This window comes from Bacillus sp. EA-CB0995 (assembly GCF_055814245.1).
In genome coordinates, this window is record NZ_CP169269.1 from 4,232,501 (window position 1) to 4,290,171 (window position 57,671).

The 57,671-nt window shown below is 36.8% G+C and carries 48 protein-coding genes, 1 rRNA gene and 7 pseudogenes (2 of these 56 running past the window's edge); 19 read left to right on the plus strand and 37 right to left on the minus strand.

The features are described from left to right. Window positions 1-806 (minus strand): 16S ribosomal RNA (locus ACEWFJ_RS21760); it reaches 746 nt to the left of the window's first position. 437 nt (window positions 807-1,243) lie between these two features. Between ACEWFJ_RS21760 and ACEWFJ_RS21765 the strand changes: the two genes are divergently transcribed. Further along, the gene (locus ACEWFJ_RS21765) at window positions 1,244-1,600 is read left to right on the plus strand and encodes a YgzB family protein (RefSeq protein WP_473689880.1); all 357 of its coding nucleotides are present in this window, start codon (window positions 1,244-1,246) and stop codon (window positions 1,598-1,600) included. 68 nt (window positions 1,601-1,668) lie between these two features. Here the strand turns inward: ACEWFJ_RS21765 and perR are convergent, their stop codons facing one another. The 6 genes and pseudogenes from perR to ACEWFJ_RS21795 all read right to left on the minus strand — a co-directional run bounded on the left by perR (window position 1,669) and on the right by ACEWFJ_RS21795 (window position 6,315). Then, a complete protein-coding gene (gene perR, locus ACEWFJ_RS21770; protein WP_429707706.1) occupies window positions 1,669-2,094 on the minus strand; it encodes a peroxide-responsive transcriptional repressor PerR in 426 nt (141 codons plus the stop codon). A 621-nt stretch (window positions 2,095-2,715) separates the two neighbouring features. Further along, window positions 2,716-3,171, minus strand: coding sequence for a thioredoxin-dependent thiol peroxidase (gene bcp / locus ACEWFJ_RS21775; protein ID WP_473689881.1), 456 nt, complete (start codon window positions 3,169-3,171; stop codon window positions 2,716-2,718). Window positions 3,172-3,217: 46 nt separating this feature from the next. After that, complete coding sequence (locus tag ACEWFJ_RS21780; protein ID WP_429760866.1) at window positions 3,218-3,622, minus strand: ion channel; 405 nt, start codon at window positions 3,620-3,622, stop codon at window positions 3,218-3,220. Window positions 3,623-3,725: 103 nt separating this feature from the next. After that, window positions 3,726-4,510 (minus strand): annotated as a pseudogene (locus ACEWFJ_RS21785) (ABC transporter permease). 7 nt (window positions 4,511-4,517) lie between these two features. Further along, complete coding sequence (locus ACEWFJ_RS21790) at window positions 4,518-5,309, minus strand: ABC transporter permease (RefSeq protein WP_154709356.1); 792 nt, start codon at window positions 5,307-5,309, stop codon at window positions 4,518-4,520. After that, window positions 5,302-6,315 (minus strand): ABC transporter ATP-binding protein, encoded by a 1,014-nt coding sequence (locus tag ACEWFJ_RS21795; RefSeq protein ID WP_473689882.1) that lies wholly within the window; start codon window positions 6,313-6,315, stop codon window positions 5,302-5,304. The genes ACEWFJ_RS21790 and ACEWFJ_RS21795 overlap by 8 nt, the downstream gene beginning before the upstream one ends. Window positions 6,316-6,567: 252 nt before the next feature. Here ACEWFJ_RS21795 and hemL point away from each other — a divergent pair, with 252 nt between their 5' ends. From hemL to ACEWFJ_RS21810, 3 genes and pseudogenes are all read left to right on the plus strand, one after another. Next, window positions 6,568-7,863 carry a glutamate-1-semialdehyde-2,1-aminomutase gene (hemL, locus tag ACEWFJ_RS21800; protein ID WP_473692643.1) on the plus strand — a complete coding sequence of 432 codons (1,296 nt, stop codon included), beginning with the start codon at window positions 6,568-6,570 and terminating at the stop codon, window positions 7,861-7,863. A gap of 560 nt (window positions 7,864-8,423) precedes the next feature. Continuing rightward, window positions 8,424-12,862 (plus strand): annotated as a pseudogene (locus ACEWFJ_RS21805) (glutamate synthase-related protein). A gap of 188 nt (window positions 12,863-13,050) precedes the next feature. After that, entirely contained in the window at window positions 13,051-14,139 is a 1,089-nt protein-coding gene (locus ACEWFJ_RS21810) for an FUSC family protein (protein WP_473689883.1), read from the plus strand. Window positions 14,140-14,158: 19 nt separating this feature from the next. On the opposite strand, the gene ACEWFJ_RS21815 is transcribed toward ACEWFJ_RS21810, so the two are convergent. The 4 genes from ACEWFJ_RS21815 to ACEWFJ_RS21830 form a co-directional block, all read right to left on the minus strand. Beyond that, window positions 14,159-15,916: an ABC transporter ATP-binding protein gene (locus tag ACEWFJ_RS21815; RefSeq protein ID WP_473689884.1), complete on the minus strand. Its 1,758-nt coding sequence runs from the start codon at window positions 15,914-15,916 to the stop codon at window positions 14,159-14,161. A 55-nt stretch (window positions 15,917-15,971) separates the two neighbouring features. Beyond that, on the minus strand, window positions 15,972-16,502 hold the full coding sequence (gene ntdP, locus ACEWFJ_RS21820; protein ID WP_154709362.1) for a nucleoside tri-diphosphate phosphatase: 531 nt from the start codon (window positions 16,500-16,502) through the stop codon (window positions 15,972-15,974). A 166-nt stretch (window positions 16,503-16,668) separates the two neighbouring features. Then, window positions 16,669-16,914 carry a YgaB family protein gene (locus ACEWFJ_RS21825; RefSeq protein ID WP_098306901.1) on the minus strand — a complete coding sequence of 82 codons (246 nt, stop codon included), beginning with the start codon at window positions 16,912-16,914 and terminating at the stop codon, window positions 16,669-16,671. A 647-nt stretch (window positions 16,915-17,561) separates the two neighbouring features. After that, complete coding sequence (locus ACEWFJ_RS21830) at window positions 17,562-17,861, minus strand: gamma-type small acid-soluble spore protein (RefSeq protein ID WP_473692645.1); 300 nt, start codon at window positions 17,859-17,861, stop codon at window positions 17,562-17,564. A gap of 121 nt (window positions 17,862-17,982) precedes the next feature. Between ACEWFJ_RS21830 and ACEWFJ_RS21835 the strand changes: the two genes are divergently transcribed. Continuing rightward, window positions 17,983-18,168, plus strand: coding sequence for a hypothetical protein (locus ACEWFJ_RS21835; protein ID WP_098306897.1), 186 nt, complete (start codon window positions 17,983-17,985; stop codon window positions 18,166-18,168). Window positions 18,169-18,482: 314 nt separating this feature from the next. On the opposite strand, the gene mutY is transcribed toward ACEWFJ_RS21835, so the two are convergent. Continuing rightward, window positions 18,483-19,577, minus strand: coding sequence for an A/G-specific adenine glycosylase (mutY, locus tag ACEWFJ_RS21840; protein ID WP_473689885.1), 1,095 nt, complete (start codon window positions 19,575-19,577; stop codon window positions 18,483-18,485). A gap of 147 nt (window positions 19,578-19,724) precedes the next feature. Here mutY and ACEWFJ_RS21845 point away from each other — a divergent pair, with 147 nt between their 5' ends. Beyond that, window positions 19,725-20,705: a metal-dependent hydrolase gene (locus tag ACEWFJ_RS21845; RefSeq protein WP_473689886.1), complete on the plus strand. Its 981-nt coding sequence runs from the start codon at window positions 19,725-19,727 to the stop codon at window positions 20,703-20,705. A gap of 25 nt (window positions 20,706-20,730) precedes the next feature. Here ACEWFJ_RS21845 and ACEWFJ_RS21850 read toward each other — a convergent pair whose 3' ends face one another. Next, complete coding sequence (locus tag ACEWFJ_RS21850; protein ID WP_473689887.1) at window positions 20,731-20,997, minus strand: YfhJ family protein; 267 nt, start codon at window positions 20,995-20,997, stop codon at window positions 20,731-20,733. Window positions 20,998-21,111: 114 nt separating this feature from the next. On the opposite strand from ACEWFJ_RS21850, the gene ACEWFJ_RS21855 reads away from it, so the two are divergent. Beyond that, window positions 21,112-21,273: a small, acid-soluble spore protein K gene (locus ACEWFJ_RS21855; RefSeq protein WP_098306889.1), complete on the plus strand. Its 162-nt coding sequence runs from the start codon at window positions 21,112-21,114 to the stop codon at window positions 21,271-21,273. Window positions 21,274-21,307: 34 nt separating this feature from the next. Further along, window positions 21,308-21,460: a YpzG family protein gene (locus tag ACEWFJ_RS21860; RefSeq protein ID WP_098306887.1), complete on the plus strand. Its 153-nt coding sequence runs from the start codon at window positions 21,308-21,310 to the stop codon at window positions 21,458-21,460. A 62-nt stretch (window positions 21,461-21,522) separates the two neighbouring features. On the opposite strand, the gene ACEWFJ_RS21865 is transcribed toward ACEWFJ_RS21860, so the two are convergent. Together ACEWFJ_RS21865 and recX are read right to left on the minus strand one after the other, a co-directional pair. After that, window positions 21,523-21,843, minus strand: a complete 321-nt coding sequence (locus ACEWFJ_RS21865; protein WP_253628528.1) for a YfhH family protein — start codon at window positions 21,841-21,843, stop codon at window positions 21,523-21,525. A gap of 8 nt (window positions 21,844-21,851) precedes the next feature. Next, window positions 21,852-22,663: pseudogene (recX, locus tag ACEWFJ_RS21870) on the minus strand (recombination regulator RecX). An 80-nt stretch (window positions 22,664-22,743) separates the two neighbouring features. Between recX and ACEWFJ_RS21875 the strand changes: the two are divergent. The 4 genes from ACEWFJ_RS21875 (at window position 22,744) to ACEWFJ_RS21890 (ending at window position 25,824) form a co-directional block, all read left to right on the plus strand. Further along, window positions 22,744-23,646: a TIGR01777 family oxidoreductase gene (locus ACEWFJ_RS21875; protein ID WP_473689889.1), complete on the plus strand. Its 903-nt coding sequence runs from the start codon at window positions 22,744-22,746 to the stop codon at window positions 23,644-23,646. A gap of 55 nt (window positions 23,647-23,701) precedes the next feature. Further along, window positions 23,702-24,826 carry an amidohydrolase gene (locus ACEWFJ_RS21880; RefSeq protein ID WP_473689890.1) on the plus strand — a complete coding sequence of 375 codons (1,125 nt, stop codon included), beginning with the start codon at window positions 23,702-23,704 and terminating at the stop codon, window positions 24,824-24,826. Between the two features lie 250 nt (window positions 24,827-25,076). Next, window positions 25,077-25,634, plus strand: a complete 558-nt coding sequence (locus tag ACEWFJ_RS21885) for a GNAT family N-acetyltransferase (RefSeq protein WP_253628525.1) — start codon at window positions 25,077-25,079, stop codon at window positions 25,632-25,634. A gap of 67 nt (window positions 25,635-25,701) precedes the next feature. Further along, window positions 25,702-25,824, plus strand: a complete 123-nt coding sequence (locus ACEWFJ_RS21890; RefSeq protein ID WP_098306877.1) for a YfhE family protein — start codon at window positions 25,702-25,704, stop codon at window positions 25,822-25,824. 590 nt (window positions 25,825-26,414) lie between these two features. Here ACEWFJ_RS21890 and ACEWFJ_RS21895 read toward each other — a convergent pair. Next, window positions 26,415-26,993: pseudogene (locus ACEWFJ_RS21895) on the minus strand (TetR/AcrR family transcriptional regulator). Window positions 26,994-27,216: 223 nt separating this feature from the next. Here ACEWFJ_RS21895 and ACEWFJ_RS21900 point away from each other — a divergent pair. After that, a complete protein-coding gene (locus ACEWFJ_RS21900; protein WP_473689891.1) occupies window positions 27,217-28,449 on the plus strand; it encodes a cytochrome P450 in 1,233 nt (410 codons plus the stop codon). Window positions 28,450-28,533: 84 nt separating this feature from the next. On the opposite strand, the gene ACEWFJ_RS21905 is transcribed toward ACEWFJ_RS21900, so the two are convergent. Beyond that, window positions 28,534-29,112: a TetR/AcrR family transcriptional regulator gene (locus ACEWFJ_RS21905; protein WP_473689892.1), complete on the minus strand. Its 579-nt coding sequence runs from the start codon at window positions 29,110-29,112 to the stop codon at window positions 28,534-28,536. 159 nt (window positions 29,113-29,271) lie between these two features. Here ACEWFJ_RS21905 and ACEWFJ_RS21910 point away from each other — a divergent pair, with 159 nt between their 5' ends. After that, window positions 29,272-30,741, plus strand: coding sequence for an MDR family MFS transporter (locus tag ACEWFJ_RS21910; protein WP_473692647.1), 1,470 nt, complete (start codon window positions 29,272-29,274; stop codon window positions 30,739-30,741). 280 nt (window positions 30,742-31,021) lie between these two features. Here the strand turns inward: ACEWFJ_RS21910 and ACEWFJ_RS21915 are convergent, their stop codons facing one another. From ACEWFJ_RS21915 to ACEWFJ_RS21945, 7 genes and pseudogenes are all read right to left on the minus strand, one after another. Further along, entirely contained in the window at window positions 31,022-32,185 is a 1,164-nt protein-coding gene (locus ACEWFJ_RS21915) for a diglucosyl diacylglycerol synthase (RefSeq protein WP_473689893.1), read from the minus strand. 413 nt (window positions 32,186-32,598) lie between these two features. Further along, entirely contained in the window at window positions 32,599-33,330 is a 732-nt protein-coding gene (pflA, locus tag ACEWFJ_RS21920; protein WP_473689894.1) for a pyruvate formate-lyase-activating protein, read from the minus strand. Between the two features lie 64 nt (window positions 33,331-33,394). Then, window positions 33,395-35,644 (minus strand): formate C-acetyltransferase, encoded by a 2,250-nt coding sequence (gene pflB / locus ACEWFJ_RS21925; RefSeq protein ID WP_473689895.1) that lies wholly within the window; start codon window positions 35,642-35,644, stop codon window positions 33,395-33,397. A 339-nt stretch (window positions 35,645-35,983) separates the two neighbouring features. After that, a pseudogene (locus ACEWFJ_RS21930) lies at window positions 35,984-36,660 on the minus strand (glycosyl transferase); the annotation flags it as partial. Continuing rightward, window positions 36,642-36,785 (minus strand): hypothetical protein, encoded by a 144-nt coding sequence (locus ACEWFJ_RS21935; RefSeq protein ID WP_176524532.1) that lies wholly within the window; start codon window positions 36,783-36,785, stop codon window positions 36,642-36,644. The pseudogene ACEWFJ_RS21930 and the gene ACEWFJ_RS21935, both read right to left, overlap by 19 nt. A 10-nt stretch (window positions 36,786-36,795) precedes the next feature. Then, window positions 36,796-36,990, minus strand: coding sequence for a hypothetical protein (locus ACEWFJ_RS21940; protein WP_473689896.1), 195 nt, complete (start codon window positions 36,988-36,990; stop codon window positions 36,796-36,798). A 17-nt stretch (window positions 36,991-37,007) separates the two neighbouring features. Next, window positions 37,008-37,409: a DUF2642 domain-containing protein gene (locus ACEWFJ_RS21945; RefSeq protein WP_473689897.1), complete on the minus strand. Its 402-nt coding sequence runs from the start codon at window positions 37,407-37,409 to the stop codon at window positions 37,008-37,010. A 229-nt stretch (window positions 37,410-37,638) separates the two neighbouring features. Between ACEWFJ_RS21945 and pyk the strand changes: the two are divergent. Next, window positions 37,639-39,047 (plus strand): annotated as a pseudogene (gene pyk / locus ACEWFJ_RS21950) (pyruvate kinase); the annotation flags it as partial. Between the two features lie 77 nt (window positions 39,048-39,124). Here pyk and ACEWFJ_RS21955 read toward each other — a convergent pair. From ACEWFJ_RS21955 to nagE, 5 genes are all read right to left on the minus strand, one after another. Further along, entirely contained in the window at window positions 39,125-39,775 is a 651-nt protein-coding gene (locus ACEWFJ_RS21955; protein WP_440604219.1) for a DsbA family oxidoreductase, read from the minus strand. Window positions 39,776-39,868: 93 nt separating this feature from the next. Next, window positions 39,869-40,231 carry a hypothetical protein gene (locus ACEWFJ_RS21960; RefSeq protein WP_473689898.1) on the minus strand — a complete coding sequence of 121 codons (363 nt, stop codon included), beginning with the start codon at window positions 40,229-40,231 and terminating at the stop codon, window positions 39,869-39,871. A 37-nt stretch (window positions 40,232-40,268) separates the two neighbouring features. Beyond that, window positions 40,269-40,685 carry a hypothetical protein gene (locus ACEWFJ_RS21965; RefSeq protein WP_473689899.1) on the minus strand — a complete coding sequence of 139 codons (417 nt, stop codon included), beginning with the start codon at window positions 40,683-40,685 and terminating at the stop codon, window positions 40,269-40,271. Window positions 40,686-40,797: 112 nt separating this feature from the next. After that, window positions 40,798-41,961 carry a serine hydrolase domain-containing protein gene (locus tag ACEWFJ_RS21970; protein ID WP_473689900.1) on the minus strand — a complete coding sequence of 388 codons (1,164 nt, stop codon included), beginning with the start codon at window positions 41,959-41,961 and terminating at the stop codon, window positions 40,798-40,800. Between the two features lie 278 nt (window positions 41,962-42,239). Next, complete coding sequence (nagE, locus tag ACEWFJ_RS21975) at window positions 42,240-43,733, minus strand: N-acetylglucosamine-specific PTS transporter subunit IIBC (RefSeq protein WP_473689901.1); 1,494 nt, start codon at window positions 43,731-43,733, stop codon at window positions 42,240-42,242. Between the two features lie 345 nt (window positions 43,734-44,078). Here nagE and glsA point away from each other — a divergent pair, with 345 nt between their 5' ends. Beyond that, on the plus strand, window positions 44,079-45,008 hold the full coding sequence (glsA, locus tag ACEWFJ_RS21980) for a glutaminase A (RefSeq protein ID WP_473689902.1): 930 nt from the start codon (window positions 44,079-44,081) through the stop codon (window positions 45,006-45,008). A 330-nt stretch (window positions 45,009-45,338) separates the two neighbouring features. Further along, entirely contained in the window at window positions 45,339-45,680 is a 342-nt protein-coding gene (locus tag ACEWFJ_RS21985) for a DUF3969 family protein (RefSeq protein ID WP_098306847.1), read from the plus strand. Between the two features lie 220 nt (window positions 45,681-45,900). Here ACEWFJ_RS21985 and ACEWFJ_RS21990 read toward each other — a convergent pair whose 3' ends face one another. The 3 genes from ACEWFJ_RS21990 to ACEWFJ_RS22000 all read right to left on the minus strand — a co-directional run bounded on the left by ACEWFJ_RS21990 (window position 45,901) and on the right by ACEWFJ_RS22000 (window position 48,160). Next, on the minus strand, window positions 45,901-46,059 hold the full coding sequence (locus ACEWFJ_RS21990; RefSeq protein WP_020061179.1) for a hypothetical protein: 159 nt from the start codon (window positions 46,057-46,059) through the stop codon (window positions 45,901-45,903). A gap of 152 nt (window positions 46,060-46,211) precedes the next feature. After that, window positions 46,212-47,633, minus strand: coding sequence for an amino acid permease (locus ACEWFJ_RS21995; protein ID WP_473689903.1), 1,422 nt, complete (start codon window positions 47,631-47,633; stop codon window positions 46,212-46,214). Between the two features lie 272 nt (window positions 47,634-47,905). Further along, window positions 47,906-48,160, minus strand: a complete 255-nt coding sequence (locus ACEWFJ_RS22000; protein WP_473689904.1) for a biotin/lipoyl-containing protein — start codon at window positions 48,158-48,160, stop codon at window positions 47,906-47,908. A gap of 287 nt (window positions 48,161-48,447) precedes the next feature. Between ACEWFJ_RS22000 and ACEWFJ_RS22005 the strand changes: the two genes are divergently transcribed. After that, the gene (locus ACEWFJ_RS22005; RefSeq protein WP_473689905.1) at window positions 48,448-49,863 is read left to right on the plus strand and encodes a sigma-54 interaction domain-containing protein; all 1,416 of its coding nucleotides are present in this window, start codon (window positions 48,448-48,450) and stop codon (window positions 49,861-49,863) included. 106 nt (window positions 49,864-49,969) lie between these two features. Here ACEWFJ_RS22005 and ACEWFJ_RS22010 read toward each other — a convergent pair whose 3' ends face one another. From ACEWFJ_RS22010 to ACEWFJ_RS22020, 3 genes are all read right to left on the minus strand, one after another. Continuing rightward, a complete protein-coding gene (locus ACEWFJ_RS22010) occupies window positions 49,970-51,244 on the minus strand; it encodes an acetylornithine deacetylase (RefSeq protein ID WP_473689906.1) in 1,275 nt (424 codons plus the stop codon). 113 nt (window positions 51,245-51,357) lie between these two features. Then, window positions 51,358-52,095 carry a tRNA pseudouridine(38-40) synthase TruA gene (truA, locus tag ACEWFJ_RS22015; RefSeq protein ID WP_473689907.1) on the minus strand — a complete coding sequence of 246 codons (738 nt, stop codon included), beginning with the start codon at window positions 52,093-52,095 and terminating at the stop codon, window positions 51,358-51,360. Window positions 52,096-52,391: 296 nt separating this feature from the next. Next, complete coding sequence (locus ACEWFJ_RS22020) at window positions 52,392-53,234, minus strand: DnaD domain-containing protein (RefSeq protein ID WP_473689908.1); 843 nt, start codon at window positions 53,232-53,234, stop codon at window positions 52,392-52,394. Between the two features lie 568 nt (window positions 53,235-53,802). Here ACEWFJ_RS22020 and ACEWFJ_RS22025 point away from each other — a divergent pair. After that, a pseudogene (locus ACEWFJ_RS22025) lies at window positions 53,803-55,265 on the plus strand (L,D-transpeptidase family protein). 315 nt (window positions 55,266-55,580) lie between these two features. Here ACEWFJ_RS22025 and ACEWFJ_RS22030 read toward each other — a convergent pair. Then, window positions 55,581-57,095 carry an acetyl-CoA hydrolase/transferase family protein gene (locus tag ACEWFJ_RS22030; RefSeq protein WP_473689909.1) on the minus strand — a complete coding sequence of 505 codons (1,515 nt, stop codon included), beginning with the start codon at window positions 57,093-57,095 and terminating at the stop codon, window positions 55,581-55,583. 127 nt (window positions 57,096-57,222) lie between these two features. After that, window positions 57,223-57,671, minus strand: the 3' portion of a protein-coding gene (locus ACEWFJ_RS22035) for a LytTR family DNA-binding domain-containing protein (protein ID WP_473689911.1). It continues 196 nt past the right edge of the window; 449 of the gene's 645 nt are visible here — the last part of the coding sequence; the start codon falls outside the window, past its right edge; it ends in the stop codon at window positions 57,223-57,225.

A 57,671-nucleotide genomic window follows, 5' to 3' on the forward strand; every position in this document is an offset into this window, starting at 1 on the left:
GGGTATCTAATCCTGTTTGCTCCCCACGCTTTCGCGCCTCAGTGTCAGTTGCAGACCAGAAAGTCGCCTTCGCCACTGGTGTTCCTCCATATCTCTACGCATTTCACCGCTACACATGGAATTCCACTTTCCTCTTCTGCACTCAAGTCTCCCAGTTTCCAATGACCCTCCACGGTTGAGCCGTGGGCTTTCACATCAGACTTAAGAAACCACCTGCGCGCGCTTTACGCCCAATAATTCCGGATAACGCTTGCCACCTACGTATTACCGCGGCTGCTGGCACGTAGTTAGCCGTGGCTTTCTGGTTAGGTACCGTCAAGGTGCCAGCTTATTCAACTAGCACTTATTCTTCCCTAACAACAGAGCTTTACGACCCGAAGGCCTTCATCGCTCACGCGGCGTTGCTCCGTCAGACTTTCGTCCATTGCGGAAGATTCCCTACTGCTGCCTCCCGTAGGAGTCTGGGCCGTGTCTCAGTCCCAGTGTGGCCGATCACCCTCTCAGGTCGGCTACGCATCGTCGCCTTGGTGAGCCGTTACCTCACCAACTAGCTAATGCGCCGCAGGTCCATCTATAAGTGACAGCCGAAGCCGCCTTTCAATTTCGCACCATGCGGTGCAAAATGTTATCCGGTATTAGCCCCGGTTTCCCGGAGTTATCCCAGTCTTATAGGCAGGTTACCTACGTGTTACTCACCCGTCCGCCGCTAACTTCTTAAGAGCAAGCTCTTAATTGGTTCGCTCGACTTGCATGTATTAGGCACGCCGCCAGCGTTCATCCTGAGCCAGGATCAAACTCTCCAATAAAGTGTTTGTCTAGCATCATAAATAAAAATTGACGTTTCACGTTGTTTGTTTCGTTCAGTTTTCAAAGAACTTATCCGCCGCTCAATTGCGACTTTCTCATGTTAGCATCTTTGTTTTTCGATGTCAACATTGTTTTTTACTTCTTTTTCTTTTCGCTTTCTGCTCTTGTGCATCAGCGACGTTTATTAATATAACACGGCCATTACAGAGGGTCAATACTTTTTATGAAAAATTTCACATCCCGTTTAAATACCACAAACCTATAGTTAAATTTCTATTTAAGAAGATCTCTATTGCTTCACTTCACCTCAACTCTACCCTTAGCTTATTATACGAAATACATCTCTATAACTTTATACAACATTCAACAAAAGGATCTCAATCATCCAAAAATTCAGAAATATATGCTATATTATCCTTATAGGAAGGTGAAGGGAATGAGCATTAAATACTCAAATAAAATCAATAAGATTAGAACCTTTGCATTAAGTTTAGTATTTATCGGGCTTTTTATCGCATACTTAGGGGTCTTTTTTCGAGAAAACATGATTATTATGACCATTTTCATGATGGTTGGTTTTTTAGCTGTCATCGCTAGCACAGGTGTGTACTTCTGGATTGGTATGCTATCAACAAAGACCGTCCAAGTTGTTTGTCCATCTTGCAATAAATCAACGAAAATACTTGGGCGAGTCGACGCTTGTATGCATTGCAACCAGCCGCTAACAATCGATCGTAATTTAGAAGGAAAAGAATTTGATGAAAAATACAACCGTAAAAATTACAAAGCCTAATGAAGAGTATGTGTTTACTTCTAAAAAAGAGAGGCTGACTTAAAATGTCAGTCTCTTAATCATTCTTATTACTTATTGCATTCTTGACAAACGCCGTAAATTTCTAAGCGATGACTATTGATTACAAAGCCAGTTGCTTTCGCAGCTTCATCCTCAATCTTCTCTAAACCTGCATACGGAAAATCTACAATTTTCCCACATTTTTCACAAATAACATGATAATGTTGGCTTGTAACGTAATCAAATCTGCTAGATGCATCACCATACGTAAGTTCTTTTACAAGTCCTACTTCTTTAAATACGCGTAAGTTATTATAAACTGTCGCAACACTCATATTTGGGAACTTACCTTCTAATGCTTTATAAATTTCATCCGCTGTTGGGTGCGCCATAGATTCCACAAGGTACTCTAAAACAGCATGACGCTGTGGAGTAATGCGTACACCCGTATTTTTCAACATTTCCAGCGCTTCTTTTAATTCCTCTTTGACCACCGTCATGCACCCCGATTCTATACGGATTATTATTTTATAATTCTTATAAAGAGTGTACTCCTTTTCCTTTCACTCGTCAACATTTCTACTATAACTATGTGGTTTTATTCCTCATCTTATATTCACTTCACTCTAACAAGCAATAAAAGTACGATTGGTGAGAACGATGGAAGCTTCATTTTATCCCTAAGAACCCGATTGGTTCAACTGGCCATCAGTGAGCGATAAAGCCTCCCACTGATAGAAGTTTCATTTTATTCTTATATGAGCCTGCCTTTTTTTATACATATGCATAAAAAAAGTGCGAGAAAAACTCGCACATGGAAAACTATCACCTGAGGAGGTATGCCCTACACTACTAACATATGAGAAATCCCCAAAAGTGTATAGACGCATGCCTTGTAATACTTCACTTATTATTTTACGCTACACAAGCTGGTAATAAAACTCCACCTCTATTGATGAAAATTTCATTTTATCCCGCATTAACGGGCAGTAAGACCCCCACCTTAAGATTCAAAGAAAAGCGAAGAAGATAGGTGGGGGGATAACTGCCCGTAAAAGCCCGATTGGTTCAACTAACCATCAGTGGGGGATGAAGATCCCCCACTGATGGAAGTTTCACTTTATATAAGACAAAACTTCCTCTACGTGACCTTTCACTTTCACCTTACGCCACTCTTTAACGAGTTCCCCTTCCTTATTAATGAGAAAAGTGGAACGCTCAATACCCATATATTCTTTTCCAAAGTTCTTTTTTAGCTTCCAAACATCATATAGTTCTGCTACTTCATGTTGCTCATCCACTAAAAGTAAAAATGGTAAATCATATTTTTCAATAAATTTCAAATGTCTATTTGCCGGATCAGGACTCACGCCAAGAATAACTGTATCTTTCTTTTGAAACACCCCGTATGCATCACGAAAATCACACGCTTCTGTTGTACACCCTGGTGTCATATCTTTCGGATAAAAATAAAGTACAACATGTTTCCCAAGAAAATCAGATAATTTCACTTGCTCTCCGTTGCTTGCTTCTAGCGTAAAATCCGGTGCCATTTGTCCTACTGTAACCACTTATAATCACTCCTTGTCTTTTTCTTCCACTATATCAAATATCATATCATTTTTCAGTTTCCATAACTGTTCGTACAACAAACGCAAATGGCATCGTATATCCTATTAGCGCTTCTACAATCGCGATCCAACGCCCAATTCCAATAGGAGTTACATCCCCATATCCGACTGATAGTAATGTAATCGCACTAAAATATAAACATACCTCTACAAGTGAAAATGAATGACTTGTTATCATCTTTCCATCTTCCTGTAATACCGAAAATCCACTTTCTTCTAGAACAACATAACTTAACGCAAATGCAATTAGTATGGTTGTATAAATAAGAAATAATGAAATAAGATTATACAAAGAGAAAAAACGATTTGATTCTCCCGCCGAACTCCATAACAGTTGTATACTTCGTAACACAGCAATCGCAGCAATAAATAAAATAATTCCCCATAACATGTCCTCCACCTCATTTTATTTGTATGAGGACAAAGATAGTTTTATCCCATCCTCAATGAACAATAAGACCTAGAGAAAGAAGACATAAAACAAATTAACTTTATTAATTTCCGGCACCACGATATCGTTTTACTCCTATATTCCAAACGAAAAAACCAATTGAGAAACAAATAATTCCAACCACAGGCGTTGCAAATGCGTAAGAGTTCCATTCTGTTTTTCCTAGAAAATAAGATGCTGGATACACACCGACAAAAGCAAATGGCAATATAAACGTTAAAATAAAACGAATGACGCGATTATAAATGTTAATAGGATAACGTCCATAGTTTCCGATATTATACATAAGCGGCATAATGGAACTTCTTGCATCTGACCAAAAACCAATACTTGCAAGCGTTACGAAAATCCCCCATATACCAGCGCACCGCCTAGTACCATCAATATAAATAAAAAGAAATCATACCAATGAAATGTTAATTGAAGCTGTACTGCAGCATATCCCATTACCGCAAAACCTGTTATCGCACCAAGAAGTGATTCCAGCTCCATTCGTTCTAATATGACTTGAAACAAACTGTGAATGGGACGTGTTAAAATGCGATCCATTTCACCTTTTACGATATAACGATCATTAAAGTCCCATATATTAAAGAACGCTGAAAAAACCGCAAATGGAACTAAGAAGAACCCATAAATAAAAATAACTTCCTCCCTATTCCATCCTTTCAATTCTTGTGTATGTCCAAATACAACAAGAATGAAAATTAAGTTTACTGCTTGTAACAATAAATCTGATAGTAAACCAACAATAAAATCGCCACGGTATTCTAGCTTCGTTTTTATATACTGACTTGCATATTGTAAAAACAACTTAAAATATAACATTTTCTCATCATCCCCCTTGCACAATCAGCCGTTTTCTCGCTGTTTTCCACATCATAACAATTGGAATAATGAGCAGAACCGCCCATGTTATTTGAAATAATAAAGCTTTATAAATTGCCTCACCTTGTATTCCTTCAGAAAAAATCATACTTGGAATGTAACTAATCGCTTGAAACGGCAAAAACATCATTGCTTTTTGAGTCCATAACGGAAAGAAGCTAATTGGGATTAATAGTCCTGAAAACAAATCGATAACGACACGTTTCGCATACATAATTCCATTATTATTAAATAAAAAGAACGTTAACATCCCTGTCATTAAATTGATTTGTGTATTAATGATAAAACTAAATAATAGCGATAGGAAGAAGTACAACCACGTTTGGAAATTCGTTGTAATTTGCAGTGAGAATAACAATGTAACGATTACCATACCTGGAATAGAAAAGAAAGCAAATCTAAAAATCCCTTCCCCTAACCCTTGCATCACTTTCATACCTAAATAGTTATATGGACGAATTAACTCAACTGCAACTCGCCCTTCCATAATTTCCATCGCAATCTCTCTGTCAATGTTATTAAAATAAAAAGCACGGGCCATCCATGCAATCGCGATATATGTTGTCATTTGTGTAACTGATACACCCTCGATATTTTCTTTCCCACTATAAATCGCTTGCCATAAAAAATAATATGCTCCGATATTAATTGTATAAATGATAATACCGCTATAATAGTTTGATCGATAAGCAAGCATCATTAAAAAACGGACGCGAATCATTTCAATATACTTACCCATGAGTTATGCCCTCTTCATAAATATTACGAATGATTTCCTCCGTAGATACTTCATTAATTTTTAAATCTTTAATTGCAAAAGTTTGTACAACTTTTGATATAAGAGTGGAAATAATAATTTCTTCATTCGGAATCTTGGCGATCCATGTAGTTTGTTCTTTTTCTTGCGACCAAACTACATCATTATCAGGCATTAACATCGCAAGCTGCTGATAAGTAACAGGAGTTCCAAATTGAAAATGTATTTCCTTTTCTGCTCCCCACTGCGATCTTAGCTTGTCTAAAGATCCGTCATACATTATTTTTCCTTCATCTAACATAACCACACGATCACAAAGCGCTTCAATATCTGTAATATCATGTGTCGTTAATAAAATTGTTGTTTTATATCGCTCATTCATTTCTTTTAGAAAATCACGGATTTTCAATTTAACAAGAACATCCAGTCCAATTGTTGGTTCATCTAAAAATAATAACGGCGGATTATGAATTAATGCTGCCGCTAATTCGCAGCGCATCCGCTGTCCAAGAGATAGCTTCCGAACTGGCTTGTCCAAAAGCGGACCAATATCTAACGTTTCAATCACATGCTCCATATGTTCTTTATATTGCTGATCAGAAACACCATATACTTTTTTTAACAAACGGAAGGACTCCTGCACAGCAATATCCCACCAAAGCTGCGAACGCTGCCCAAACACAACACCAATCGTTTTCACAAATTCTTCCCTTTGTTTGTGAGGATTCATGCCATTCACAGTGATCTGTCCAGCGGTCGGTGTTAAAATACCTGTTAGCATCTTAATAGTAGTGGATTTACCAGCACCATTTTCACCAATATATCCAACCATTTCCCCTTGCTTTACAGTAAACGAAATATCATTTACTGCTGGCACAATCTTATAATTACGATTTAATAAATCTCGAAACGCTCCTTTTAATCCTGAGCGGCTTGAGTACGATGTAAATTCTTTTCGTAAATCTTTTACTTCAATAACCGTCTCCATACTCATTCTCCTTTCTGTTTCTCCCTAACAAGCAACACCTTTTATTTTCATATGATATAAAGATCAGCGAGCTTTTGCGGGATTTCCCTATGGACTCGCTTCATTTAACTAACCATCAATGAAGCAGATAATGCCGACGAAAGTTTCATTTTAGCACAACGAATAGTTTACCCAACAGTAGCAACTATCACAAACAATACGTCTTTTCCAAAAACGTGTTAAAATAATACATAGATTTTTGTAAGGAGATGAATTTTCGTGAAATTCACAAAATCGGAAGAACTACATAAAGAAGCATTAGAACATATCGTTGGTGGTGTAAATAGCCCTTCTCGCTCTTATAAAGCGGTTGGCGGTGGATCACCTGTTGCAATGGAGCGCGGTAAAGGCGCTTACTTTTGGGATGTAGACGGCAACAAATATATCGATTATTTAGCAGCATACGGACCAATCATTACAGGTCATGCTCATCCGCACGTAACAGAAGCAATTAAAGTAGCTGCTGAAAATGGTGTATTATATGGAACACCAACAGCTTTAGAAGTAAAGTTTGCAAAAATGCTAAAAGAAGCTATGCCTGCAATGGATAAAGTACGTTTCGTAAACTCTGGAACAGAAGCTGTTATGACAACAATTCGCGTTGCTCGCGCTTATACAGGTCGCACGAAAATTATGAAATTTGCTGGTTGCTACCATGGACATTCTGATTTAGTACTTGTAGCGGCTGGCTCTGGTCCTTCTACACTCGGTACTCCGGATTCTGCGGGTGTACCACAAAGCATCGCACAAGAAGTAATCACAGTTCCTTTTAATAATGTAGAGACATTAAAAGAAGCATTAGATAAATGGGGACATGAAATAGCAGCAATTCTTGTGGAACCAATCGTTGGGAACTTCGGAATTGTCGAACCAAAACCTGGATTCCTTGAAAAAGTAAATGAACTTGTTCATGCAGCAGGTGCATTAGTCATTTACGATGAGGTTATCACAGCTTTCCGCTTTATGTATGGTGGTGCTCAAGACTTACTTGGTGTAACACCAGACTTAACTGCTCTTGGCAAAATAATCGGCGGCGGTCTTCCAATTGGCGCTTACGGTGGTAAAAAAGAAATTATGGAGCAAGTAGCACCGCTTGGCCCTGCTTACCAAGCGGGCACAATGGCTGGAAACCCAGCTTCTATGGCTTCTGGTATCGCATGCTTAGAAGTACTTCAACAAGAAGGAGTATACGAAAAACTAGATGAACTTGGAGCAATGCTTGAAAAAGGTATTTTGGAACAAGCAGCTACACACAACATCGATATTACAATAAACCGCCTAAAAGGCGCTTTAACAGTATACTTTACAAAAGATAAAATCGAAGACTACGATGCTGCACAAAACACAGACGGTGAAATTTTCGGTAAATTCTTCAAACTAATGCTTCATGAAGGAATTAACTTAGCACCATCTAAATATGAAGCATGGTTCTTAACAACAGAGCATACAAAAGAAGACATTGAATACACGATTGAAGCTGTTGGCCGAGCATTTGCTGCATTAAAATAAAGTGAAACTTCCTTTTGGAGTGTTCTTCTCCAAAAGGTTAGTTGAACCAATCAGGCTTTTACGGGCAGTTATCCTCCACCTATCTTCTTTGTTTTTCTCTGAATCTTGAGGTGGGGGTCTTACTGCACGTTAATGCGGGATAAAGTAAATCTTCCATCAGTGGGGGTTCTTTATCCCCCGCTGATGGTTAACCAGTTGAGCGTATGCCAGTAGTAATTCCCTCACCTAACTTCTTTACTTTTTGCATAACTTTGAAATGAGGATATTACTACCAGTAAATAGAGGTATAACACTCAACTAAATAACAGTGAATCTCTTTTGTCATCAATAATTAGTTTTTCATGGAACAATAAAATATATTGCCCATTAGTGAAATAAAAAACAGAGGTCCCCCTCTGTTTTTTTATTTTTACTATTTCATAAATTATGAATTAATAGTATAATTATTCATAATTATTTGTTTTTAGTCTTGAATAACAATTTATTATCTTAAAATATTAGGTGTCGCACACCTTTAATATTTTGACTATTCAAAATTCACACCAGAGGGGGCTTGACGGATGCTAAATAAAACAAATAAATGGACACCGTCTTTATTTCAAAATTATGCAAATGCAGAGCATGACGCGTGTGGAATCGTTTCCGTAATGGAAAAACGAAACATTCCAACGAAAGAAAACATTAATCTTTGTATACAGTCGCTGGTGAAAATGAATCATCGTGCCGGATTTATTAATAATGAAGGTGACGGGATTGGAATTCATATTGATCTTCCAAAAACACTTTGGAAAGAAAAATTAACTCAAAATGGTTATAATCCAACATTAGTGGACCATCCTCACTTTATTGTTGGACATTTTTTTCTACACCAAAAAAAGGATACAAACTCCTTACAAAATTATATTCGTTCCTTGCTGCATAAAGAAAATCTAACTATCGTATTTGAAACTAGCACCGTAACAAATTCTGATGCACTCGGACCTATCGGCAAACAGGAAGAACCACTATTTTGGCAAATTGCTATTGTTCCGGAAAATCAACATGAAAAGATTGATCAATTATTATTCTCTCTAACGATAGAAATTGAAAAAAATGAAGCAGTTCATGTCGCTTCATTCAGTCAAGATTATGTTGTTTATAAAGTACTAGGAGCTGGCGATACGCTTGTATCATACTATGACGACCTGCGAAATCCACTTGTCGCATCTACAATGACACTTGGGCATAACCGTTATTCTACTAACACATTATCTAACTTTTTTCGCGTTCAGCCATTTAGTATTCTTGGACATAATGGAGAAATTAACACAATTGCTAAGCTGCGCGATCAAGCTGAAATGATTGATGTACCACTTACAATTGGCGGCAGTGACTCTCAAGATTTAAACCGCACTCTAGAAACACTTCTCACTCATTACAACTACAGCTTATTCGAAGCAATGGATATATTATTTCCGCCAATTATTAATGAAATTAAATTATACAAGCTGCATATGCAAGACTTATATACGTATATACGTGAAGCTTGGGGACATTTTGCTCAAGGACCCGCTGGAATTATTTCACGACATAAAGATGAAGCTGTTTTTAGTGTAGACTCCCTTGGCTTACGACCAGTTTGGAAAATAGAGACAGAAAATTCTTATATTTTTTCATCTGAGCCAGGTGTTATTTCTCCATCAGAATATGTTGCAGAACCAAAATCACTTGCTCCTGGAGAAAAAATTGGGTTAAAGCGGAATGCACAAGGCGAGCTTATTTTATACGAATACGATGTATATCAAGAGGAAGTATATGCACGTATGAAACAGCGAATTGACTTTATCGACTATCGTTATCATCTACATCTTCCACCAACAGAAGAGCTAGATAACCTTGCTTCAATTACTGAAGTCAAAACAGAACAATACGCAGCATTTGGCTGGGATCGCGAGCATATTCAGCTTCTCGAACAAATGGCTGAAAAAGGCGCTGAGCCAATCCGTTCTCTCGGACATGATGCTCCTCTTGCAGGACTCGATATAGGCAGAAGAAATATCGCTGACTTTATAAAGGAAAGCGTTGCTGTTGTAACAAATCCTGCTATTGATCGCGATCGAGAAATAGAGCACTTCTCTACACGTACAATTGTAGGAACACGCCCAAATCTGTATGCCACAGAAGAACAACCATTTGTTGTAGAACTTCCGAGCCCAATTGTCTTAGAAGGAGAACTCGGACAGCAAGCGGCAAAGTATTTAGAAACAGTAACATACGAACAACTCGTCCGTATGTTTGCTCTGCATAGCACTGTCTATAAATTATCTGGAACATTTACAGCGGATGAAACTTTATATACTGCACTTAATCGACTAGGAGCAGAAGCTGTAACAGCAGTAAAAAAGGAGCCTCTCTTCTCGTATTTGACGATGCAAAGGCTCATCAAAACAACCAATTATGGATTGATCCGCACCTAGTCACAGCAAAAATCCATAACGAACTTGCAAAACATAAACTCCGCCGTGATTGTGCAATTGTCGTACGTTCTGGAGCGCTTCGTTCTTTACATGATATTGTAACGTTATATGGTTTAGGGGCAGATGTTATAAATCCGTACCTTACATTTGCAACAGTAAATGATGGAACAGAAGAGCCTCTTCTAAACTTATATCATGCATTCAATAAAGGACTTGAAAAAGTCATTTCAACACTTGGAATTCATGAATTACGAGGCTACGGTCGCCTCTTCTCCTCCATTGGTCTACACGAAGAGATTGCACGTATACTGGATATTACAAACTTTCTTGGATCTGATACATTAGCTTTTTCACTAGAAACATTAGCTGAAGATGCAAAAGCTCGGGCAATGGATTATACAAACGAAAAAGCAAAAATACGAAAAACGTTTCATCTATTCCCACGAATTTGGAAAGCAATTGGGGACATCGCAAAAGGGAATGCCTACGATGACTATCGTGAAAAACTAGAGGAATTAGAAGAAAAAAATCCAACAACAATTCGTCATCTCATAAAAATAAAGGAAACAAATCATAAAGTTCCAATTGAACGCGTTTCAATTGCAATAAAAAATCATAGCCTACCATTTATTATTAGCTCGATGTCATTCGGATCACAAAATGAAATTGCCTTCCGTGCTTACGCTGAGGCTGCTGACCGCTTAAATATGATTAGTTTAAACGGTGAAGGCGGCGAAATTAAAGATATGATTGGCAAATATCCACATACACGTGGACAACAAGTTGCATCAGGACGTTTTGGCGTCAACGCTGAATTGCTCAATTCCTCTAATTTAATTGAAATAAAAATTGGGCAAGGAGCAAAACCCGGAGAAGGCGGACATTTACCAGGCTCAAAAGTAACGGCAAAAATTGCAGAAGCGCGAAATGCAACAATTGGTTCGGACTTAATCTCTCCTTCTAATAACCATGACATTTATTCGATTGAAGATTTAGCACAAATGATTACAGAAATTAAAACGGCTAATCAACATGCAAAAGTTGCTGTTAAAGTTCCTGTTGTCCCTAATATTGGAACCATTGCGGTAGGCATCGCTAAAGCTGGTGCTGATTTTATTAACATTAGCGGTTTCGACGGCGGGACAGGTGCAGCTCGTATTCATGCCTTGCAACACGTTGGTCTTCCTGTTGAAATTGGTGTAAAAGCTGCTCATAATGCTCTATCAGAAGCTGGGATGAGACATCATGTAGAAATTTGGGCTGACGGTGGTATCCGCAGTGCTGCAGATGCGTTAAAAATAATGCTTCTTGGTGCAAATCGCATTGGCTTTGGTACACTTTCTATGATTGCCATCGGTTGTACGACATGCCGCGGCTGTCATTTAGATACATGTCATGTCGGAATTGCAACGCAAATTGAATCAGAAGCGCAAGCGAAAGAACATGGTCTGCGCCGCTTTGTGCCACGAGATTTTGAAAGTGCTGTAAAAGGATTATTGAATTTATTCACAGCATTTGGAACAGAACTAAAGCGATTAACAGGACAGCTCGGTCATGTAAACTTACAAGAAATTGTCGGACGTTCCGACTTATTAGAACAAGCACACGGCCAGCATTTGCTAAATTTACATTACCTATTACAAACATTAGAAGATGTCACGTACGATGCTCCGCAAACAACATCACAACAAAAGTGTAGTGAGACTAATTATGCCATTGAATCAAAAGAACTTGTTAGTGTTGGTGTCGATCAGCGCGTAATGGGCGGCATGGAATCTTGCTACCGCGTGCGCAGTAAATTATATGAAAATCATGTATTAGAGCCAATCACATTAAAATACACAAATGGTTCCGTTCCAGGAAATGGTTTAGGTGCCTATAATAGCGAAAATCTGTTCATTCATGTCAACGGCGGCGCGCAAGACGGCATCGGAAAAACAGCTTTCGGAGGCGGTATTTACATTACAAAAACAAAAGGAAAAGACAGTAAATACTATAACGGTTCTGTTGGAAAAGGATTCGGATACGGAGCACAAAAAGGATCATTATATGTACAAGGAAATGCTGATGCTAGAGCTGGAATTCGTCTATCAGGTGCTGATATGATTATTGGCGGAAGAATGACAACATCACTTTCGAAAAAAGAACATGGAAATATCGGTGTTCACGCTAATATAAAAGGATTTGCTTTTGAATACATGACAAATGGTCGCGCGCTCGTCCTTGGTGACCCTGGTCCATGGATTTGTGCTGGAATGACAGGCGGAGTTGTATACTTACGTCATCAGCCTGATCTTGGATTAACAGAGCAAGCACTAGAGCGACGAATTGCAAAAGGTGCTAACGTTACGCTTCGTCCACTCAGTAAAACAGGAGAATCTGATGTAAACGAACTATTATCGGACTATCTCCGCGTGCTAAAGGAACATGAACAATATGAAGAAGTTGCTCTTCTTTCACCTTTGCTAATAGATCTGGATTCTCATTTCTACGAAGTAATTCCAGCAAAAGAGCAAGCAGATCCGTCTGTTTCAACAGAGTAAAATAAAAGAATAACAGCTTTCTCATTGACGACTTATGTTTCTCATAGTAAGCTATAACAAATCAAAAAAACCTGCTGAACTTCAGCAGGTTTTTTCATTAAAATATTACTTGCTAACATAAGTTAATGAATGTATAGTATCATGTTGTACATTCATTATGACAAGAAAGAAAGGATATAAAAAAGAGTATGAAACTTGGTGCTCGCGTTTTAAAAACGGGTATTGCCATTACATTAGCTTTATTTGCATGTTTATTGCTTGGATTACCAAGCCCTGTATTCGCTGGGATCTCAGCAATTTTTGCTGTACAGCCCTCTGTGTACCGCTCGTATTTAACGGCTCTAGAACAAATTCAAGCAAATGTAATTGGGGCAATTTTTGCCATTGTCTTTGTGTTTGCCTTTGGAAATAACCCTTTTATTATTGGGTTAACATGTATATTAGTTATTGCACTTGCTTTAAAATTACATTTAGAAAATACAATTTCCATTGCCCTTGTAACTGTTATTGCCATTATGGAATATCAAGGTGCAAATTTCTTTGACTTTGCCCTATTACGCTTTGCAACAATTATGGTTGGGATTATCGCAGCATCTCTAGTAAATTTAATATTTATGCCGCCAAAATACGAAACAAAACTCTATCATAAAATCGTGGATAATACAGAAGAAATCGTAAAATGGATTCGTATGAGCAGTAGACAAGCATCCGATTTCACAACATTGAAAACAGATATTGACCATATGAAAGAAAAAATGATTCGTCTAAATCATTATTACTTACTGTATAAAGAAGAAAGAAGCTATACGAAAAAAGTACAATTTGTTAAAATTCGTAAGTTAGTCTTATTTAGACAAATGTTAACGGCAACTAATCGTGCTTTGAGTACATTAAAAGCATTACATCGAACAGAAAACGAATTACGTTATATGCCAGAATCATTTCAAGAATCGATTCAAAATGAACTTGATTCGTTAACACATTATCATGAGCAAGTATTGCTGAAATTTATTGGGAAAGCAAAGAAACAACAATCTGTTGAATTTCTTGACGAAGTTTCTATTGGTAAACAACAACTAATTGACATATTTATGAACTACCAAAATAAAGAAGATGAAGAAAGTTATAAAATATGGCTTCACCTGTTCACTCTCGTTTCAGCTATTATTAATTATAGCGAAGAAGTAGAGCATCTAGATTTACTTGTAGACAGCTTCTATACGTATCATAAGCCAGAAGACGAACTACGAATTCATGATAAACAAGAAGATGAATGAAAAAAACGACCCTTTCACATTACGAAGGGGTCGTTTCTTTTATATGTTGAATTTGATATAAGTTATAATAATAGCCACGCTTTTGCATTAATTGCTGATGAGAACCCTTTTCTTTTATTTCACCGTCTTCTAAATAAATAATTGTATCTACATGTGTAATTGTCGATAATCTATGCGCAATAATAATAGTGGTTCGATCAGCAGCTAGCGTTTGTAGCGCTTCTTGAATATAACGTTCATTTTCTAAATCTAACGCAGATGTAGCTTCATCTAAAATAAGTAATGACGGATTTTTTAAAAATACACGTGCAATCGCGATGCGTTGTCTTTGTCCACCTGACAATTTCACACCTCTTTCTCCGACCACCGTTTCATATCTATCAGGCAAACTCATAATAAAATCATGAATATGTGCAGCTTTAGCTGCTTCTACTACCTCTTCTTCTGTCGCCTCAGGTCTTCCATATAAAATATTCGCTCCAACTGTATCACTAAATAAAATGTTATCTTGCAAGACAAGACCAATATGACCACGTAAATTACGCACATCGTAATTTCTAACATCAATCTCATCTACATAAATTGATCCTTTAGAAACATCATAAAAACGAGGAATTAAACTTGCAAGTGAAGACTTTCCACCCCCGCTTAAACCAACAAGCGCTACTTTTTCACCTGGTGAAATAGATAAAGAAATATTTCGGAGCACATCTTGTTCATCTTCATTGTAGCGAAATGAAACATCTTCAAATACAACCTCACCTCGAAGTGACTTCTTTGTAATAGCATCTGGACGGTCTACAATATCGTACTCTTCATCTAATAATTCAAAAACACGGTCCATAGAAGCAAAAGATTGCGTAAGTGTGGTCGAAGAGTTTACAAGACGGCGCAATGGACTATATAAACTATCCATATATCCAACAAAAGCTACCATTGTACCGAGCGTTAGCGATCCATGAATTACTTCATAAGCAGCAAAAGCGATTACGATTAAAGGACCAAGATCCGTTAATGTGTTTACAGTAGAGAATGTCTTCGCTGTCCAGCTCGTATGTGTTAACGCCTTCGTTAAGAATTTGCTGTTCTTCTCTTGAAATTGCTCTTTTTCATACTCCTCTAACGCAAAGCTGCGTGTCACTTGCATGCCTTGAATACGCTCATGTAAATACCCTTGCATCGTCGCCAGCGCTTGTGAACGCTCACGTGTTAATGTTCGAAGACGACTGAAAAAATATTTAACTGCGACTACATAAACAGGTAATATGAGTAAGGAAACAAGCGTTAATTTTACATTCATCGAAAACATAACCGCAATTGCAATAAAAATTGTTGCTGTGTCCAGCCAAACATTCATTAACCCAGTAATAACAAAGTCTTTTGTCTGCTCAACATCATTAATTACACGAGAAATAATTTCACCGGTCTTCGTATTAGAGTAATAACGTAAGCTTAATTTTTGTAAGTGTGCAAAAATATATTTCCTCAAATCATACAACACTTCATTTCCGATACGCTGTGCAAAATATTGACGATAATATTCAATTGGAGGCCGTATCACCGCAAAAATAAACAACACAATCCCAATAACCGTAAATAATTGAGATGTTTTCTGTTCTAGTGAACTTCCTCCTTGAATAATATCATCAATAATATACTTTAATAACCAAGGCATAATAAGCGGAATACCAAATTTAATAAGACCAATTACAATAGTAACCGTAATGAGCCACCGATACGGCTTTACAAATTGTAGATACCGTTTTATTCCTTTCATGCCACTCCCCGTTCTAACAAGACAAAACCTGCAGGATGTCCTAGCAGGTTTTTCTCTAATCTCTATACATTAAATATCGTTCATACCACATATCAATAAAATCAGGAGCAAATGGGCCCTTTCGTTGATGAATCCATTGCGTTAAATATTCAACGTTTCTTTTTAATATAGTGTCAATGACAGCTGGATAGTTCATAAGCTCACGATGTTTTTCATATTCATCTTCATCTAACAATGTATACGTCATATCTGGATACACTTTAATATCTAAATCATAGTCAATATATTTTAATGCTTCATAATCGTAGGCAAACGGCGAACTTAAATTGCAATAGTAGTACACACCATCCTGCCTTAGCATTCCAATAACATTAAACCAATAATTCGAATGAAAATAACAAATAGCTGGTTCACGAGTAATCCACGTTCTTCCATCCGATTCTGTTACCATCGTTCGATCATTTGCTCCAATAACAAAACTTTGTGTCCCTTTTAAAACCGTTGTCTCTTCCCACATTCTATGAATGGAACCGTTATGTTTATAACTATGTATTTGTATTTTTTCTCCTTCTTTGGGAAATCCCATACTTTCTCCCTTCTTTCGTCGTGAACGCTCTTCTAAAGTTGTTATTTGGTATACCGTTCATTTTTACTCTTGTCCCAAAACATATTGAGCCAAATTCACTTTTCTTTTTATTATAACGGTTCTGTCGAAATTTTAAAACAAAAGAGCCGATTTACAAAATCGTCTCTTAGTTCGAAAGCATTTTCTCATTTTCAAAGGAATGAATCACTGCTGCTGTTTGCTGTTCAAATTTCTCCTGTAAATCTTTTAATGTTTTTTCTGTCTTTTGGATTTCTTGACGAATAAAATGGAGCTCTTTCGCATCCTGCTGATTCATTTCAAGGTGTTGGTATTTTTCTAAATGAACTTGTAACTTTAACAATTCGTCCATCGTCCTCAATTGTTCTTCAACCAGTTCATCAAACGATCTCATTCCATACCTCCTTAAAAATACTATTACATAGTTTCGAAGAAAAACGTTCCTTCTCCTTTGACTATATTTGTTGACTTATTAGAAGTTATGTCGGCTCTCACAAATAAAGTGAAACTTCCATCAGTGGGGGTTTTCTTTATCCCCCACCTATCTTCTGTAGAAAAGCGGAAGCGGCTCGCCCAGAATCGCAGGACGTTGGAGCACCCAACAGAGAGGCGCTTTTTGCCTCGTCCGAGGGGGCGAAACGACCGGAGATTCTAGCCGCTAGAGCTGGACAACGCTTTTCTCTGAATCTTGAGGTGGGGTTTTACTGCCCGCGAATAGCGGGATAAAGTGAAACTTCCTTCTGGGAGCATTTTTTCCCCAGAAGGTTAGTTGAACCAATCGGGCTTTTACGGACAGTTATTCCTCACCTACCTTCTGTAGAAAAGCGGAAGCGGCTCGCCCAGAATCGCAGGACGTTGGAGCACCCAACAGAGAGGCGCTTTTTGCCTCGTCCGAGGGGGCGAAACGACCGGAGATTCTAGCCGCTAGAGCTGGACAACGCTTTTCTCTGAATCTTGAGGTGGGATCTTACTGTCCGCGAATAGCGGGATAACAAAGAAAAACACTCCTCTTACATTAGAGGAGTGTTTTTTTCTTTGTTATTAAGATTGTGATTTTTTTGCTGCTGATTTTGCATTTTGTTGTTTTACCGCTTGTACATTCGTTTCTGTTGCAAACTCTGTACCATAGCTAGCAGCTGCACTTTGAGCAGCGCTAGCACTAGAAGCTTGTGTTTTCTTAGCTTCTGCTTGTGCGTTTTGTTGTTTTACTGCTTGTACATTTGTTTCTGTTGCAAATTCTGTGCCATAGCTAGCGCTTTGTTGTTTTGCGCTTTGAACGCTAGCACCAGAAGTTGTTTTTCCAAAACCTTGTTGTTTTTTGTTCATCTTTCTCACCTCCACAACAAATAATGTAACCATCCTTCACTGAACATATCCGTTAAAAATGTGAAAAGAAAAATATTTTTTTACGTATACAGACAAAAACGTTCATTCAAACTAACTATGATGGAGGTGTAAATATATGTATGTTGGACGTGATATGACAGAATTATCAATGACTCCAAGAAATCAATGGAAAAAAGATGAACTCGCTCATTTTCATCATTCTCTGCAGCAAATAATGCCTTATTTAAATGTAGAAGGCCAAACTATTTACAAAGAAATTGTAAAAGAAATTGAAGCACGCGGTGGTTTACAGCGGCAATAAGCTGATTAGACACATGGTATAAAGTGAAACTTCCATCAGTGGGGGTTTTCTGATGGAAAGCTCTCACCAATCGGGCGCATGCCAGCAGTGATCCCCCACCTCTCTTCTGTAGAAAAGCGGAAGCGGCTCGCCCAGAATCGCAGGACGTTGGAGCACCCGACAGAGAGGCGCTTTTTGCCTCGTCCGAGGGGGCGAAACGACCGGAGATTCTAGCCGCTAGAGCTGGACAACGCTTTTCTCTGCATCTTGAGGTGGGGGTCTTACTGCCCGCGAATAGCGGGACAAAAATATCCTATGATTAAAAACCCCAGCCGCTACGGCTGGAGTTTTTTCACACACTCTTCAAAAATTGTTCGATGCGATTTAGAAATTGGTAACTGTTCAAATTCCTGAACCGTTATCACCTTTAAAATATCTGTTTCAACAATTGAATTTGTTACTGTACCATAAAATACAAATATATCCCATGTTCTATGCGTAAATGTATGCTGAACATTCATTGCATAATCATCAATAGAAACAGAAAGAGAAAACTTCTCTTTCATATAATCTGTCAATTGCTGTTTGTGGTTACGAATTCCTTCTCCAATTTCTACGTTAGGAAATTCCCACATGTTAGCAAGTAGCCCTGTGCTTCCTCTTTTATTAATGACATATTTACCGTCTTCTGTACGCAATACACCGGCAACGATTGCAACCATTTTCGGTGCTTTCGCCTTACTTTTCACAGGCAATTCCTTTTGTACTCCTTCTGCAAACGCGCGGCAGTGTTCTCTAACAGGACATAGAAGACAAGATGGATTTTTAGGGACACAAATAAGTGCACCTAATTCCATCAATCCTTGGTTAAAATAAGATGGATTTTCTTTTGAAATGATTTCACGAACAATATCTTCAAATAATTTACGTGTCTTTGGTTTAGCGATATCATCCCAAATCGATAAAATTCGTGATAATACACGCATCACATTTCCATCAACGGCCGGCTCTGGAATTCCGTAAGCGATACTTAAAATTGCTCCTTTTGTATACGGACCTACACCTTTTAACTTTTCAATTTGTTTTACATCGCTTGGAACTTTTCCACCATATTGCGCTTTTACTTCTTTGACTGCAGCGTGTAAATTACGTGCTCTCGAGTAATAACCAAGTCCTTCCCACGCTTTTAACACCTCTTCATCCTCAGCATCAGCTAATGCTTCTAACGATGGAAACTTTTCCATAAAATTTGCGTAATATGGTTTTACAGCTTCAACTCGTGTTTGCTGAAGCATAATTTCCGAAACCCAAATACGATATGGATCTTTATTGATGCGCCATGGTAAATCACGCTGCTCTGTTTCGAACCAACTGATTAAATCATGTTGGAAATTTTCTATATTAAAATCATCTAGTATCTCAAGCTTCAAACTTGATCCCCCTCATTTTTTGCATATACGTACTATTATAAAGAATTTAGGAGAAAATTTAAGTAAGATAGTGTAAGAAATAAAAGGTAAATGCCTTGTGATATGAAATAAAAAGAGTTACATTAATAAAAAACGGAGGTGGTTTTCATGGACACAGCCACTCATCTTGTCATGGGCGTTACATTAGGAAGCTTAGCCACACTAGATCCAGCAATCAGTCAAAGCGATTTTGGACCGCAAGCTGTGATGCTTGCCGCAATTGCCGGTTCGAATATACCTGATATTGATACTGTTTTAAAACTGCGCAACAATGCGAAATATATTCGAAATCACCGCGGGATTACTCACTCTATCCCAGCTGTTATGCTTTGGTCATTTCTTGTTAGCGGGATTACCTTTGCAATATTTCAAGGAACCCCTTATTTCCATCTTCTTTTATGGTCATTTATTGCTGTTTTTCTTCATGTTTTTGTTGATATTTTTAATGCCTACGGTACACAAGCGCTGCGGCCCTTTACTAAGAAATGGGTGGCACTAGGCGTCATTAATACATTTGATGCCGTTATTTTCTTCATTCATTTATTAGCGATTGCATGTATGCTTGTGGGTGCACATAAAGGTTATGCGGGAGCAGCTGCTTATATATTAATGACCATTTATTATATTGGCCGAATTATAATGCGTCAAAATGTAAAAAGTGTCGTAAATAAACGGTTCCGTGATGTTGAACAAGTCATTATTTCACCGTCATACCGCTTTTATCATTACCGCTTAGCTATTGTGACAAAAGATCATTACTATGTTGCCCATTGGCATCGCGGTCATATTATGGTTCATGATAAATTCGAGCGCATTCCATTACCTAATAATGATGTCATTCGTGCCGCTCAAAAAGATGAAAACATTTCAGCATTCTTATCGTTTTCTCCTGTCTATCGCTGGGATATTTTTGAATACAACGATTATTATGAAGTTCGATTTATTGACCTGCGCTATCGCAGTAAAGGTTATTATCCATTTGTTGCCATTGTCCAGCTTAATAAAGAACTTGATATTATAAGCTCATACACAGGATGGATTTTCAGCGAAGAAAAACTACGAAAAAAATTAGAATTAATTCCCCATTAAAAAAACGACCTCAATTGGTCGTTTTTTAATGTTTTAAATGTTTTTCTTGATTAATTAAATGACTATACTTTGGATTATTCGTTTGAATTTCATGCAAACGCGCCCCTTGGTTATTAATCCATGCTCGTACAACTTTCTCTGTCATTTCAATCCCTTGATACGTTCCTGTTTTTGCATATGTCGCTCCAAAATCCTCCCATAACAACTCAACCCAAGTACGCGCCTGAGAATAAGAAAGGGTAGCATTTTTTTCAAGAAGTTCCTTCGTTAATTTTTCAAAAATATCGTTCATTTTATGTCTCCTTTAGTCAATTTATCCATTTTACGTTATAGAATATTTTCTCTCACATTGCACATTCTATAAGTGATACTTTTTGTATCAATTTGTAGCGAGGGGGAGTTCCTCTTGGGCAAACAATCTGAAATTTGGTCTGAAGCTAGAAATAACAATAAGTTAGACGGTCCGCCAAAAGCACAAGCACGTTTTGCTTCGAAACGACCTAACGGCACTATTAATACGCATCCGCAAGAACGAATGCATGCCGCTAATCGAGAAGAAGAAGCATAACAAATGTTTATCGATAACTATACGAGGTGATAAGATGAGTTACCGCGATCATTTAGACCATCGTTCCGAGTTATTCAACCCTACATGGGCGCGTCGAAAACACGCAAAAGCACAGGTGAATGGACAAACGCAGCAAAATCAATCTCTTATTATTTTGGCAAATGAGATGAGAAAACGCCAAACTTGATTGCCTATCTCCTGTAACAACTACGAAAAATGAAAACCAGAGCAGCCAAGGCTCTCTGGTTTTTATTTCTTTTGCAATAGCGAAATAGGAATACCAATTTCCTCTGTTTCATTTTGTTTGTGACCCCAAGCAAATACTCCATTAAAATACGTAATCGTAAAAGATACCCCTGGCTCTTCTGTAAGTTCATATGTTTCACCAATCTTAAATGCATCGATATCTGTCATATAAGCACGAGCCATTGCAATTTTCCTCATTAATACGTCAAATTCATTTACAATACCAAGTTGCTCTGCCTTCACTGCCTGTTCTTTTAAAATGCCAATTTCTTCTCTTAACTCATGTGGTGTCATCTCGCTATAGCGCTTTGGCATATTTCTCATATTTTCCCTCATCCCTCTTCACGTTTCATTTGAATAAGCACTTCTATTTCATCAATCGAAAAACCCTTTCGATATAACGCTTGCTTCATCTTATTTTCATACGTCCAGCCATCATATTTCTTGTATTTTTCATGATATTTATTACCATGATATATAAGGGCTTCTTCTTGTTGCTTATCATCCTTTTCATCCTTCAGTTCTTCTAAACAAATTTGAATGATATCACGCCCATACCCTTTGCGCACTAGCATCTCTTCTAATTTTTGTTTCATTTGCAGAAAAGAATGTTTTTGATAAGATCTTTTCTTTTTTCTATAAGTCCAAGACCATTTTCAATTTGTTTCTCTTGTGGATACTCCTGTAAACTATGAGTAATAATTATATCCGAAACACCCTTACTTAACAGTTCACGTCTAATAACAATCGGTCCTTTTTGGCTCACATTGCTATGAGTACGTACATATGCAATTGCATACTCTTTATCATTAATATAACGGTCATGCAATAGTTTTAAAATGACTTCAGAGATGATGGCTTGTCCAATTTCTTTTTTCCGTAATTGCTCTTCTACTTCTTGTTTCGTTCTCATTTGATGCGATAAATAAGTAATTGCATATAAATATGCTTTTTGTACTTCTTCATCGTATAAAATATGTGTTAATTCAACATCATCAAATTCCAAACCTTTTTGAAGCCCGTGTTTAATTAAGGTCACTTGATCTACACTGAAGCCATATTCTTCTCCTTGACCTTTATCAACATAAATATTAAATCTTTCTTCTGTTCGTTTTTGTACTTCTATTTTTGTAATGACAGCCATAAATTTCACCCCTACATTATTTTAACATATATGAAACAAATTTGAGTTTCTTGAATATACATAATGAGGAGGGATTTCTCTTGGAAATTGCTATTTCTGGAGGAACAGGTTTTATTGGAAAAGCACTCACTTTATATTTAGCAAGCAACGGACATACCGTATACATTTTGACACGTCAACTGAGAGAAAATCTTTCACCTTCAAATATTCAATATATAAAATGGGACGCTAATGCTGTGAAATTCCCCCTTTCTTCCATTGATGTTGTTATTAATCTTGCCGGGGAATCTATTAACAATGGACGTTGGACTATGAAACAGAAGGAAAGAATCGTCAATAGTCGCTTACAAACGACAAAAGGATTAATTAAGCAACTACAAACGTTGTCCCAATATCCACATACGTTTATAAATGCAAGTGCAATCGGCTATTATGGTACATCAGAAACAGAAACATTTACAGAAGAACACCTAAAATCAGGTAATGATTTTTTAGCTACTACAGTAAAGTTATGGGAAGAAGAAGCAAGCAAAGCTGCTGCACTCGGTATTCGCACTGTCTATACACGCTTTGGTGTTGTTCTTGGAAAAGATGGAGGAGCACTACCGAAAATGTTACTTCCATATCAATTGTTTATTGGAGGAACCATTGGCTCAGGCAACCAATTGCTTTCTTGGGTTCATCTTGAAGATGTTGTTCGAATGATTGATTTTGCTATTCATACAAAAGAAGTGAACGGTGCATTAAATGTTACAGCTCCTCACCCAGTAACTATGGAAGAATTCGGAAGAATAATTGCGAAAGTGATGCATAGACCACATTGGTTACCGATGCCTGCCTTCGCACTCAAAACCCTTCTCGGTGAAATGAGCATCCTTATTTTACAAGGACAAAATGTATTACCTCACAAGGCGATACAACATGGGTATACACATTCTTATGATACTTTAGAAAATGCGCTTCAAAACATTGTATCGTACTAATAATTTCTAAACTTCCTCAAGAGAAAAAACTCGTATGCAAAATAAAGAGGTTATTATGAAAATATTATTTAAGCAAGCCACTGTTTACCCTATTACATCTCCTAAATTACAAGGCGATGTACTAGTAGAAAACAATAAGATTGCTGCGTTAGAACGATTTATTGAATCTAGCGAAGATATGACCGTTATTGATGCACGTGGTCTTCATCTTCTTCCAGGCCTTATCGATGTGCATACACATCTTGGCTTATATGATGAAGGAACAGGATGGGCTGGAAATGATGCAAATGAAACAGCAGAAATGCTAACTCCTCATATTCGCTCTTTAGATGGCATTCATCCTTTTGATATTGCTTTTCAAGATGCCATACAAAGCGGTATTACAACCGTACACGTTATGCCTGGAAGTCAAAATGTAATTGGCGGAACAACATGCGTCATAAAAACAGCAGGAAATAGTATCGATCACATGGTCATTCAAGAGCCCGCAGGTCTGAAAATTGCGTTTGGAGAAAACCCAAAAGGAATGCATAGTAATGGAAACAAAGAGTCTATTACCCGCATGGGAATTATGGGAATGCTGCGCGAATCTTTTTATGAAGCAAAGTATTATGGGAATGATGCAGACTTTCGAATGATTCCTATCTTACAAGCGCTCCGCCGTGAAATTCCTATACGTGCCCACGCCCACCGTGCGGATGATATTCTATCTGCTCTTCGCTTTGCTAAGGAATTTAATCTTGATTTACGTATTGAACACTGTACGGAAGGTCATCTTGTTGCTGATAGATTAGCAAACCACGATTTAAAAGTATCTGTCGGTCCAACATTAACACGTCGTTCAAAAATTGAATTAAAAAACAAGTCTTGGCAAACATACCATACCTTATCGAATCATGGGATTGAAGTCTCAATTACGACAGATCACCCCTATACACCAATTCAGTATTTAAATATTTGCGCGGCTATCGCTGTTCGAGAAGGATTAGATGAACATAAAGCTCTAGAAGGAATTACGATTATACCTGCTCGCAACTTACGTTTAGAAAAGAAAATTGGTAGTATCGAGCCTAGGAAAGACGCTGATCTTGTCCTATGGACTCATCATCCTTTTCACTATTTAGCCAAGCCTGTATTAACGATGATAGACGGAAAAATTATCCACACAAAAAATTCATAAAAACTAGTTTATTTTTTTGACTAGATGAAGTATTATACGATTATAAACTGAATGAAACCATGATCAATTTGTGTCGTGTTGAGTAATTTCAAATTGATGAATGGGGAAGGCAAATGGTGCGCCACCAGCATTATAGACTGGTTCTAGTGGGTTCGATTCCCACCCCGAAATTTTTTAAAGTTTGATATAAAAATTTCGAGGGTGGGGTGTTTTTTGTCGTCATGCTGCCCTCTTTTTAGGAGGAGATAGTATGTTAAAAAAACGTGACCTACATGACAGCCACGTTCTATATGACTTGATGATTCACCCTGATGTCTTCCCCTTTGTGCGTCAGAAGGCATCTTCTTATGAAGAATTTTTGTTTTTAACAAAACAAACAATTGAAGCTGAAGAGCGCGGAGAACTAATTTCACGCACAATTGTTGATGAATGGGGAAACCCTATTGGAACAATAACTTTATTTGATGTGCAAGAAAAAGCAGGTTTTCTTGGCACTTGGCTTGGCAAACCGTATCACGGAAAGGGTTATAATAAACCAGCAAAAGATGCTTTCTTTAGTGAACTTTTCTATGAATTAGATATTGAGACTATTTTCATGCGAATTCGCAAATTAAATACTCGCTCTATTAAAGCTGCCGAAAAACTACCATACGTTAATCTAGCAAATGAAACAAGAAAATGTGTATACGATCAAATTAACGCAAATGGTGAAGTATATAACTTATATGAAATTCCAAAAGATCAATACACACTACACACAATGCGCGAAGCAACATTCCAAGACGCTCATCATTTAAAAGAAGCATAATATATGTATATCTCCCTCTGTCATTGGTAACGATAGGTAATGACTTTATGACACGAGGTGAACTGTAATGGATAAGAAAAAACGTGAAAAATCAAGAAATACATTATCTAGCACACAAGAAGTTCTCTATCAACGTGAATTTAAAAGAGCAGATCGTGCAGCTGGATATAAACCAAAAGGAATTTATTAACATAAAGCTACCTCTTGTTCAGAAGAGGTAGCTTTTTTTGTGGAAAACTTTATCCACAAAATCACTAGAATTGTGTATAAATTCTAATATCTTTTGTATAAAAGAGGAATTTGATCACAGTTATCCTGTTTACTTTGTGGATATATTTACTAAAAATTGTGGATATTGTGGATAGTTTTGTTAATATTTAAAGTTTACTGTATATTGTAAGCGGATTCTTTTGTGGATAAAGTGAATTTTTCATTCTTTATTTCTTCACAAGTAGTGGGAGGCAACCAAATGTTGCATTAAACTAAAGTTTGATTAAAAGTTGCACACACATTGATTTTAATATAAAGAAAAAGACCTCGTTTTGAACAAAGTTTGATCAAAACGAGGTCACTTTTTTAATATTGATAGGTTTATTTTTATAAAAAAGATTGATCAGTTTGTCTGCTAATTTCAACAAACTTATGAGTATGTAAATGATAGCAAACCACGTTAGTAAGAATTCCACTGACATCCGGCAACTTGTCTCTTTCGAAGGTGAGAATATTAAATGTGGATAATACAAATATGTTCAAGCTCCGTGAATTTCTTACATTAAGTCCCTATTGATCTCTGTTCAATTGAAAAACATCTTGATTGATCATTTGATGAAAGTATCTATCCATTTCTTCTGCTGAAACGCTTTTTCTATTTTGTAACCACCATGTACTTAACGTTGTAATTACACCTGAATAGAATTCGATAATTAACTCATTTGGTATTGTATGGCTTTTACAAATTCGATTTAATTCTTGATTCTCCTGTTTCTTCATTTCACGGGTTTGATAATGTATAAAGTTATTAAATTGTTCATCACCCATTTGCGACTCTAATATTTTACCAATCTCTTCATGATGTAAGAATTGCTCCATCACTTGAAATGGTTTAGTTAATCGATCTAAAAGTGTTATGGTATAATCTTCCTTTTAATATTATTTAAATCCAAATGCCAATAACGCGTCTTTATCTTCAAAATGTTTATAAAATGTTGTTCGATGTACCATCGCACGATCACAGATTTGGTTGATAGTAATGGAACTATATTTCTGCTTTGATTGCGTCATTAATTCAAATAAAGACTCCCACAATAATTTATGCGTACGTCTAACACGTAAATCCAACTGTTCCTCATTATTTTTCATCTACACTTTTCCTTTTTTGTAGATTAATTATACAACTTGTGAAATTTGATTCTCCCCTTTTAATCTACATGTGTATATCATATTTCATATAATCCTTAGTATACAAGTGTATTAAAAACAATCAATGCAGGAAGTGATCTAGGGGGAGTATGTTTCTGAGCCAGACGGATTAGGTAGTCAAATTTTGTTCTATTGTACTCTAATTAGACATGGAGGGATTTATATGGAAAATACAGTGATTTCAACTTCTGAAATTAAGGGTTTTAAAACTAAATCCGAAGAATTTGCTCCATTTTCTTGGTATAAAAAAATGCTGACGGAGCATCCAATTTACTATCATGCAGGCACGGGCACTTGGAATGTTTTCAAATATGAAGACGTTAAGCGAGTTCTTACAGACTATGAACTATTTTCAAGTAAACGCCACCGTTCCATTTTCCAGATCGGAACAGACACAAAGGAAGGGAGTGTCCCAGATCGCTTAAATATTAATGCAACGGATCCACCGGAACATCGTAAGTCACGTTCTCTGCTTTCGGCTGCTTTCACCCCTAGAAGTCTCAAAGCTTGGGAGCCACGTATTGAACAGATTATTAACGATTTGATTGCCGAAATGGGAGATAAGTCGGAGATCGACATTGTCAAAGATTTTACAACCCCCCTTCCGATCATAGTAATGGCCGATTTGCTTGGGGTTCCGCATAAAGATAAGCTGCTGTTTAAGAAATGGGTCGATATATTGTTCATGCCGTTCAATAGTGAAAATGCCGAGGAAGTGGGTCAACAAAAGGCGAAGGCAGCGATGGAGTACTTTAATTATCTGTATCCAATCGTTGTGGAAAAAAGAAAGCAGCTTTCAGACGACATTCTTTCTGATTTGATTCAAGTTGAAATCGAAGGAGAAAAGTTTACGGATGAAGAAGTTGTTCGTGTGACTATGTTTCTTCTTGCGGCGGGTGTTGAAACAACAAGTCTTTTATTGGCTAATTCATTCTATTCATTACTATATGATGCTCCTAAACTTTACGAAGAATTAAGAAGCAATATAAACCTCATACCTAATTTTGTTGAGGAGATGCTGCGTTACCGTTTCAACGTTATTGTATTGGACCGTGAAGTGAAAGTAGATAACAATGTTCTAGGCGTTGAGTTGAAGAAAGGTGATTTGGTGATCACTTGGAATAGCGCGGCAAACTTTGATGAGGATGTATTCGAAGATCCATTTACTGTGAATATTCACCGAAAAAATAACAACCGGCATCAAACGTTTGGCAATGGGCCGCATTTCTGTCTCGGTGCGCCACTGGCGAGATTGGAAGCTAACAAAGCGTTCAAAATTTTTATGGAAACATTTTCTCGCATTGAATCGGTTCCAGGCTTCAATTTGGAGGCAAGTTTACAGACTTCAGCTGCTGGCCAGGCCTTATCCAGCTTACCGCTGAAGGTTCACCGCTAGGCCAAGTTGTCCAATAAATTGGGGTGTCCCAAAAGTCATCAAAAATGACGGAGGGACACCCTTTCTTCGTTTTGAAAATGATCTCTAATCTTCTATTTCAAATCCAAAAACATCTTGATTGATCATTTGATGGAAGTATCGATCCATTTCTCCTGCCGAAACAGTGCTTTTATTTTTAAACCACCAAGCAGTTAGAGTTGTAATTACACCCGAATAGAATTCGATAATTAATTCATTTGGTATCGTATGATTTTTACAAAGTCGACTTAGTTCTTGATTCTCCTGTTTCTTCATTTCACGAGTTTGATAATGTATAAAGCTAATAAATTGTCCATCATCCATTTGTGACTCTAATATTTTACCAATCTCTTCATGATGTAAGAATTGCTCCATCACTTGAAATGGTTTAGTTAATCGATCTAAAAGCGGCATGGTTAAATTTTCCTCTTGATATTGTTTAAATCCAAATGCCAATAACGCGTCTTTATCTTCAAAATGTTTATAAAATGTTGTTCGATGCACCATCGCACGATCACAGATTTGGTTGATGGTAATGGAACTATATTTCTGCTTTGATTGCGTCATTAATTCAAATAAAGACTCCCACAATAATTTATGTGTACGTCTAATACGTAAATCCAGCTGCCCCTCATTACTATTCATCTACACTTCTCCTTTTCTGTAGATTAATTATACAACTGGCGAAAATTGATTCTCCCTATTTTTAATCTACACATGTATATTATATTACACGTGATCTTTTAGATACAAATGTATTAAAAAGAGAGAGACAAAAAATAGGAGGAAAATCGATAAATGAATATGACAGCCACGAGTTCCACAAGTAGCAAAATTGATACTTCTAATATTAGACATACACCCATTTTAATTGCATTAATTTTAGGTGCAATGGTCGCATTATTAAACGAAACATTACTTGGTAATGCTTTAACTGTATTAATGAAAGATTTTGATGTAACAGCTTCAACAATTCAATGGCTTTCTACATCCTACATGTTAGTTGTTGGGGTTTTAGTACCGATTACAGCTTTACTTCAACAATGGCTTACAACAAGACAAATGTTCTTAAGTGCCATGGTAACATTTTTAGTCGGTACATTGATTGCTGGATTCGCACCGACATTTGCCGTTTTATTAATCGGACGTATTGTCCAAGCAATCGCGACTGGGTTAATTTCACCATTACTAATGAATACGATTTTAATTATTTGTCCACCTGAAAAACGTGGTGCGACAATGGGCTTAATAGCACTTGTTATGATGTCTGCCCCAGCAATTGGTCCTACTTTATCTGGACTTATTGTTGATTCGCTTAATTGGCGCTGGTTATTCTACATTGTTATTCCTATCGTAATCATTTCAATTTTAATTGGAATGAAGTATATTCAAAATGTCACAGAATTAACACGACCAAAAATTGATTATTTATCAATTCTTTTATCAACATTAGGTTTCGGTGGTATTGTGTATAGCTTTAGTTCTTCAGGTGATTTAGGATGGTCAGATCCTAAAGTTTATTACTCTTTAATTATCGGGGCTATATCATTATTCATTTTTGTTGTTCGTCAATTAAAAATCGATAATCCAATTTTAGAACTACGCGCATTTAGATTTCCAATGTTTACTTTATCAGTTGGGTTAATATTCATCGTCATGATGTCACTGTTCTCAACAATGACATTATTACCAATGTTCTTACAAACGGTTTTACTTGTTACAGCCTTTAAATCAGGGCTAATCATGCTACCGGGGAGTATGATTAGTGCCATAATGGGACCGATTGCAGGTAAATTATTTGATAAATTGAGTCCAAAGGTTATTATCATCCCGGGCATTGTGTTAGTAGCCATTGCAATGTGGCTATTCAAGGGCATTACCCCAGAAACAACATTGACACAAATTATCTTGATGCACAGCGTATTAATGGTTGGGCTCATGTTTGTAATGACAGCACAAACATATGGTTTAAATCAATTGACACCAGAGCTTTATCCACACGGTACAGCGCTCTTCAATACATTACAGCAGGTAGCTGGCGCGATTGGCACAGCTATATTTATATCTAAAATGTCTTCAGGCACAACTCAATATATGGAGAACTCAGCAAATCCAATGGATCCAGCAGAAAAGTTAAATGGCTTAACAGCCGGCTTCCAAGGGGCCTTTACGCTTGGGTTAACCTTGGTAATTGTTGCCCTCGTTGTATCGTTTTTCTTAAAAGGACAGAAAAAGAAAGCAAAAACCACTCAGCTCTTACACAATGAAAATTAGAAGAGCTTAAATTTTATATTAGCTGTAGCTTGATTTAATAAGAACATCAAAAAGACATCTTTACTAGTTAAAGATGTCTTTACTAAGGGAACGTTATAATCTCCGTTTGATTGAATATAGGTATAACAGTAAATTTAAAAGTCCTTAATTTTGATTTTTATGTATGCTTGTCAAATAGTCTACAAACAATTCCTCTTCTCCCTTTTTTAATATTACTATCTATTTAAACGAAATAACGAAAAAAACCTCCTTCTACTCAGATAGAAAAGAGGTTCTTATATTAAGTAAAAGACTGCACAAGGGCTGTTGGGTGTACCGGCGAATGTACTTGTACATGATTTTCTTTTAAAATAGAATCTACAATATGAAACGCTGGTTCCGGACGATAAATGTGTTTCATCGCTTCTTTCATTTGCAATAATTTCATATCATCTTGTAATAATTCTTTCGTTTTCGGAAAGATTTCATTATCTTCGCGAATAACAATTGCTGCACCTTGTTTTTCAAAATACTTCGCATTTTCATTTTCTTGCCCTGGTACTGGTTTATATAAAACGACAGGTACTTGCAAAGCTGCTGCTTCACTTAATGTAATTCCTCCTGGTTTTGTAATCATACAAGAGGTAATACGGAACAATTCATCAATATTCTCTATATAACCGAATACTTTTAATGCATCTGGATTGCTTTCTTGTAATTGCAGCAAGTCCTCTTGCAATACTTTATTTTTCCCACAAACTACGGCTACCTGCAGATTAGGAACTGACATAAAGGATTGGCATAACTCTTTTACATTTCCTAACACTCCATGCGCTCCTGCTACAATAAGTAGAATCTTTTTGTCCCGTGACAAATCATACTTATCATACAATGTTTCTACATTGATGACCGCTTCAAAATTTTTACGAATCGGAATCCCTGTTGCTACAATTTGCTCAGCAGGTACGCCTACCTTTATCATAATGTCCTTCACATAATCTGTTGCAACAAAATAACGATCTACTTCTCGGTGAATCCATATTTTATGCAAGCAAAAATCGGTAACTACATTATAAACAGGTATAGAAATATCTGTTTGCTTTTTCAACTCTGGCACCGCAATGATTGGAAATGTATTAATAACAATATCGGGTTTTTCAGCATGCAATATCGCTTTTAAACGTTTTCGACCAAAATTGGCATACCATGATGCAATTTTTTTATCGTAAATTTTCTCAACACCATAATAAAATAAGCGGTATAGCTCTTTCCCAATTGTATAACTTTTTAAATATAAATATTTTGTAATGTCTGTTATAACAGGGTGCGATTCACCAAAAAGATCGCATACGATTACATCCTCAAGTCCTCTTTGACGAAATGTTTGTTCTAATGTTTTTGCCACTTGTATATGACCGTTACCATAATGTGCTGTTAATATTAAAACCTTGGGGTTTTTTATCAAACAAATCCACTCCTAGCTTTTTCGGTCTTTCATATTGCATCTGTCACAATATAAAAAACAATTTCCTTATGATTTTGCATGTTTGAATTCCAACAAATTTTCGTTGGATCTGTACCTGTCGTGGATATGCAAAGCATATGTTATTGACCCCTTAATCCCATCTGCTCATATCTTAAACATTATACTTTCCTATAACTGCTTTCGCAATAACTTGACTTTTATCTATACTCCAAGATACGCATTACATTATTTCTTAATTCTTTCTATTGTTTCGTTTTCCCTTTACATTTTTGTAAATTTATCCATATCGTTTCTTTACAAAAATAGACATTATGTAATCTTAGTATACTCTTTTCCTTATTTTTGCTCTACTATTTGTCAACAGAAAGCAAAAAGTCTAATCCACAATTGGATTAGACTGCTGCTAAAATATACTTTGCTTTTTGAATGCTTTCTTCCGTTGGAGGCTCTACTCCTTCAAGAGGATATTTATGACCTAACGCCTCCCATTTATAAACGCCTAACTTATGATATGGTAAGACTTCTACCTTTTGTACGTTATCAAGACTTTGGATAAAGGCTGCCAAATTTTCTAAGTCCTCTGTACCGTCTGTAATTCCAGGTACAAGTACATGACGCACCCAAATTGATTTCTTTTTATCTGATAAATAACGAGCAAATTGTAAAATATGTTCGTTCGGTTTTCCTGTTAATTTGCGATGTTTCTTCGAATCAATATGTTTCAAGTCAAGTAATACCAAATCTGTATATTCCATCAAAATATCTAATTTTCTTTGGAATTCTTCATCTTCAGAATAGCACCCTCCAGAAGAATCAATTGTCGTATGAATCCCGATCTCTTTACATTTCTTAAACAACTCAATCAAAAAATCTAACTGCAGTAAAGGCTCGCCGCCACTTACTGTAATACCACCGCCAGAAGCTTCTATAAAAGGAAGGTAACATGTAACATCCTGCATCACTTCTTCAACTGTTATTTCTTTCCCTTTACCAATCTCCCACGTATCCGCATTATGACAATATTGACAGCGTAATAAACACCCTTGTGTAAATATGACATAACGAATTCCTGGGCCATCAACAGTACCACAAGACTCTACAGAATGTATTCTTCCTTTTACCATGTTGCTTCCCCTCTATTGAAACAGCCTCCCTCTGTCTTCATGAGAACAGAGGGAAAGCTTTTACTTACATACTTTCGTGCATTGTACGGTTAATAACGTCAATTTGTTGTTCACGAGTTAATTTAATGAAGTTAACCGCATAACCAGATACACGAATTGTTAATTGTGGATATTTTTCAGGATGTTCCATTGCATCCATTAATGTTTCACGGTTAAATACGTTAATATTTAAGTGATGTCCTTCTTTTACTGCATATCCATCAAGCATAGATACTAAGTTGCGAACTTGTACATCATCTTCTTTTCCAAGTGCTTTTGGAATAATTGAGAATGTATTAGAAATACCATCTTGTGCATCTTCATATGGTAATTTCGCAACAGATAATAATGATGCTAGTGCACCTTTTGTATCACGACCATGCATTGGGTTTGCCCCTGGTGCAAATGGTTCTCCAGTACGACGACCATCTGGAGTATTACCAGTTTTCTTACCGTATACAACGTTAGAAGTAATCGTTAAGATTGACATTGTATGAACAGAATTACGGTATGTTTTATGTTTACGAAGTTTGTTCATAAATGTTTTTACAAGATTGACTGCAATTTCATCTACACGATCATCATTGTTACCGTATTTAGGGAACTCGCCTTCAATTTCAAAGTCAACTGCAACTCCGTTTTCATCACGAATTGGTTTTACTTTCGCATATTTAATTGCACTTAAAGAGTCAGCTACTACAGATAATCCAGCAATACCTGTTGCCATTGTACGAAGAATCTCTGTATCATGAAGTGCCATTTCAATGCGTTCATAGCTATATTTATCATGCATATAGTGAATTACATTTAATGTATTTAAATATAAACCTGCTAGCCATTCCATTGTCATATCAAATTTACGCATTACTTCTTCGTAATCTAATACTTCAGAAGTGATAGGTGCAAATTCAGGTCCAATTTGTTCTTTTGATTTTTCATCTTTACCGCCATTAATTGCATATAATAGTGTCTTAGCTAAGTTTGCACGAGCTCCGAAGAACTGCATTTGCTTACCGATTCTCATTGCAGACACACAACAAGCAATACCGTAATCATCGCCATACTCTGGGCGCATAATGTCATCATTTTCATATTGAATTGCAGATGTTTTAATAGACATTTTTGCACAGTAGTTTTTAAAGTTCTCTGGTAATTGTTTAGACCAAAGAACTGTTAAGTTTGGTTCTGGAGCTGGTCCTAAGTTGTCTAATGTATGCAAGAAACGGAATGAGTTTTTCGTTACTAATGGACGACCATCAAGTGCAATACCACCGATAGATTCTGTTACCCAAGTTGGATCACCAGAGAATAATTCATTATAATCAGGTGTTCTTGCAAATTTCACAAGACGTAATTTCATAATAAAGTGATCGACAATTTCTTGTGCCGCTTCTTCTGTCAATGTACCGTTTACTAAATCTCTTTCAATAAAGATATCTAAGAAAGTAGACGTACGGCCAAGACTCATTGCTGCACCGTTTTGTTCTTTAATTGCTGCAAGATAAGCGAAATATAACCATTGGAATGCTTCTTGTGCATTTGTTGCTGGCTTAGAAATATCAAAGCCGTGAGAAGCTGCCATTTGTTTTAATTCTTGAAGTGCACGAATTTGCTCAGATAATTCTTCGCGTAAACGCATTGTATCTTCGCTCATTACACCGCCCGTTAAATCCAAATCTACTTTTTTCGCTTCGATTAAACGATCTACACCGTACAATGCAACGCGGCGATAATCACCAATAATACGCCCACGTCCATATGCATCTGGAAGACCTGTAATAACGCCTGATTTACGAGCTGCTCTCATTTCAGGAGTATAAGCATCGAATACACCTTGGTTATGCGTTTTACGCCAGTCTCTGAAAATACGGCTTAGTTCTTTGTCCATTTCATATCCATAAGATTCACAAGCTTGCTCTGCCATACGAATACCACCGTATGGTTGTAATGAACGCTTAAATGGCTTGTCAGTTTGGACACCAACTACTTTTTCAATATCTTTATTTAAATATCCTGGGTCATGTGATGTAATAGAAGAAACAATTTTCGTATCCATGTCAAGGACTCCGCCATTGTCACGTTCTTGTTTTGTTAAATCCATTACTTGATCCCAAAGTTGTTTCGTCGCTTCTGTTGCTCCAGCTAAGAAGGATTCATCCCCCTGGTAAACGTTTATATTATTTAAAATGAAATTGCGAACATCAATCTCTGCTTTCCACTTTTCACCTTTAAAGCTTTCCCATGCGTTTTTTACATTTTCTAATACTTGAGTCATCCTAATCTCCTCCATTTTTTGATTAGTACAGGACTAAGATTTTTTGTATAACAGCTTATGTGCTTAGCATACTACTTTTTTGAAAAAATGAACGTTAAAGTTGTGACATGTTTGTGAAACAGTGAGCAAACTCCTATAGACATAGTGAAAACGTTATTGGAATCTTTATTGAATTAACCCCTTTTACTAATTTCTTTTTTGGGTATTCTAATAAAAGAATCCTTTTCTGCGGTATAAGAGTCATATCCATTTTAAACTGTAATACTCTTCCTTCCTATTCTGTTATAGTATTTTTAAAACAGAATAAAAAAAGGTGTACCTGTTTTAGCACACCTTTTTTTATTCTGTTTCTCTCTTACGTCCTCCATCATGAAAACCACCTCGAATGCCAAGTTCTACTATCACACATGACATCCCCTCTATGTAATCCTCAATACAGCTGGGGCATGCCCCTCCACTGCAAAATGTTCACTCGGCCGACTTCGATTCATTTAGTCTAAATCCACAAGAGGTAGAGAATCCTGCTAATATCGCCTTCACCTGTGCCACACATGGAAATAAGAAAGCATCAAATCCGATATATTCTAAACAAACCTTACTAAATGCATTTGGTACGGCTACCAGCGAACCTACACCTAAATCTTTTCGGCTACAAGCCAAGTTTAAAGCATATTTTAGTGCCGTAACAAGATGTAACGGTGCTCGTAAATCTAAATAATAATTTAAATCATTCAACGCCACGTCTTGTCCGTCCGCAATCGCTTTTGCAAAAGGATATAAATCCTTTGCAGGTATTGCAAAATCCCCATCAATAAATAGCAAGATATCCCCTCCCCTATAGAACGTCCCACATCATTTCCAAGCGTTTCTTCATAAATAATAGTTGTAGCCCCGCATTACTTTGCAATTGTCGCTGTCTTATCATTTAATCCATTAACAGCAACGATAATTTCAAGTGGCTCAATTTTACGTGTTTCTTGAATAACCGATGCAATCGTCATTTCTTCGTTTTGAACAGTCTCTTTATCCGCTCCATTCGCAACAACAATAATTTCATAAGGTTGTACTTTTTTACTTCTTCCAACACACCACCTATCGTTTGTGCTTCATTATGTGTTGGAATCACAACAGATACGCGCATGTTATTCCTCCTAACTATACAATCGAACATATGAAACAACTGGAATTCTTACAATAACATCTTCTAGTGGACCATAGGACGGAGCTGTTCGTATGACAATTACTCCATCTGTTACAGATAAAATACTCCCTGTTACAATTTCTCTAACAGTTACAACTTGAGCAAGTTGTCCCACATGAGACCGTAATGCATCAATAAACGACATTTTATTTCCCCCTTTCTCTATACCTCACGAATTGAAATAATACTTGAAAATGGTAATAAAATAGTTGCTCCAGTTAATTCTTGTAATGTTAAAAAGTCATCTCCTACTTGCGCAATGATACCTGTTAAACCTCCAACAGTTACAGTAATTTCGACCTCTTTTCCTAACAATTGTTCTGCAATTTCTTTAAATGGAGAAGCATTACATTCTTTTAAAATAAAACAAATAATGTTTTGAAATTCCTGAGATTTAATGTATTCTGCAACACCTTTTTTTGTATAAATTTCTATATACCGTGCAAACCGCGGTGAAAATATTTTTTCTTCCATAACAGGGATAAATTTCTTATATAAAAAGCAATCTAATTGTCTATCGACAACATGTGCAAACTTACGCCAATAATCTTTAAATAGAGACACTAGACTTTCCCCCTATATACATTTTGTTATATGGACAACTTGTTCACACTTATCAGCGTATACAGAAATAACACTTTTGGTGCTAAATAAACTACACATTTTCTATAAAACAAATCACATACCTATACATGAAGTACACATACAATTGCCAACATAATAAAGTGAAACTTCCAACAATAGGAGGATTTATTGTCCGCTAATATGTGGGTTAAAAAAGGAGGAATTTTATATGCGAAAAACAAAAATCGTTTGCACAATTGGACCTGCAAGTGAACAATACGAAACATTACTTTCTTTACTAGAATCTGGAATGAATGTGTCTCGGTTAAATTTTTCTCACGGAACACACGAAGAACATCAAGCGCGTATCAATACAATACGAAAAGCCGCAGCGGCAGCTAAAAAAATATTGCACTCTTACAAGATATTAAAGGACCAAAAATTCGAACCGATGAATTTGAAGGAGGACAGGCAGAACTGCTTGAAGGTACGACTGTTACCGTTTCAATGAAAAAAGTACTCGGAACATCTAAACAGTTTTCCGTCACATACGAAGGTCTATACGATGATGTAGAAGTAGGATCTCATCTATTACTTGATGATGGATTATTAGAGCTAGAAGTAATAGAAAAGGCAAATGGTGAGTTACAAACAAAAGTTATACATGGCGGGATAATTAAAGATCATAAAGGTGTGAACGTACCGAATGTAAAAATCCGCCTACCTGGTATTACGGAAAAAGATAAAAAAGATATTCTTTTTGGAATAGAGCAACATGTTGACTACATCGCCATCTCCTTTGTACGTAAAGCTGCTGATATTTTAGAAGTACGCGACATATTAGCGAAGCATAATGCCTCACATATTCGCGTCATCGCAAAAATTGAAAATCAAGAAGGAATTGATAATATAAAAGAGATTGTAGAAGTTGTGGATGGAATTATGGTTGCCCGCGGTGATATGGGCATTGAAATTCCAGCAGAATATGTACCGATTATCCAAAAAGAATTAATCCATACCTGTAATCTGCTCGGAAAACCAGTCATTACAGCAACGCAAATGCTGGATTCTATGCAAAGAAACCCAAGACCAACAAGAGCAGAAGCTTCAGACGTAGCAAATGCAATCTTTGATGGCACAGATGCGATTATGCTTTCAGGAGAAACAGCTGCCGGTGAATATCCAATAGAAGCCGTACAAATGATGAATAAAATCGCTCTGCAAGTAGAGGAGTCTTCTTTATTCCAAAGTCAAAAGCAATTGCTTCATGATAACCATAAACAAATAACAGAAACAATCAGTGCTGCTGCTGTCCAAGCAGCTTATTCCTTACAAGCAAAGGCAATTTTAACACCAACCAAAAGTGGTTATACAGCACAAATGATTTCAAAATATCGTCCGCACACTCCTATTATCGCAACAACATCTGAACAATCTGTTATGCAGCAACTCGCACTCGTATGGGGCGTACACCCATTTTTCACTACACCAAAACAAACGACAGATGAAGTAATTGAACAAGCATTATGTAACGCTAAAGAACAACAGCTGATCTCTACGCAAGATATTGTCATTGTAACAGCAGGTGTCCCTGTTAACGAACGTGGAACGACAAATCTGATGAAAATTGAAGTTGTAAAATAAAGTAAAACTTCCATCCGTGAGCCCGCTAATAAAGTAAAAGAGGCAGATGCACTACGTCATCTGCCTCTTTTTCACTCGCAACCCTCTATATTACATGTCATGCCATTTGAAAATGTTGCTTTTTCTTTTTTTAATTCCTGCTCGATTATAGCTTCTAATGCTTCTTTGTTACGTACACCTTGTACTACACTCTCGCCAATAACAAATGTCGGCACAGCTTGTACCCCTTGTTCGTAATAAGCATGATGTACAGCTTTTTGATGCGCTTCTTTATACGTACCATTCTCTAGTGCTTGACGAAATTCATTTTGATTTAATCCTACTTCTCCGGCGATTTCTACAAGTACATCCACTTCTCCTATATTCCGTTCCTCTTGGAAAAATGCAGTAAACACGCGGTGCTGATATTCATTTCCTTTTCCATTTTCTTTCGCATATTGATATCCTTCAAATGCAGTATGTGTATATGGATGTGGTGACAAACGAGGTAATTTTATATCAACACCCATTTGCTCTGCCCACGGTGCAATTGTACTTTGGAACATCCCTAACTTGTCTGGTTCATTCCATGGATCAATACGTTCCGCTGGATATGGACGTAATTCAAATGGCATCCATTCTACTTCTACATCTTTGCCTTGAATTGCTTCTTGTAATGGTTGTTCACCAATAAAACAAAATGGACAAACATAATCGGAATATACTTTTATTTGTAATGTCATTATTTTTACTCCTTTGTTTTCTGATTGTAACAATTATAGTTACAACAAGGATTTTCTGTCAACTAAAAAGTGTTTCCATTCAAAAGAAGACATCTAACGATTTTTCAAAGCTACTATTGCGGCTACCGCATAATACAAAGCTTTCTCGTACTTTGAATGTTCCACAATTGATAAATTAACGAACGAACCGCCGCTCGCAGAAAAATATTCAATTGCTTCTACTGGAATCGCATCTTCTTTTATTTCAATATAGCTGCCATCTTTCCAGTTTCCCTTTTGGATATTGGCATACAAATCTCCAGTAATTTCTCCAATTTCTTCATCATGTTCAGATCGCAAAAGCCATTTCAGCTTTTTTAAATTCAATGTCTGTTTCAGTTCGCAAATCTTATCTCCCGCCAATTCATGAAACGTATAAGAAAGGTGCATTCCCGCTCTTTGTCTTACAATTAACATCTCTTCTCCTAGTTCGTTGTACAAAACAAAGCGCTTTTCATTCAATGATTTCAAAAAAGGATACGAAAATTTTCCATACCTTTTGTAGTTCTGTTTCATATTCTTCTCTTAAAGCACCCATCGTATTTCCATCCATCGAAAAGTATGTAACCATGTTTATTAAAGATACTTCCCTTCGTACAACAAATCGATGTTGATGCAGCAACGGCGACTTCCCTTCAATACAAATTGATGTTCCAATTTTCTTAGCCCTCTCTCTTTCTACAAAACTATAAATCATAAAAAAGAAGGCCATTATGATCATACTTACAAAAGTCATAGTATCCTTGTTCCATTGAAAATACGGTGTCCGAATATAATCGAGAATAAACGCTATAACAGCAACAACAAATATGAAAATAGAAACAATAAACAATCTTCTTCCATTCCGTGCATGATGCTCATGGATCCCCATTTTTATCTCCTTTTTTTTACATTTTATTATGATTATCTCATTTTTTAATTATTTTTCCAAATAAATTCCTAGCTGAAAGTATATAAAAAAAGCTATCTCATAAGATAGCCTTCTAACCTTCTACATGCCGAGTCATTGTATAAATATCATTACTTAATACACCAAACGATTTAATGTTATTTTGAATATTAGATAATAAAACCACATACGTACTTCCATTTTTACTAAAACTATTTAAACAATTCCATCCCGGCATAACGCCATGATTTGAGTAACTACCAGGGTCCACATACCAACCAAAACCATAATCTTTTTTAAATGCTGTAAACATTTGATGATAACTTTCATTTGAAATGAGTTTTCCTGTAAATAAAGCTTGATCAAATAAATATAAATCATATGCGGTCATATATATATCACCGCATCCAAATAATTGTGACATACTTGGTAAAGCTGGTGTTGTCATCTTATTATCTACAATTTTATAACCAGTAGAAGGATATCTTTCTTGTTGAAACTTGTCACCAAATCCGGAGTGCTTCATACCAGCTACTTCAAATATATGCTTTTGAATATAATCCTCAAGAGATTCTCCACTCACTTTCTCTACAATATACGCAAGCACAGAATAGTTAGAATCGGAGTATTTCCATTTCGACCCGGGAGGGAATGCCAATTTTTGATTTCCTATTCTTCTAATCAGTTCATCATGTGTGATGTCCTCTGATCCCTCTGGATACTCTGGAATACCTGATGTATGCGTAAGAAGATGTACTAATTTAATTTCTCCGCCTCTTGGGAAGTCAGGAATATATTTTGCCACAGTATCTTCCGTGTTTAATTTATTTTGTTCTTTCAATTGCATAATAGAAGTTGCGACAAAAGCTTTCGTAATTGATCCAATGTAATAGGATGTATCTGAATTATTAGAAATTTTTTCACCTTGATTAGCAAGTCCATATCCTTTATTCAAAAGAACTTTTCCATTCTTTACAACAACAGCTGTACCACTGAAGTTTTTACTCTTTATATACTCATCTAATTGAGCATTGTTATTGATTTCTTGCGGAGATTGCTCAGTTACCAATTCTTCTGAACGTTTCTCTACAGGTTCTGTCTTTACTTCTTTCACTTCTTTCGCTTCTTTCGCTGCTTGCAATGTTTCCTTTTCTTTATTGTTCGAGGTAATTTTCGTATACCCCCAATATACAAGGATGAATAACAGACTGAGAATAATCGTTCGCTTTATATATATAATCGGTCTGCGAGAGTTCATAGCAATAAAAACCTACCTTTTCTCATAGTTGCTCATTTTACATCTTACTTTATCACGCAATGGGTGGTTTACCAACACCATGCACAAAAAATAAAAAAAGAGCATCTAAAATGCAAGATAGTCGTTACATTCGTAATGAGGTGAAACTTCCATCAGCGGTTTTTTTCATCCCCCATCTATCTTCTTCGGATTCCTCACAATCTTGAGGGGGCTTACTGTCCACGGATAGCGGAATAAAAAAACCTCATTTTTATCAATGAGGGATTTCTTTTCATTATTTATACATGTTTTTTCATATCATCAGCAACAGACTCAACGTTTGTACCAACGATAACTTGTATACTTGTATCACTTAGTTTCATAACACCTTTTGCACCGGCACGTTTTAATGCTGGTTCATTTACTAAGTTTGCATCTTTTACTTGTAAACGAAGGCGAGTTGCACAGTTATCAATTATTATTAAGTTTTCTTTTCCACCTAATGCTGCTACGTAAGTTTCACCGATAGACCCTGCAACTGGTGCCTCGCCTTCTTCTACTAACTCATCGTCATCTTCACGACCTGGAGTTTTTAAGTTAAATTTCTTAATTAGGAAATAGAACACGAAGAAGTAAATTGCTGCATAAATTAAACCAATTCCTGCTAATAATAACGGTTTTGTTGCAATACCGAAGTTTAAGAAGTAATCAATTGCACCGGCACTAAATGAGAAACCGTCATGAATGCCGAGTTGTGTTGTAACAAATAAAGAAATACCTGTTAATACAGCATGAATACCATATAATACTGGTGATAAGAACATGAATGAGAATTCAATCGGTTCTGTAATACCAGTTAAGAATGAAGTTAAAGCAAGACCACCTAACATACCCGCTACTGCTTTACGTTTTTCTGGTTTAGCTGCTGCAATCATCGCAAAACATGCTGCTGGTAAACCAAACATCATGATTGGGAAAAAGCCGGTCATGAACGTACCTGCAGTTGGATCTCCCGCAAAGAAACGAGCAATATCGCCATGAACAATATCGCCTGCTGCATTTGTAAAATCACCAAGCACAAACCAGAAATATGTGTTCATTACATGGTGTAAACCAATTGGAAGTAATAAACGGTTTAATACCCCGAAAAGACCTGCACCAATCGCACCTAGATTAACGATACCGTGTGCCACTGCATCAATACCACTTTGAATCGTTGGCCAAATTTCTCCAAATACTAAACCTAATAAAAGCATAACTACAGCTGTAATAATTGGAACAAAACGTTTACCAGCAAAGAATCCTAACCATTCTGGTAATTTAATTTTATAAAATTTATTATATAACAATCCTGCAACCACACCTGCAATAATACCACCTAAAATCGCCATATTGATTTTCGGTGCTAACGTTGCCGCCTTTGAAATCTTCCCTAAAGTATCTGCTACTTTAGACGGATCAACAGAACTAACTAAATCTTGAACGCTGTTTAATTTATCGTGTAATTCTGCCGCCGAATACCCTTTACTTAAAGTATCAGTTGTATTTTTCAGAACAAGATAGCCAATTGCACCTGCAAGAGCTGCGGCACCGCTACCATCAACAGACAAGCCAACTGCAACACCAATCGCAAAAATAAGTGCTAAATTATCAAAGATTGCTGCACCGGCTTGTGCCATAACAGGAATATTAAATACGTCAGGCTGCCCTAAACGAAGCAAGAGCCCCGCTGCTGGCAATACGGCAATTGGAAGCATTAATGCTTTACCAATACGTTGTAAAAACTGCAACATCTGAATTCCTCCTATTCAAAGATATGAAAACGTTACCATTTGTAAATAAGTTTTAGAAAACGCTTTCTATTACATAATCATGATAACATATAGTTGTATAGATGTGTAGTTATTATTTCGGGTTTTTTTATGGATTTATTTCCCTTAACCCTAGTTGTTTGTAAGATTCATCCTTATTCTAATCACTAAAAAGCAAATTGATTAAAATTATCATTTTTACAAATAACGAAGCGCCCTCATGAATAGAAGTTTCATTTTATCATTCCTCATTTTCATGTTATTATTTATTTCCGCGCTTGTCGGGAAAGTTAAATTTAGTAACTAATATAATAGGAGTGGTTTATTATGCAGTGTATCGAGACTAGCAACTTACAACAGTTATTAGATCAAGTTCAGCCCTTTACAAAACAAGGTAAGCTTGCAACATATATTCCCGAGCTAGGAAATGCAAATCCCGATGATTTAGGTATCGCACTTTACCATAAAGAAAACCATTACGTTCATGCGGGAAAATCCCAGATACTCTTTACGCTTCAAAGTATTTCAAAAGTAATTACACTCGCACTTGCTCTTTTTGACCGCGGTGAAGAGTATGTATTTTCTAAAGTTGGCATGGAACCCACCGGTGATCCTTTTAATTCTATTATTAAATTAGAAACAACAAGTCCCTCTAAACCATTAAATCCAATGATTAATGCTGGGGCATTAGCTATCACAAGTATGATTGCAGGAGAGTCCAATGAAGAAAAAATGGAACGCATTCTTCACTTTGTCCGTGATATTACAGATAACCCTTCCATTAACTACTCTTCTAAAGTTGCCATCTCTGAATTAGAAACAGCTTATTTAAACCGCTCTCTTTGCTACTATATGAAGCAAAACAATATTATCGATGGTGATATTGAAGAATTAATGGATCTATATACACGCCAATGTGCGATTGAAGTAAACTGCATCGACTTAGCCCGTATCGGACTTATCTTTGCGATGGATGGTTATGACCCATATCGCAACAAACAAATTATCCCAAAATACATTACAAAAATTTGTAAAACCTTCATGGTAACGTGTGGTATGTACAACGAATCTGGAGAATTTGCAATTCGCGTTGGCATTCCAGCAAAAAGCGGTGTAGCTGGTGGTATCTTTGGATGTGTAAAAGGTGAAATGGGTATTGGTATTTTCGGTCCTGCGCTAGATGAAAACGGAAATAGCCTTGCTGGATTTAAAATATTAGAGTTACTTTCTGAACAAGAAGGCTGGAGTATTTTCTAAAAAGCGTCTGAAATGGCGCTTTTTTCTGTATAATTTTGCATATTTCCTATACACCTCCGAATAGTATAGTACAACCTAGTGTTTTATCATATGAAACTTCCATGCAGGAAATACCTTTACACTAATCAAATTTTATGGAAAGTATCCGGCGAGCAAACAGGATAAAGTGAAACTTCCATCAGTGGGAATTTTCTTCATCCCCCACTGATGGTTAGTTGAACCAATCGAGCTTTTACGGGCAGTTGTCCCCCACCTATCTTCTGCGTTTCTCTCTGCATCTTGAGGTGAGGGTCTTACTGCCCGTTAATGCGGGATAAAAGGGAGGTGCCCATGAAACTCATCCTTCAAACAGAAGATCAGGCAGTTCTTGAGAAAACCATTCTTCTTTTTGTATTAAGCATCGTTGAAAGTTTAAAATTAAAAGTTGTTTCCCTTGATGAAGCCTATCGATACATATTTAATTTAGATGTACTGGAATTGTTAATGGACCGAAGTATTGATGATAAAGTACTAGAAATTGTTCATTTCGGCATTGAATTAGAAGACATTCAAAACTTAATCCCCGAAGATTTAGAACAAAATATCGAAGAGTTAAAATGGCGCTGTATTCAAGTGCTAAGTGACTATGAGATGTATGAGGAAACGGAGCAATTAATTGAAGATATTCGGTAAAGTGAAAATTCCATCAGTGAGGGCTTTTCCCCCACTGATGGTTAGTTGAACCAATCGGGCTTTTACGGGCAGTTATCCCCCACCTACTCTTCCTTATTTCTCTTTGCACCTTGAGGTGGGGTCTTACTGCCCGTTAATGCGGGATAAAGTGAAAATTCCAGTAAAATACTGCGCTCCTTCTCACATGAAAGCAGGAAAAAAGCACCTCTTTGGGTGCTTTTTAATGTTTTTTTAAACTATTTTTATATGTTTCAATATTTACTGGTAGCTCTTCCTCTTCTAACGTATGTTCATTTACATCTTTATGAATGTAAGCACCCTTTGGAGGTTGATGATCGTGTCCTTTTTTCTTATGATCAAAAGATTTACCGCGTCCCATACTAACACCCCTTCCTTTGAATAAAGTCTATGTTAGTATAAATAAAAGGTCGTCGACATATGCAATTGTTTGTTGTATTTCCAAGGAAATGATAGAAATTTGTTTGATCCCTCGCTTAACAAGCTGTGAGCCCTGATTAAAGTTTCACTTTATTATAAACTTTGCGCTTCTGCCGTATTCGTCTCTTCAACCTGTTTCATTTTGTTGTTCTTATTTTTAGAAAAATGGTAAAACAGTAAGCAAACAATCATAAACGGAATACCGCAATACAATGCCATACGTTGCTCTGGAATAAAAGCCATGCTCACAATTACGGCCATATTTAATCCAAAACAAAGAAGTGGCACAATCGGATACAACGGCGTTTTAAATTTCAAATCCTTAATATCCCCGCCTTGTTTTATATATGCTCTTCTCCCTAGAAGATTTGATAAACCAATCGATGCCCAGACTAGTATTCCACCGAATCCTGCAATAGAAAGAAGCCATAAATAAACTGTATCCTCTGCATATATACCAGATAATAAAGAAAGACAACCAAAAATCATACTTGTAATTAATGCATAAATAGGAACACCCTTTTTAGATAACTTCCCAAAAATTGGACTAATCATCCCTTGATTCGCCATAGACCAAAGCATACGAGAAGTTGCATATAAGCCTGAATTTGCTACTGATAACACCGCTGTAATAATAACAAAGTTCATAATATCTGCGGCATACGGAATCCCAATTTGATCAAATACAACTACAAACGGACTTTCTACTAATCCCGCTTGTTCCCATGGGAATAACCCAGCGAGTATGAACATAGAAAGTATAAAGAAAATGAATATACGCCAAGCTGTATTTCTAATTGCTTTCGGAATGGTTTTCTCCGGGTTTTCACTCTCACCGGCCGTAATCCCAACAATTTCGGTCCCCTGAAAGGAGAAATTAACGGCAATCATTGTAATTAGAATCGCTTCCAGTCCATTCGGGAACAGTCCCCCGTGATTAGTAAAGTTTGAAAGCATCGGTGCTGCGTCATTTCCTTTCATATGTAAAAATCCAAACATCGCTGCCCCGCCTAAAATAATAAATGCAATAATTGTAATTACTTTAATACCGGCAATCCAAAACTCAACCTCTGCAAAGCTCCGTGAGGATAATACATTAATCGAAAAAAGAAGGACTGCAAACACGATGCACCATATCCAAGATGGTACATCTGGAAACCACCGCTTCATTAAAATACTTACTGCAATCAACTCAATCCCTATCGTAGCAGCCCAGTTTAACCATGACATCCAACCAACTACATAACCTACTGCAGGCGAAATATACTTTGTAGCATACACTTGATAAGATCCTGCATTCGGCATAGCAACAGCTAACTCTCCAAGACAAAGCATCGTTAAATACATAACAAAGCTCCCAACAAGATACGCTGCAATCGCCCCGCCTGGCCCTGCTTCATGAATTGTATAACCTGATCCTAAGAAAAGACCTGTACCAATAACCCCGCCAAGTGCAATCATAAATATGTGTCGACTTTTTAACTCCCGCTTTAACTCCTGATTTTGCTGCATCATATGCTCCCCTTTGATTGTATAGCTACCCCGAAATGTAAACGCTTTAAATTTAATATAATAAAGAATAAAGTGCATTATCATTTCATTGTTACTATAGACCGATAACAAGAGGGAGATTTTTCAAAGGAAAATCTCCCAATACAAGAAAAGTACCCAAAATACGATAGATAGTTCATACGAAAACTTTCTTAGGCTCCACTTGGTAGTGATATAAATTAAGCAATTGTTTAAAAGAGCATTAGAAAACGGTACATAATCCAGAAGGCTTTGTATTAATCACTTCCTGTGATCAACAGATCATCCCTGACTGTTATTAATAATGTTTGATTTGTGATAGCTTGTCCTTCTTCTACTTCTAGCCCTTCAACATAGCCACTGATTCCCACTTTAATTTCTACTTTCTGCTTATCCATAGTTTCAATTAAAGCTAATTTCTCCCACTCATACACATAGGAACTTTCATTAATAAATAATTTTTCAACCTTACCATAACAAGGACTGTACACGTTTTCTATCACTGTTCTCATCTTTTAAACCCCTCTTTCTTATTAAGTGCAGATGTAACCCTTTCAACTTACCTCCCACCCCAAAATTTAAAGTACTCAACTACTATTAATGCAAGATATGTACCAACCTAATTTCTTACGTGGAATTAAGAGTTAGTACTGAAAAAATCTTAATACGCGCAAAATTTTTCTTCTCCTTTAAAGATTTTTAACCCCAAAAACGCAAATTTTTTTTGCATACTTGTAATAATTTTATTAAAATTAAGAAAAATCAATCTTCATAGGGTATAACAAGGAGAAGATGAAAGATGCATACAAAAGAAAGCAATTTCAAAAAATTAGTCGAAATGAATATGCTATATGAAACCTTACTCAATGAAATTGATATTGGGATTCACATTATTAACGAAGAAGGCAAAACAATCATCTACAACCGCAAAATGACGGAAGTTGAATCAATGAATCATAAGGAGGTACTATATAAAAGTCTTTTAGAGGTATTTGCCTTTGAAGAAAATCAAAACAGTACTCTTATAGAAGCACTAAAACTAGGAAAAGCGAGAAAAAATATAAAGCAAACGTATTTTAATAATAAAGGACAAGAGATCACAACAATTAATGATACCTTTCCCATAGTAGAAAATGGAAAAATAAAGGGTGCTATTGAAGTAGTAAAAGAGATTCCCCAGATAAGGCAAACAAGTAAAGCGAATTCCCTTCGAGGGCATAATACTAAATTTACCTTTAATCATATAATAGGTAATTCTAAAGCCATTCAATCGATTATTACAGAAGCAAAAAGAGTAACACGCACCTCTTCCTCTATACTTATCGTGGGAGAAACGGGGACTGGTAAAGAATTATTTGCACAGAGTATTCATAATGAAAGTTATCGTGCAGGGAAACCTTTTATCTCACAAAATTGTGCTGCTATACCTGAAACCCTAATGGAAAGTTTATTATTCGGCACGAATAAAGGGGCTTTCACAGGTGCAATAGATAAACCGGGTTTATTTGAAGAAGCACACGGGGGAACTTTATTATTAGATGAAATTAACTCATTAAGCCCAGCGCTTCAAGCTAAATTGTTGCGTGCGATACAAGATAAAACAATACGAAGAATCGGAGGAACACAAGAAAAAGAAGTTGACGTTCGAATCATAGCAACTATTAACGAAGATCCAATTGAAGCCATTACACACAACCGCTTACGAAAAGACCTATATTACAGATTAAGCGTTGTTACTTTATTTCTTCCGCCTTTAAGAAACCGAAAAGAAGACATCTTACCCCTTCTTCGTAGTTTTATTGAAAAATATAATATACAATTTGGCTTAAAAGTAAAAGGTATAAATGACAACGTAAGAGACTTTTTCTATAAACACGATTGGCCTGGAAATATAAGAGAATTAGAGCATATAATTGAAGGATCTATGAATTTAATAGAAGATGAGGAAATGATTACAACATCCCATCTTCCAACACATTTTTACGAGCTAGCAAGAAATGAATTAAATATTCACCCTCCTCTAACTAGGTGGGAGACAGATAACTCAGATCCCCCATCTAAAACTTTAAAGAACACAATAAAAGAAATGGAAAAAGAATATATCATTCAAATTCTTGGCGAGCATAACGGTAATATCTCACAGGCCGCAAAGTACTTAGGATTAAGCAGGCAAAACCTACAATATCGATTAAAAAAGTACGGGATAAATACGTAAAAATTATCGCTCTGTCATTAATCCATACGAGTTTGTATACATCACATGGATTTCTTTGAAGTCTCTATAAGTACAGCAAGTAAAGGGCGTTCTTAAAGAACGCCCTTTATTTTTCTGTATGGCACCATTTATAAATGAATGACAGAATTACTTTTGTAAACTCAACAAGCTGCTCTATCTCAACTTTTTCATTCACTGAATGCGCTTCTTCTAACGTGCCTGGCCCGTAAATCACTGCTGGAATGTTAAATTCACTAAACCATCCTCCATCAGTTACTGTAGCAGACATATCAAGAATGGCACTGCGGTGTAATGTTGATTCATGTACAGCAGCAAGTTGTCGTACTGCTGGATGATCTTGATCAACTTCTAATGAAGGAAAGATTTCACCACGATCCACAATCATAGATTCCCCGCCCCATTTAAATTGTGGTGGATTTTCACGCAACCACGGATCCGCTGCCGCAAGTCTGCCAATATAATCTTCAATTTCTTCAATCACCTGTTGATGTGTTTCATTTGGATAAAAGTGTACCGTAATCCATAATCGGCATTCATCCGCAATAAATGCCGCATGACGTCCTCCTTCAATGACTGCCGGATTAATTGTCGTTGTCCCTACTGGATAACCTTCATATGTTTTCATAACCGCCCAGTGACGTTCTAGCTCTTGCAACCCTTGCACAATTTTCATCATTTTTTCAATCGCACTCGCTCCGAACAAGCGACCGCCAGCATGAATCATTTGTCTGCGCGTTGCATCATGAAATGTTTGCGGGCTTTTCACAGTAATCCATCCTGTAATAACCCCGCCTTGGCCCTGCATATGTAAATCACTTGTATCCACAACGACTGCAAAATCAGCATTATATCCACGCTTGCAACATTGAAGCGTTCCTGCTTCTCCTACTTCTTCTCCAATTACCGATTGAAAAATTAAGTCCCCAGGCAGTTCCATACCAGCTTCTTGCAAAAGCTGAATGGCAAATAGAGCTCCAGCTAATCCACCTTTCATATCAGCAGCACCGCGGCCAACAAGCCAACCATCTTTAATAAAAGGTTCAAACGGTCCAGTTTCCCATGGTTCATCTGCTGATACTTCAGCTACATCCATGTGCCCATTAATAATTAAGCTTTTGTGTGAATCTCCTGCTGTACCCTGTTTCACTCCAACAATATTCGGATCATTCGGATACACATCCCATTTATCAATCTTAAAATCACGCTTCGTTAAAAAATCAGCGATAAATTGCTGTGCTTCATTCGTATTTCTTGCTGGTGGTGCAGGAGTTTCAAAACGGATTAATGTTTTTGCCAGTTCTACTAGTTCATCTTTTCTTACATCAATTTGTTCTAGTAGCTGTGAAATCGTTTCATTCATTGCAAATTCCCCTTTGCATACCTAGTCATATTCTTGCTCTTATTTTTACATAAAAAAGAGACTGTTTACAATGTTACAGTCTCTGAGCATCCATATAAATTACATTAATCCCTCTAAAAGTCAACATCCTCCAAATATAATCCGCTCGCATCAGCAAGACAATTTATTTGGTTTCGTTGTTTTTCCTCTAAAATTTGCGGTATTACTTCAGCATCTAGCTGGCCTAATCCAACTTCTATTAACGCTCCAACAATTTTTCTCACCATATTGTGAAGAAATCCGTTTCCGCTTACTCTAATTTGGATAAAGCCTTCGTCTTCAACGATATCAAGCATATATACTTCTCGAACCATAGACTTCTTCTTAGATTTAGCATTTGAAAAAGCAGTAAAATCATGTGAGCCGATTAAATATTGAGCTGCTTTTTTCATGCGTTCAATATTTAACTTTTTTCCAACGTGCATGCTGTATTTTCGCATGAATGGATTTGTATGTTCCTCATTCCAAATCTTATATAAATACGTTTTCGCTTTCGAGTTGTAGCGGGCATGGAAACGCTCCGGAACTAATTCCACATCAGTAATACTAATATCATTTGGTAAGTATTGATTTAAGTACTTTTTAACTTTAGGTTCCGCCAAATTCTCATCAATCGTAAAATTAGCTACTTGATTAAGAGCATGTACACCAGCATCCGTTCTGCTGCAGCCAATAATTTCGATTTCTCTTCCGAGCATTTCAGATAATACACTCTCTATTTTTCCTTGAATGGTATTATCGTTATTACCAAGACGCTGCCAGCCCTTATAGCGTGCACCATCATATTGAATCGTCAATTTATAATTGTTCATTGTATTCTCCTTACTTTAATTCGCTGAATAAAGTGAAACTTCCATCAGTGGGGAGTTTCTTCATCCCCCACCTATCTTCTTCGCTATTCTCTGAATCTTGAGGTGGGGGTCTTACTGCCCGTTAATGCGGGATAAAACAAAAATCTTAAGCATTCTATGATGTTTTTCGTTATCTTCTTTCCATAGTAACACAAGACAGCTCCTTTAGTGTCTACTTGTGCCAATGTATTATGCGTGTAGCCTACATTACATATTAAATCAACAGTGTACAATCTCCCTCTTCTCGTTCACGGACGCTATCCATGTTCCTGCCAGAACTTCTGCAGTTCTTCTTCAGACGGTACATTTTTCCTCCACTCTTCGCACTCCTTTAGAAGCTTCTCAGTCTCATGGGCGACAGACGGTTCCTTCTTCCGAAACCTCACTGTTGCTTCCTCTACTTCACTAAACTTCGTATATCCTTTTCCATACCAATCTCGTAAGATGCCCTTCACATAAGCAAGCGTCCGCTTGTTGTTTTCATGAGCAATCTGGAGTGCTTTTAATACAAGTTCATCTGACAGATCATCCATCCACGCATTCAGTTCCTCCGTCGTATACGGTGACAAGCTGCCAAAGTTTTGTTCATAAAACATGAATACATTGTCGCCCGAATCAATTTTTCCATCTACTTCACAGCTTTCGGCGTTATCTTGAGGAGCAGCTTGAGACTCTTCAACCGGCATACCGAAATGCTCTAATAACAGAGGAATACTCAGCTCTTCCTCCAAACATTTTTGAAGAAACATATGTACAAACTTTTTGCTTTTCACAGTCTTTAGCTCACGCAACACACATTTCTCGATATTCGTGTTTGTAACTGGGTTATAACGCACCCAGTTCTGGATGTATAGCTCCTTCGTTTCTACATCATATAATATTTTTCCATAGTCGATGAACCGCTGCAGCAGCTTCTCGACAGTCTCCCGGTTATAGCCTGTTTCCATCTCCGCTAAACGCTTCGGCAACGAATAAATACCGCATTGCGTCGTTTTAGAGCATGTCAGCAAGTATATGTAAAAATATCGCTCCTCCGGCGTTAAGTCCAATACAAAATCATCCTGCCAAAAATTCACCTGTACATTCCGGTATACTGCCATATGTATTCCTCCTATCTTTACCGCAAATATAAAATTGCCGTTTCCTTAATAGATATAAGGATGAATGAGGAAATTTGGTAATTTAATTTTATAAAAAATTACTACTACGGTTTTATTTCCTTCGGGGTGATTCTTGTAGTAGTAGTTTTTTTGTTTTGTTTTTGTAATGATTTATTACTTGCAAGGGGCTTTGGATGGGCTTATAAGGGGTTTGTAAGGGGCTATTCATTGTGAATCGAAAGAGTTTGACTATCATTTAAGGAGCTTTTGGGGTTATACAATTATTTTTGATACTAATGATAAATCTTGATAACTAAGTTTATATTTTGTTCATAAATGTTTTACCTCATTGACTCTATTTCTATAATCTATATCTGATGCCAAGTTATTAACGCGTTCATTCTATTGACAAAAATCCAATTTTGACCAATTCAAAACTATAAAACTTGGTAAAAAATAGTGAAGTTTTAAGAATAATAAGGTAAACTAATCAATGGTCTTATTTTACTAGTTTAAAGTCGGTTGACGTTAATACCGAGGTTATATTAGGTATACGGAGGAAAGGTTTATGAACAACAACACGATAAGTGAATCAGTTGAAGAAATTGATAAAAAACGAAGTGATAAAAAACGGGTAAACTCAATTAAGTGGTTTAAAAATTGGAAGTTTATCACAGCGGGTGGCGCTGTGATAATTGCACTTCTAATTGGGGGAATGAGTTATTATCAGGCAACCCGTTTCAATTCACATGTTACGATTAATGACACAAACGTCGGCGGTCTGACTGCTGATCAGGCAATAAAGAAATTACAAACATCTGTATTAAAAAACGAAGTCTATGTTGATCAACAACAAATTTTAGATGAAGAAGATACACAAATAGGATTTACGGATGAAGATTTGCCTAAAGTTAAGAAATTACTAAAAAGCCAGTGGACATTTTTCCCTTCCTCAAAGGAAAAAATTATTGGCTGATACCCGAAAAAGCGGATCAATATCGAAGCGAAACGATGAAAAAACTTGTAGAAGAAAAGCTCTTATCTATGAATAAAGATTTAAAAGCGCCTCAAGATGCTATGGCGAAGTTGGAGCAGGGCAAGGTTGTTATCTCAAAAAGCATTGACGGAAAACAGTATGATGTCGCTAATCTATTGAAGGATTACGACAAGCAGAAGTATAAAAGTGAAATCCATTTGAATCCTGTATACATACAGCCTATTAAAGAAAACAATCCGATTGTAAAAAAAGAGGAGAAAGCGCTACAGGATCTTCTTCAACAAACCATTGATTATAAGGTACAAAGTGAAGTTTACTCTTTAACAGCTAAAGATCTAATTAAAAATGCCTCTATGTCAAAGGATATGAAGGTTACAATCGATGCGAGTGACATTAAAAACAAAATTACTGAAATTAATAAATCTCAAGCAACATTAAATAAAAACTTCACATTTACAACCCATTCTGGTTCGGTCATATCAGTAAAAGGACAAGGCTATGGCTGGGCAATAGATGTTGAAAAAGAAGCAAAACGAATCCAAGAAGCCTTCGAAAAAGGGGAAAAATCACTTTCTGCTTCTAATATTTACGGAAATGGCTGGGAGAATAAAGGCATCGGTTATGAAACAACAGCCAATAATGGCATTGGAGACACGTATGCTGAAGTGTCAATTGCAGAACAGCAAATCTGGATTTACAAAGATGGAAAATTGGCAGTCACAACGAGTGTAGTGACTGGTAAACATAGCACGAGTGAAGATACATCACCGGGCGTGTGGTATATCCTCTATAAACGATCACCGTACACACTGAAAGGCAGCGCAGTAGGTAAACCTGATTATTCCGTTAAGGTAGATTACTGGGCTCCGTTCACAAACAGCGGACAAGGGTTCCACGATGCCGGCTGGCGGACAAACTGGGCAAATAATGCCTATCTAACGGGCGGTTCGGGCGGATGTGTCAATCTCCCTCCTAGCGTTGCGAAAACTGTGTATGATAATCTCAGCACTTATGAACCGGTTGTCGTGTACTAGCATCTCAAGTATTTTCTTTACAAAAACGAAGAAGCAGGAAATCCTAAGTGATTTTCTGCTTCTTTTTTATTATTTATGACTTCTCGTGTGCACGGCGGAGAAACAATTATATACTTATATTCAACTGCAACAAAAAACCCATTTACTTATAGTACAGTTCACCGTTATGAATCTATATGTGGTAAATTTCTAGATGATTGAACTCTATTTGGCTTATCAACACGACTTTTCATGATATTCTTTGCTTACTCCGTAATAATACAAATATAATGATTCATTGAATATACCATAAAAAATTTAACTTGTGATACATACCTATACGGTTTCTACTGCCGCTTCAAGCATTGTTCCATTTTTAGCATAATTCGTATGCCAAGAAAAAGCTTTTTCTAAAACATGAGGAGTTTGTCCACCCCTTGTTTGTGCTTCTTGGTAATAAGCTCGTAGCTGGTTACGATACATTGGATGTGCGCAATTCTCAATAATCAGTTCCACTCTTTCCCTTGGCGCCAGTTCCCTTAAGTCAGCATATCCCTGTTCAGTGACAATCACATCTACATCGTGTTCAGTATGGTCTACATGAGAGACGAAAGGAACGATGCTTGAAATGTTACCGCCTTTCGCAATCGATTTAGTAACAAAGATAGCTAGGCGTGCATTTCTTGCAAAATCACCAGAACCACCAATGCCGTTCATCATCTTTGTACCTAAAACGTGAGTAGAGTTGACATTTCCGTATATATCTAATTCTAAAGCAGTATTAATCGAGATTAATCCAAGGCGGCGAATGATTTCAGGATGATTAGAAATCTCTTGCGGGCGCATCATTAATTTATCGCGATATTTTTCAAAGTTGGAAAATACCTGTTGCATTTTCTCTTCGGAAAGCGTGATGGAGCAGCAGGAAGCAAAATGGACTTTCCCAGCATCCATAAGATCAAAGACCGCATCCTGTAATACCTCAGAATACACTTCTAAATCTTCAAACTCCGAATCTAGCATTCCATGCAGCACTGCATTGGCCACTGAACCAATTCCCGATTGTAATGGCGCTAAACGATTTGTTAATCTGCCTACTTTTACTTCTTTTCGAAGGAACTCTATTAAATGCTGTGCCATGATAACAGTTTCTTCATCTGGAGGAACAATCGTCGACGGCGAATCAAGTTGGTTCGTAAACACAATACCCTTCACTTTTTCAACATCAATCGGAATACCGATAGTTCCAATTCGATCATCCGATTTAACGAGCGGAATTGGAAGCCTTTCCCCTTGTTTCCCAGGTTCATATAAATCATGCAGCCCCTCTAGTTGTGTAGATTGAGCCATATTAATTTCAATAATAATGGACTTTGCATTTAGGGAAAACGCTAAAGAATTTCCAATTGAAGTGGTTGGAATAATCATTCCATCCTCAGTTATCGCAACCGCTTCCAAAATAGCGACATCTATATCCATAACGTCAGCACGAAGTAGTTCTGCTGTATGAGACAAGTGTTGATCCACAAATAAAAAGTCTCCTCTATTAATTCCTTTTCGCATGGTCGCATCGGCTTGGAAGGGCAATCTTTTCCCTAAAATTCCTGCTTCAGCAAATAATTTATCCACATCCGAACCTAAGGAAGCTCCAGTATAAACATTTACTTTAAAAGATTCATCATGCTTAACGCGGTTCACCAACGCAAATGGGACTGCCTTCACATCACCTGCACGTGTAAATCCACTTAAGCCTAAAGTCATTCCACTTTGAATCCAGGAAGCCGCTTCTTCAGGTGTAACTACCCGGTCCTTTAGACGTTGGTCCCTGATTCTCTCTAAATTATTCTCCATAAGTAATCCCTCTCTTAATGAATATTCATAATTATTTTACACATTAACACTATCAAAATAGGGATTTTGGTATACGATACCGAAAATTCAGATAAAATAGCAAATCTAGGCTCTAGAGCAGAGAAATCTAGAATCCTAGAAGCTTCCGAAAATAACTGGCGTATGATTGACTAACTGGTACCCTCTCACCATTATCCATCGAAAGTAAAAAGGTAGAATGGGTATCAGGATAAATCGCTTTAATATGATTAACATTTACAATAAATGAGCGGTGGCATCTAATAAACGAATCCTTTGGAAGCAAGTATTCGAATTCTTGCAGAGAGTATTTATGCGTTCCTGATAACTCTTCGGAATTCACATACGTCTTTTTATCTTTAGCCTCTAAATAAATGACCTTTGAAAAAGGAATCGGAATCCAACCGTCCGTTGTTTTTAAAGTAACGACCGATTTTCCATCCGTTAAAGCTGGATAAATTGCCGTCACGCACCCCTCAAGTTCTCCATTATTAAAAAATGGTACGGCCATTCCATGATAAGGAATACCAAAAACATCCCGGTTAATAAACTCAGAAA

Coding starts and splice junctions, on each gene's coding strand:
- ACEWFJ_RS21765 (WP_473689880.1), top strand. CDS start 1,244: ATGAGCATTAAATACTCAAATAAAATCAATAAGATTAGAACCTTTGCA.
- ACEWFJ_RS21780 (WP_429760866.1), bottom strand. CDS start 3,622: ATGTTATGGGGAATTATTTTATTTATTGCTGCGATTGCTGTGTTACGA.
- ACEWFJ_RS21790 (WP_154709356.1), bottom strand. CDS start 5,309: ATGGGTAAGTATATTGAAATGATTCGCGTCCGTTTTTTAATGATGCTT.
- ACEWFJ_RS21795 (WP_473689882.1), bottom strand. CDS start 6,315: ATGGAGACGGTTATTGAAGTAAAAGATTTACGAAAAGAATTTACATCG.
- ACEWFJ_RS21810 (WP_473689883.1), top strand. CDS start 13,051: ATGAAACTTGGTGCTCGCGTTTTAAAAACGGGTATTGCCATTACATTA.
- ACEWFJ_RS21815 (WP_473689884.1), bottom strand. CDS start 15,916: ATGAAAGGAATAAAACGGTATCTACAATTTGTAAAGCCGTATCGGTGG.
- ntdP (WP_154709362.1), bottom strand. CDS start 16,502: ATGGGATTTCCCAAAGAAGGAGAAAAAATACAAATACATAGTTATAAA.
- ACEWFJ_RS21825 (WP_098306901.1), bottom strand. CDS start 16,914: ATGAGATCGTTTGATGAACTGGTTGAAGAACAATTGAGGACGATGGAC.
- ACEWFJ_RS21835 (WP_098306897.1), top strand. CDS start 17,983: ATGTATGTTGGACGTGATATGACAGAATTATCAATGACTCCAAGAAAT.
- ACEWFJ_RS21845 (WP_473689886.1), top strand. CDS start 19,725: ATGGACACAGCCACTCATCTTGTCATGGGCGTTACATTAGGAAGCTTA.
- ACEWFJ_RS21850 (WP_473689887.1), bottom strand. CDS start 20,997: ATGAACGATATTTTTGAAAAATTAACGAAGGAACTTCTTGAAAAAAAT.
- ACEWFJ_RS21860 (WP_098306887.1), top strand. CDS start 21,308: ATGAGTTACCGCGATCATTTAGACCATCGTTCCGAGTTATTCAACCCT.
- ACEWFJ_RS21865 (WP_253628528.1), bottom strand. CDS start 21,843: ATGAGAAATATGCCAAAGCGCTATAGCGAGATGACACCACATGAGTTA.
- ACEWFJ_RS21880 (WP_473689890.1), top strand. CDS start 23,702: ATGAAAATATTATTTAAGCAAGCCACTGTTTACCCTATTACATCTCCT.
- ACEWFJ_RS21885 (WP_253628525.1), top strand. CDS start 25,077: ATGTTAAAAAAACGTGACCTACATGACAGCCACGTTCTATATGACTTG.
- ACEWFJ_RS21890 (WP_098306877.1), top strand. CDS start 25,702: ATGGATAAGAAAAAACGTGAAAAATCAAGAAATACATTATCTAGCACA.
- ACEWFJ_RS21900 (WP_473689891.1), top strand. CDS start 27,217: ATGGAAAATACAGTGATTTCAACTTCTGAAATTAAGGGTTTTAAAACT.
- ACEWFJ_RS21905 (WP_473689892.1), bottom strand. CDS start 29,112: ATGAATAGTAATGAGGGGCAGCTGGATTTACGTATTAGACGTACACAT.
- ACEWFJ_RS21910 (WP_473692647.1), top strand. CDS start 29,272: ATGACAGCCACGAGTTCCACAAGTAGCAAAATTGATACTTCTAATATT.
- pflA (WP_473689894.1), bottom strand. CDS start 33,330: ATGGTAAAAGGAAGAATACATTCTGTAGAGTCTTGTGGTACTGTTGAT.
- pflB (WP_473689895.1), bottom strand. CDS start 35,644: ATGACTCAAGTATTAGAAAATGTAAAAAACGCATGGGAAAGCTTTAAA.
- ACEWFJ_RS21935 (WP_176524532.1), bottom strand. CDS start 36,785: ATGCGCGTATCTGTTGTGATTCCAACACATAATGAAGCACAAACGATA.
- ACEWFJ_RS21940 (WP_473689896.1), bottom strand. CDS start 36,990: ATGTCGTTTATTGATGCATTACGGTCTCATGTGGGACAACTTGCTCAA.
- ACEWFJ_RS21955 (WP_440604219.1), bottom strand. CDS start 39,775: ATGACATTACAAATAAAAGTATATTCCGATTATGTTTGTCCATTTTGT.
- ACEWFJ_RS21960 (WP_473689898.1), bottom strand. CDS start 40,231: ATGTTAATTGTAAGACAAAGAGCGGGAATGCACCTTTCTTATACGTTT.
- ACEWFJ_RS21965 (WP_473689899.1), bottom strand. CDS start 40,685: ATGGGGATCCATGAGCATCATGCACGGAATGGAAGAAGATTGTTTATT.
- ACEWFJ_RS21970 (WP_473689900.1), bottom strand. CDS start 41,961: ATGAACTCTCGCAGACCGATTATATATATAAAGCGAACGATTATTCTC.
- nagE (WP_473689901.1), bottom strand. CDS start 43,733: ATGTTGCAGTTTTTACAACGTATTGGTAAAGCATTAATGCTTCCAATT.
- glsA (WP_473689902.1), top strand. CDS start 44,079: ATGCAGTGTATCGAGACTAGCAACTTACAACAGTTATTAGATCAAGTT.
- ACEWFJ_RS21985 (WP_098306847.1), top strand. CDS start 45,339: ATGAAACTCATCCTTCAAACAGAAGATCAGGCAGTTCTTGAGAAAACC.
- ACEWFJ_RS21990 (WP_020061179.1), bottom strand. CDS start 46,059: ATGGGACGCGGTAAATCTTTTGATCATAAGAAAAAAGGACACGATCAT.
- ACEWFJ_RS21995 (WP_473689903.1), bottom strand. CDS start 47,633: ATGATGCAGCAAAATCAGGAGTTAAAGCGGGAGTTAAAAAGTCGACAC.
- ACEWFJ_RS22000 (WP_473689904.1), bottom strand. CDS start 48,160: ATGAGAACAGTGATAGAAAACGTGTACAGTCCTTGTTATGGTAAGGTT.
- ACEWFJ_RS22005 (WP_473689905.1), top strand. CDS start 48,448: ATGCATACAAAAGAAAGCAATTTCAAAAAATTAGTCGAAATGAATATG.
- ACEWFJ_RS22010 (WP_473689906.1), bottom strand. CDS start 51,244: ATGAATGAAACGATTTCACAGCTACTAGAACAAATTGATGTAAGAAAA.
- truA (WP_473689907.1), bottom strand. CDS start 52,095: ATGAACAATTATAAATTGACGATTCAATATGATGGTGCACGCTATAAG.
- ACEWFJ_RS22020 (WP_473689908.1), bottom strand. CDS start 53,234: ATGGCAGTATACCGGAATGTACAGGTGAATTTTTGGCAGGATGATTTT.
- ACEWFJ_RS22030 (WP_473689909.1), bottom strand. CDS start 57,095: ATGGAGAATAATTTAGAGAGAATCAGGGACCAACGTCTAAAGGACCGG.